This is a genomic window from Verrucosispora sp. FIM060022 (assembly GCF_003977705.1).
In the GTDB taxonomy this organism is placed as follows: Bacteria; Actinomycetota; Actinomycetes; order Mycobacteriales; family Micromonosporaceae; genus Micromonospora; species Micromonospora gifhornensis.
Genome location: NZ_RQIV01000005.1, coordinates 1 through 57,671, shown reverse-complemented (window position 1 = coordinate 57,671; position 57,671 = coordinate 1). Strand labels below are relative to the sequence as shown.

At 70.6% G+C, this 57,671-nt stretch carries 41 protein-coding genes, 1 pseudogene and 1 riboswitch (1 of these 43 running past the window's edge); of the genes and pseudogenes, 11 read left to right on the top strand and 31 right to left on the bottom strand.

Annotated elements, in window-relative coordinates; genetic code table 11:
• A protein-coding gene (locus tag EG812_RS15610) for a non-ribosomal peptide synthetase (RefSeq protein WP_199743879.1) crosses the window boundary here: on the top strand, positions 1-7,332 show its 3' portion. 4,452 nt of this gene lie to the left of the window's left edge; only the last 7,332 of its 11,784 coding nucleotides appear in the window; the start codon falls outside the window, past its left edge; its stop codon occupies positions 7,330-7,332.
• Between the two features lie 347 nt (positions 7,333-7,679).
• Here EG812_RS15610 and EG812_RS15600 read toward each other — a convergent pair whose 3' ends face one another.
• Positions 7,680-8,657, bottom strand: coding sequence for a ribonucleotide-diphosphate reductase subunit beta (locus EG812_RS15600; protein WP_232510883.1), 978 nt, complete (start codon positions 8,655-8,657; stop codon positions 7,680-7,682).
• A gap of 47 nt (positions 8,658-8,704) precedes the next feature.
• Positions 8,705-11,080: a ribonucleoside-diphosphate reductase subunit alpha gene (locus EG812_RS15595; RefSeq protein WP_013733431.1), complete on the bottom strand. Its 2,376-nt coding sequence runs from the start codon at positions 11,078-11,080 to the stop codon at positions 8,705-8,707.
• A 135-nt stretch (positions 11,081-11,215) separates the two neighbouring features.
• Positions 11,216-11,421, bottom strand: a riboswitch (cobalamin riboswitch).
• 240 nt (positions 11,422-11,661) lie between these two features.
• Between EG812_RS15595 and EG812_RS15590 the strand changes: the two genes are divergently transcribed.
• The gene (locus EG812_RS15590; RefSeq protein ID WP_158632515.1) at positions 11,662-15,036 is read left to right on the top strand and encodes an endo-1,4-beta-xylanase; all 3,375 of its coding nucleotides are present in this window, start codon (positions 11,662-11,664) and stop codon (positions 15,034-15,036) included.
• A gap of 88 nt (positions 15,037-15,124) precedes the next feature.
• Here EG812_RS15590 and EG812_RS29940 read toward each other — a convergent pair whose 3' ends face one another.
• The gene (locus tag EG812_RS29940; RefSeq protein ID WP_286047753.1) at positions 15,125-15,247 is read right to left on the bottom strand and encodes a hypothetical protein; all 123 of its coding nucleotides are present in this window, start codon (positions 15,245-15,247) and stop codon (positions 15,125-15,127) included.
• 414 nt (positions 15,248-15,661) lie between these two features.
• Here EG812_RS29940 and EG812_RS15580 point away from each other — a divergent pair, with 414 nt between their 5' ends.
• Positions 15,662-16,726 carry an AI-2E family transporter gene (locus EG812_RS15580; RefSeq protein ID WP_126711948.1) on the top strand — a complete coding sequence of 355 codons (1,065 nt, stop codon included), beginning with the start codon at positions 15,662-15,664 and terminating at the stop codon, positions 16,724-16,726.
• A gap of 339 nt (positions 16,727-17,065) precedes the next feature.
• Here the strand turns inward: EG812_RS15580 and EG812_RS15575 are convergent, their stop codons facing one another.
• The gene (locus EG812_RS15575) at positions 17,066-17,716 is read right to left on the bottom strand and encodes an FMN-dependent NADH-azoreductase (protein ID WP_126711947.1); all 651 of its coding nucleotides are present in this window, start codon (positions 17,714-17,716) and stop codon (positions 17,066-17,068) included.
• A gap of 121 nt (positions 17,717-17,837) precedes the next feature.
• Here EG812_RS15575 and EG812_RS15570 point away from each other — a divergent pair, with 121 nt between their 5' ends.
• Complete coding sequence (locus EG812_RS15570; RefSeq protein WP_043720626.1) at positions 17,838-18,323, top strand: MarR family winged helix-turn-helix transcriptional regulator; 486 nt, start codon at positions 17,838-17,840, stop codon at positions 18,321-18,323.
• Positions 18,324-18,347: 24 nt separating this feature from the next.
• On the opposite strand, the pseudogene EG812_RS29625 reads toward EG812_RS15570, so the two are convergent.
• Positions 18,348-18,723, bottom strand: a pseudogene (locus EG812_RS29625) (alpha/beta fold hydrolase); the annotation flags it as partial.
• A 182-nt stretch (positions 18,724-18,905) separates the two neighbouring features.
• Between EG812_RS29625 and EG812_RS15565 the strand changes: the two are divergent.
• Entirely contained in the window at positions 18,906-20,774 is a 1,869-nt protein-coding gene (locus EG812_RS15565; protein WP_126711946.1) for an LLM class flavin-dependent oxidoreductase, read from the top strand.
• Complete coding sequence (locus EG812_RS15560; protein ID WP_126711945.1) at positions 20,771-21,703, top strand: LLM class flavin-dependent oxidoreductase; 933 nt, start codon at positions 20,771-20,773, stop codon at positions 21,701-21,703. The genes EG812_RS15565 and EG812_RS15560 overlap by 4 nt, the downstream gene beginning before the upstream one ends.
• Positions 21,704-21,744: 41 nt before the next feature.
• Here EG812_RS15560 and EG812_RS15555 read toward each other — a convergent pair whose 3' ends face one another.
• From EG812_RS15555 to EG812_RS15530, 6 genes are all read right to left on the bottom strand, one after another.
• Positions 21,745-24,138 carry an RICIN domain-containing protein gene (locus EG812_RS15555; protein ID WP_199743878.1) on the bottom strand — a complete coding sequence of 798 codons (2,394 nt, stop codon included), beginning with the start codon at positions 24,136-24,138 and terminating at the stop codon, positions 21,745-21,747.
• Positions 24,139-24,215: 77 nt separating this feature from the next.
• A complete protein-coding gene (locus tag EG812_RS15550; protein WP_126711944.1) occupies positions 24,216-25,067 on the bottom strand; it encodes a sugar phosphate isomerase/epimerase family protein in 852 nt (283 codons plus the stop codon).
• Between the two features lie 5 nt (positions 25,068-25,072).
• Entirely contained in the window at positions 25,073-26,257 is a 1,185-nt protein-coding gene (locus EG812_RS15545; protein ID WP_126711943.1) for a substrate-binding domain-containing protein, read from the bottom strand.
• Between the two features lie 13 nt (positions 26,258-26,270).
• Positions 26,271-27,254, bottom strand: coding sequence for an ABC transporter permease (locus EG812_RS15540; protein ID WP_199743877.1), 984 nt, complete (start codon positions 27,252-27,254; stop codon positions 26,271-26,273).
• Entirely contained in the window at positions 27,251-28,225 is a 975-nt protein-coding gene (locus tag EG812_RS15535; RefSeq protein WP_126711942.1) for an ABC transporter permease, read from the bottom strand. Before EG812_RS15535 ends, EG812_RS15540 begins: the two co-directional genes overlap by 4 nt.
• Positions 28,222-29,733, bottom strand: coding sequence for a sugar ABC transporter ATP-binding protein (locus EG812_RS15530; RefSeq protein ID WP_126711941.1), 1,512 nt, complete (start codon positions 29,731-29,733; stop codon positions 28,222-28,224). The genes EG812_RS15535 and EG812_RS15530 overlap by 4 nt, the downstream gene beginning before the upstream one ends.
• 548 nt (positions 29,734-30,281) lie before the next feature.
• Between EG812_RS15530 and EG812_RS15525 the strand changes: the two genes are divergently transcribed.
• On the top strand, positions 30,282-33,845 hold the full coding sequence (locus tag EG812_RS15525) for a ThuA domain-containing protein (RefSeq protein WP_126711940.1): 3,564 nt from the start codon (positions 30,282-30,284) through the stop codon (positions 33,843-33,845).
• Positions 33,846-33,931: 86 nt separating this feature from the next.
• Here the strand turns inward: EG812_RS15525 and EG812_RS15520 are convergent, their stop codons facing one another.
• From EG812_RS15520 to EG812_RS15495, 6 genes are all read right to left on the bottom strand, one after another.
• Positions 33,932-34,612: a hypothetical protein gene (locus tag EG812_RS15520; RefSeq protein WP_043720623.1), complete on the bottom strand. Its 681-nt coding sequence runs from the start codon at positions 34,610-34,612 to the stop codon at positions 33,932-33,934.
• A gap of 193 nt (positions 34,613-34,805) precedes the next feature.
• Positions 34,806-35,615 carry a class I SAM-dependent methyltransferase gene (locus EG812_RS15515; protein WP_126711939.1) on the bottom strand — a complete coding sequence of 270 codons (810 nt, stop codon included), beginning with the start codon at positions 35,613-35,615 and terminating at the stop codon, positions 34,806-34,808.
• A 175-nt stretch (positions 35,616-35,790) separates the two neighbouring features.
• Positions 35,791-37,035 (bottom strand): mandelate racemase/muconate lactonizing enzyme family protein, encoded by a 1,245-nt coding sequence (locus EG812_RS15510; protein WP_013733416.1) that lies wholly within the window; start codon positions 37,033-37,035, stop codon positions 35,791-35,793.
• A 1-nt stretch (position 37,036) separates the two neighbouring features.
• Positions 37,037-37,864, bottom strand: coding sequence for a carbohydrate ABC transporter permease (locus EG812_RS15505; protein ID WP_013733415.1), 828 nt, complete (start codon positions 37,862-37,864; stop codon positions 37,037-37,039).
• Entirely contained in the window at positions 37,864-38,841 is a 978-nt protein-coding gene (locus EG812_RS15500) for a carbohydrate ABC transporter permease (protein ID WP_013733414.1), read from the bottom strand. Before EG812_RS15500 ends, EG812_RS15505 begins: the two co-directional genes overlap by 1 nt.
• A 4-nt stretch (positions 38,842-38,845) precedes the next feature.
• A complete protein-coding gene (locus EG812_RS15495; RefSeq protein WP_232510796.1) occupies positions 38,846-40,063 on the bottom strand; it encodes an ABC transporter substrate-binding protein in 1,218 nt (405 codons plus the stop codon).
• 206 nt (positions 40,064-40,269) lie between these two features.
• On the opposite strand from EG812_RS15495, the gene EG812_RS15490 reads away from it, so the two are divergent.
• Entirely contained in the window at positions 40,270-41,037 is a 768-nt protein-coding gene (locus EG812_RS15490; protein WP_013733412.1) for a FadR/GntR family transcriptional regulator, read from the top strand.
• Between the two features lie 60 nt (positions 41,038-41,097).
• On the opposite strand, the gene EG812_RS15485 is transcribed toward EG812_RS15490, so the two are convergent.
• The 7 genes from EG812_RS15485 to EG812_RS15460 form a co-directional block, all read right to left on the bottom strand.
• Positions 41,098-42,492, bottom strand: a complete 1,395-nt coding sequence (locus EG812_RS15485) for an RICIN domain-containing protein (protein ID WP_013733411.1) — start codon at positions 42,490-42,492, stop codon at positions 41,098-41,100.
• 140 nt (positions 42,493-42,632) lie between these two features.
• A complete protein-coding gene (locus EG812_RS15480; RefSeq protein ID WP_126711938.1) occupies positions 42,633-44,201 on the bottom strand; it encodes a hypothetical protein in 1,569 nt (522 codons plus the stop codon).
• 18 nt (positions 44,202-44,219) lie between these two features.
• Positions 44,220-44,501: a YciI family protein gene (locus tag EG812_RS29095; RefSeq protein WP_158632514.1), complete on the bottom strand. Its 282-nt coding sequence runs from the start codon at positions 44,499-44,501 to the stop codon at positions 44,220-44,222.
• Positions 44,498-45,820 carry a helix-turn-helix domain-containing protein gene (locus EG812_RS15475; protein ID WP_158632513.1) on the bottom strand — a complete coding sequence of 441 codons (1,323 nt, stop codon included), beginning with the start codon at positions 45,818-45,820 and terminating at the stop codon, positions 44,498-44,500. Before EG812_RS15475 ends, EG812_RS29095 begins: the two co-directional genes overlap by 4 nt.
• A gap of 43 nt (positions 45,821-45,863) precedes the next feature.
• A complete protein-coding gene (locus EG812_RS15470; RefSeq protein WP_126711937.1) occupies positions 45,864-46,625 on the bottom strand; it encodes an SDR family NAD(P)-dependent oxidoreductase in 762 nt (253 codons plus the stop codon).
• Positions 46,622-47,602: an alpha-ketoacid dehydrogenase subunit beta gene (locus tag EG812_RS15465; protein ID WP_126711936.1), complete on the bottom strand. Its 981-nt coding sequence runs from the start codon at positions 47,600-47,602 to the stop codon at positions 46,622-46,624. The genes EG812_RS15470 and EG812_RS15465 overlap by 4 nt, the downstream gene beginning before the upstream one ends.
• Positions 47,595-48,530, bottom strand: a complete 936-nt coding sequence (locus EG812_RS15460; protein WP_126711935.1) for a thiamine pyrophosphate-dependent dehydrogenase E1 component subunit alpha — start codon at positions 48,528-48,530, stop codon at positions 47,595-47,597. The genes EG812_RS15465 and EG812_RS15460 overlap by 8 nt, the downstream gene beginning before the upstream one ends.
• 128 nt (positions 48,531-48,658) lie before the next feature.
• On the opposite strand from EG812_RS15460, the gene EG812_RS15455 reads away from it, so the two are divergent.
• Positions 48,659-49,789, top strand: a complete 1,131-nt coding sequence (locus EG812_RS15455) for a mandelate racemase/muconate lactonizing enzyme family protein (RefSeq protein WP_126711934.1) — start codon at positions 48,659-48,661, stop codon at positions 49,787-49,789.
• 105 nt (positions 49,790-49,894) lie between these two features.
• On the opposite strand, the gene EG812_RS15450 is transcribed toward EG812_RS15455, so the two are convergent.
• From EG812_RS15450 to EG812_RS15425, 6 genes are all read right to left on the bottom strand, one after another.
• A complete protein-coding gene (locus EG812_RS15450) occupies positions 49,895-50,218 on the bottom strand; it encodes an L-rhamnose mutarotase (RefSeq protein ID WP_013733403.1) in 324 nt (107 codons plus the stop codon).
• 122 nt (positions 50,219-50,340) lie between these two features.
• Positions 50,341-51,174 (bottom strand): carbohydrate ABC transporter permease, encoded by an 834-nt coding sequence (locus EG812_RS15445; protein WP_013733402.1) that lies wholly within the window; start codon positions 51,172-51,174, stop codon positions 50,341-50,343.
• Positions 51,171-52,130: a carbohydrate ABC transporter permease gene (locus EG812_RS15440; RefSeq protein ID WP_013733401.1), complete on the bottom strand. Its 960-nt coding sequence runs from the start codon at positions 52,128-52,130 to the stop codon at positions 51,171-51,173. The genes EG812_RS15445 and EG812_RS15440 overlap by 4 nt, the downstream gene beginning before the upstream one ends.
• 63 nt (positions 52,131-52,193) lie before the next feature.
• On the bottom strand, positions 52,194-53,495 hold the full coding sequence (locus EG812_RS15435) for an ABC transporter substrate-binding protein (RefSeq protein ID WP_081476108.1): 1,302 nt from the start codon (positions 53,493-53,495) through the stop codon (positions 52,194-52,196).
• Between the two features lie 15 nt (positions 53,496-53,510).
• A complete protein-coding gene (locus EG812_RS15430; protein WP_126711933.1) occupies positions 53,511-54,515 on the bottom strand; it encodes a Gfo/Idh/MocA family protein in 1,005 nt (334 codons plus the stop codon).
• Entirely contained in the window at positions 54,512-55,762 is a 1,251-nt protein-coding gene (locus EG812_RS15425) for a M20 metallopeptidase family protein (protein ID WP_158632512.1), read from the bottom strand. Before EG812_RS15425 ends, EG812_RS15430 begins: the two co-directional genes overlap by 4 nt.
• Before the next feature lie 113 nt (positions 55,763-55,875).
• Here EG812_RS15425 and EG812_RS15420 point away from each other — a divergent pair, with 113 nt between their 5' ends.
• Together EG812_RS15420 and EG812_RS15415 are read left to right on the top strand one after the other, a co-directional pair.
• Positions 55,876-56,715 (top strand): amidohydrolase family protein, encoded by an 840-nt coding sequence (locus tag EG812_RS15420; protein ID WP_126711931.1) that lies wholly within the window; start codon positions 55,876-55,878, stop codon positions 56,713-56,715.
• Positions 56,715-57,491 (top strand): HAD-IIA family hydrolase, encoded by a 777-nt coding sequence (locus EG812_RS15415; RefSeq protein WP_126711930.1) that lies wholly within the window; start codon positions 56,715-56,717, stop codon positions 57,489-57,491. The genes EG812_RS15420 and EG812_RS15415 overlap by 1 nt, the downstream gene beginning before the upstream one ends.
• Positions 57,492-57,560: 69 nt before the next feature.
• Here the strand turns inward: EG812_RS15415 and EG812_RS30270 are convergent.
• A partial coding sequence (locus EG812_RS30270; protein WP_502697198.1) for a non-reducing end alpha-L-arabinofuranosidase family hydrolase occupies positions 57,561-57,671 on the bottom strand: 111 nt, incomplete at its 5' end.

The window sequence follows — 57,671 nt, the reverse complement described above, 5'->3', positions numbered from 1 at the left end:
GCGCAGGTTCGTACGGTGCGTGCCCTGATCGACGAGCCGGACACCCGGCTGGGTCGACTGCTCGTGGTCACCGAGGACGTCCAGGTCACCGGGCACGGCGAGCGTCCCCGGCCGGTGCAGGCGGTGCTGGGTGGGCTGTGCGCGGCGTTGGCCGACGAGCGACCGGGCCTGCGTGCCCGGGTGGTCGATCTGTCCAGTGTGGATGACTTGGCGGTCCGGGTGGAGTCGGTGTGCCAGGAGTTGTCCGACCTGCACCGGGCCGAGGCCACGGCGCACCACGCCGACCGGTTGACCGGGCTGGCCTGGCGGGCCGGACGCCGACTCGAACGGCACCTGGTGTCGGTGTCGGTCCCGGTTACGCCGTCGGGTGCGGCGCACTCCGATGACATGCACGTGATCCTCGGCGGTGGTGGCGGGCTCGGCGCCGAGCTGGCCCGTACCCTCGCTCACCGGGGACGACCCACCCTGCTGCTGGCCGGGCGGTCGGCTCAGGCCCCGGCGGGCCTGCTCGACGAGTTGACCTCGGCCGGCGCCACCGCGACGTACCGGCGGTGCGACGTGACCGTGCCGGCCGACGTCGACGCGCTGTTCACCGGGCTGCCCCGGGTGGGGACCGTCTGGCACGCCGCCGGCACGGTCCGGGTCGGCACCCTGACGGCGAAGTCGATGCCGGAGATCCTGGCGGTGCTGGCACCCAAGGTACGCGGCAGCTACCTGGTGGCGGAGTCACTACTGCGGCACGGCCACGACCGGGTCGCGCTTGTCGGTTTCTCCTCGGTCAGCGCGGTGCTGCCCGGTCTGGCCGCCGCGATCGGCGACTACGCGGCGGCCAACGCCTTCCTCGACGCCTTCGCCGCCGCCCAGCGGGTGACCGGCCGCCCCTTCCAGGCCGTCGGTCTCGCCGCCGTCAGCGACACGGGGATGGCAGCCCGAGAGGGCTCCCGCCACGACATCGCCGGCTCGCTGACCGCGCGGATCGCGCTGGACGCGTTGCTGGCTGCTCGGGACGTCGACGCCGCCCACCTGATCGTCGCGGACCGGCGACCGGCGACCGCACCCCCGGCCGGCGTCGCGCGACGGGGGCAAGACTTCGATGGCCGCGTGCAGGCACACGCCGGCCGGCCCGCCCAGCCGGTCGGCCCCGAAACCGTCGAGGTCGCCGAGGTCGGCGGTGTTTCGGCCATCAAGCCGGCACGTCATCAGAATTCGGACGTCGAGGAATTGGCGCGGCTGCTGCGCCGGCTACTCGCGGAGCCCCTGCACCGCCCGGCTGACCAGATCACCGACGACGACTCGTTCCTCGCCCTCGGCCTGGACTCGCTGGCCGCAGTCGACCTGGTCAAACGACTGGAGGACGAACTCGGGCGGCAACTGCCGGTCACCCTGTTCTTCGAATACACCACGATCGCCACGTTGGCCGCTGCGCTTGCGGAAACCGTTCCGGGGCAGCCCCCGGGCCACCAGGTCGTGCCGCCGTCGCGGGTGGCACGACCGGCGGCGGGCGGGGGATCACCGAGCGGTCCGCTCGCCGATGGGGAGCCGTTCGCTCTCACGGCGGTGCAGCGGGCCTGGTTCGTCAACGAACGACTGCACCCGAGCGTGGCCGGGTACGCCTTCGTCCGGCAGACCGTCACGGGGCCACTCGACGTCCGGCTGCTCGACCGGGCTCTGACCGGTCTCGTCGACCGGCACCCGATGCTGCGGGTGCGCTTCCTCGCCGACGTCACCGCCCCCCGGCAGGTGATCGTGCCGCCGACCGCCGCCGCCATCAGCCTGGACGTACGGGCACTGGCCGGCGAGCTGACCGCGCTGGAGGAGCAGCTCTGCAACACGCCTGTGGATCTGACCCGGCAGCCGCCGCTGCGGGCGGTGCTCGCTCAGGAGCGATCCGACCGCGCACACCTGATCCTGGTGCTGCACCACGCCGCCGCCGACGGGTTCAGTCTCAACCTGCTCAGCGAACAACTCTGGGCGGACTACAGCGCACTGGTGACGGGACGCACCCGGACGGTGCTGCCCGTCACCGGCAGCTTCGCTGCCTTCGCCGCTGACCTCGCCCCGCCACGCGAGACCGATCTGACCTGGTGGCGTCGACAGTTCGACGATCCGGGATGGACGCTGCGGCTGCCGTACGACGGCGACCCGGCGGGTCTGCCCGCCCCACCCTGCGTCACCCGAACCGACGAACTGGACGCCGCGCTCGTGGCCCTGCTGCGCGAGCGGGCCGCCGACGCCGGTGTCTCCCTGTTCCACCTGCTGCTCGCCGGGTATCTGCGGTGCCTGGCGAGGTGGAGCGGGCAGCGTCGGGTGCCGGTCAACGTGGCGCGGGCCGGTCGGGACGCCCGGATGCCCGGCATCGAACGGCTCGTCGGTCCGTTCGCCGACACCCTGCCCCTGCTGGTCGAGGTGGACCCGACCGAGCCGGTTGCCCGGTTGGCCGATCGCCTTCGGCAGTCCTGGACCGAGGCACAGCGGCACGGCTCGGTGTCCAGCCTGGACCTGGCCCGGCTGCTCCCCGCGACCGACAACGGCCCGCGTACCGCCAGCCCGGCGGGGTTCAGCTTCGCCCGGTTCCCGGTTGACGTCGATCCCGACTGCCCGGTGACGGTCACCCCGACGGCGGCCGGCTCCGGTTCCGCCGCCACCGGGCTCAGCCTGCTGTGGTGGGAGTCGGAGACGACGCTGCGGCTGTCCTGGAACTTCCCACTGCGGTTGTTCCGGCGGCAGACGGTGGCCCGGTTGGCCGCCGAGCACCACCAGGAACTTGTCGACCTCGCCGCCGGGCGGCAGCGGGCCGGCGACCAGGATCGCAGCGTACGACCGGAGCCCGTTGCCGGGGATGTCAGCGCCCGGATCCGGGCGGTCTGCCGGCGTACCCCGGACGCGACGGCGATCACCGACGGCCGACGTACGGTGACCTACCGGGACCTGGACCGGGCCGCCGACCGGGTGGCGGCGCTGCTGCTCGCCCACGGCGTACGCCCCGGCGAGCACGTCGGGCTGCTCACCGCCCCCGGCCGGAATTCGATCATCGGGGTGGTCGGCATGCTGCGCGCGGCAGCGGCCTGGGTGCCGCTGGACGCCGCCCATCCCCCGGCCCGGCTCGACGGACAACTGCGCCGCGCCCGCGTCCGGGTGGTACTGCACGACGACGACTGCGCAGCCACGGTCGCCCTACTCGACGCCACAGCGGTCAACCTCGACGGCCCGGCGGTCCCAGTCGACAGCCCGGCGGCCCCGCTCGACGGTCCGGCGGCCGGGCCGGACGACACCGCGTACGTGATCTTCACGTCGGGCTCGACGGGGCGGCCGAAGGGGGTGCCGATCACCCACCGGTCCATGACGAACTACCTCGACTGGGCCATCGACACGTTCGGCTATCACGCAGGTGACCGGCTGGCCCAGACCTCGTCGATCTGCTTCGACGCCTCGGTCCGGCAGATCCTGGCGCCGCTGCTGGTCGGGGCCACGGTGGTCACCTTCGCCCGGTCGGAACTGCGCGACCCGCAGGTGCTGCTGTCCCGGTTGGAACGGGACCGGCTCACCGTGTGGAGTTCGGTGCCCACCCTCTGGGAGCGGCTGCTGCGGGCCGCCGAGGACCGCACCACCCGCGAGGGCGTACGGCCGGATCTGTTGGCCCTGCGGTGGGTGCACGTCGGCGGGGAGGAGTTGTCGCCGGTGCCGGTACGCCGCTGGTTCGACCTGTTCGGCGACGGCTGCCGGATCACCAACCTGTACGGCCCCACCGAGGCCACGATCAACACCACCTGGCATCTGATCGACAACCGCCCCGACGAGGCGGTACGCCGACTGCCGATCGGTCGACCCGTCGGCGGGGCCCGGATCCGCGTGGTCGACACGCACGGTGACCCCTGCCCGCCCGGGACGGCCGGTGAGCTGCTGATCGGCGGCGTCGGGGTCACCGCCGGCTACCTCGACGAGCCCGCACTGACCGTCGCCGCCTTCACCCGGCTCGACGGCGAACGGTACTACCGCAGCGGCGACCGGGTCCGCGTCACCGCCGACGGCACCCTGGAGTTCCTCGGTCGGCTCGACGACCAGGTGAAGATCCACGGGCACCGGCTGGAACCCGGCGAGATCGAGGCGGTGCTGCGTACCCATCCGGCGGTGACCGCCGCGACGGTGCTGCACCAGGCCGAGCCGCATCCACGGCTGCACGCCTTCGTCGCACCCCGACCGGGAACCGAGCCGACGGTGGCCCAGTTGCGCGAACATCTCGCCGGCCGGCTGCCGGAGCCACTGGTTCCGGCGCGCATCCATCTGCTCGACACGCTTCCGTTGACCGTCACCGGGAAGGTCGACCGGGATCGGCTGCGTGCACTCGGCGGCTTCGCACCCGCCGCCGGCCCCAAGCGACTCCCGACATCCGCCGCTGCGGGGCGACTCCCGGCAACGGCCGCTCCGGAGCGACTTGCGGCACCCGTCGGTGCGGACGCCGCTGCCGGCGGATACACCGCAACCGAGGCGAGGCTGGCCCGTATCTGGGGTGAGCTGCTCGACCTGCCGGCGATCGCGCCCGACGACGACTTCTTCGCTCTCGGCGGCGACTCCATCCTGGTGCTGGAGGTCTTCGCCCGCGTCCAGGACCAGTTCCCGGCCACACCGAGCCCCACCGTCATCTATCAGCACCGAACCCTGCGGGACCTCGCTGCCGAGATCGACGCCACCACTGCCAGGCGCCGGACCACCGACGGCACGGGCCGCAGCACCGCCACCGTGGACCGGGTCACCGGCCCGGTGCGCGCCGGTGCGGACGGGCCCTACCCGGTGACGGCCACCCAGCGCGGTTTCCTGCTCGCCGACGCCATCGCACCGGGCGACGGCACCGCCTGGCTGGCCCGGCTACGACTGCGCGGCCGGCTACGTCGCGACGTCTTCCAGCGCGCCGTCGACCTGCTGGTGGCTCGGCACCCGATGCTGCGTACCGTCTTTCCGGCCGGCGTCCGTCCCCCGGTCCAGCAGGAACTTCCCGCCTCGCTACGGCTGCCGGTCGGCTACCGGGCGGTCGCCGGCCCCGCCGAGGTGGGCACCCTGGTCGCCGAGGAGCGCCGCCGTCGCTTCGAGCCGTGGGCCTGGCCGCTGCTGCGACTGCAGCTGCTGGGGCTCGCCCCCGACGACCACATCCTGCTGGTGCACGGCCACCACCTGATCGGTGACGGCTACAGCGCCGCCCTGCTCGGCCAGGAACTGCTGACGGTGTACCACCGGCTGGTGGCCGACCAGCCCGACGGACTGCCTCCGCTGCGCACCCACTTCCGCGACTACGTCGAGCTGCTGGCCGACCGGGTCGCCGGCCCACCCGACCCGGACGCTCACGGCTGGTGGCGCGGACGCTTCGGCACCCCGTACCGGCCGCCGGTGCTACCCGCCCCCGGCAGCGCGCCCGACCCGGGCGGTACGTCCGCGCCGGTCTGCGGCTTCACCCTGGACGGGACCGTGGTCGCCGGGCTGCGCCGGCTGGCCGCCTCGGCGGCGAGCACCCTGTACGCCCCGGTGCTGACCGCGTACCACCGGGCGGTGGCCCGGTTCACCGGACAGGACGACCTGGTCTTCGGCCTGGCGCTTACCGGTCGGGATCATCCGCTGCCGGACCTGCACCGGATCTTCGGCCCGTGCGCGGCGATGCTGCCGCTACGGCTGGGCGGCTCGGCCGGCTTCGCCGAACAGCTCGCCCACGTCGGGGCCGAGGTCGCTACTGCCCGCCGGTACGACGACCCGCCGTCGATCGCGGCGGCCGTGCCCACCGGCCCGGGCGGCACGCCCATCGGTGCGCAGTTCTTCTTCAGCTTCCTGGACTTCTCCGCCCGCTCCGCGCCGCCGACCGCCGCAGCGGATACGGCGCGCGACGCCGTCGATGCGCCGTCGCCAGCGGTGGTCGACACGCCGCCCCCCGTGCCGGGCGATGCCGATCGGCTTCGCCTCGACTGGGACGCCGACAGTGAACTGGCGCCACCGCCCCTCGGGACCGACCTGTTCCTGACCGCGCGCCCCGAGCGGGACGGGCTCCGGCTCACCCTGCGCGGCTGTCCCGCCACAGTCACCCCGGCCGAGCTGCGCCGGCTCGCCGACTGGCTCCGCGCCGACCTGACCGCCGCCGCGCACACCCACCCGGCCCGTCGGGACCAGACGGCCACGCCTGCCGTGGTCACTGGTGACGCCGCCAGCGTGCCGGCGACGACTGCCGTTCCCGGCCGACCGACCAGGCTGGCCGCGGCGATCGTCGGCTACCTGCCGCCGCCGGCCCAGCTCGCCGCGATCGCCGGGCTGCCCGCCGGCAGCCTGCCCCGGGACCAGCTACGCGAGCTGCTCTTTCCTGGTGGCCGTCCGCGTCTGCTGGAGCAGCTGACCACGCCGCTGGGCGTCTCCGGCTTCGTCTGCCTGCCCCGGTTCGCCGATGAGCTGACCGCCGCCGGGGACGTCCTCGCCGACGAGACCGCCGAGGCGGTGGACCTGGCCGCCCGCCTCGGCGCCCGCTGCGTGTCGCTGGCCGGGATGATTCCCGCCCGCACCGGCTACGGCCTCGGGGTGCTGCGCCGTACCCGCAGCGGCGTGGCGGTGACCACCGGCCATGCCGTCACCGTCGTCTCCGTCGTCCGCACGGTGCAGGCCGCGCTGGCCGCCACCGGGCGCAGCCTCGCCGGCCGCGACCTCGCCGTGGTGGGTCTCGGTTCGATCGGGTTCTCCGCGCTGCGGCTGTTGCTCATCCGGGCCGAGCAGCCGCCCGCGCGACTCGTGCTCTGCGACGTTCCTGCCGCCGCGCCTCGACTGGGCGAGCACGCCGCGCGGCTGCGGGCGGACGGCTTCGCCGGCACCATCGAGGTGTGCCCGTCGGCACCGGGAATCGCCCCGGCCGGCTACACGGCGGACGTGATCATCGCGGCGACGAGCGCGGCCACCGCACCGATCGAGGTCGACCGGCTGGCACCCGGCACCATCGTGGTGGACGACTCGTTCCCGCCCGCACTGGACACCGCAAAAGCTCTGACCCGGATGCGCCGCGACCACGACATCCTGGTGGTCGGCGGTGGGCTCCTGCACGTCGGCGAGACCGAACGCGACATACCCGGGGACCTGCCGCCGGTGCCGGTCGACGGCAACGTGCTCGGGCTGCCCGGGACGATCGCCTCCTGCCGGTTGGAATCGCTCCTGTGGTCGACCGCTGCGGACCTGCCGCTGGTGCACGGCCTGGTGGACGACGCGACCGCGGCGGCGTACGCGCGGGTGCTCACCGAGGCCGGCATCGACGCCGCGCCCTTGCACCTGCTGCACCACCCGATCGGGTCGGAGTTGCTCGGGAGGTTCGGACGCTGACCGCGCAGCCAATTACTCAGCTGCGCCTGTCGTTGCTCGGCCTTACGCTTCCGTCCAGCGGTGGTCGGTCGACGGTGACCGGGCCGGCGGTGCGGTCGACGGAGTCGCCCTGCTGCCCACCGACGACACCGGCTTCCGGCTCCGCTTCCTCGCGAGCCAGGAGCCCAAAACCCGATGCGTGGGTTGAAGCAGAGCAAAGGGGCCACAACCCATAAGCGGGCCTGCGGACATGCGGGCCTGGCTGGCGCGGTTTGGCGGGATGTGGAAGCTGTTTCGGCGGTATGGCGGTATCCGGGTGGGTAGGTGACCGCCATACCGCCGAAACGGCGGATCGGATGAGACCGGGATCAGAAGTCGTCGTCGAAGGCCACCGTGCCGGTGACACCGACCTGGTAGGCCGACACCCGGCGTTCGAAGAAGTTGGACAACTCCTGCACGTCCTGCAGTTCCATGAACGCGAACGGGTTCGTCGAGCCGTACATCGGTGCGATGCCGAGCATCGCCAGCCGCCGGTCGGCCACGTGTTGCAGGTACTGGCGCATGTCGGCCAGCGGCATGCCGGAGACGCCCTGCTCCAGCAGGTCGGCGGCGAACTGGACCTCGCAGTCGACCGCCTCGGCGAGCATGTCGCGCACCTGCTGCTCCATTTCGGCGTCGAAGAGGTCGGGCTCCTCGGCGCGTACGGTGTCGACCACGTCGAAAGCGAAGGCCATGTGCATCGACTCGTCGCGGAACACCCAGTTGGTGCCGGAGGCCAGCCCGTGCAACACACCCCGGGAGCGCAGGAAGTACACGTAGGCGAAGGCGCCGTAGAAGAACAGTCCTTCGATGCAGGCGGCGAAGCAGATCAGGTTGAGCAGGAACGCCCGCCGGTCGGCCCGGGTCTTCAGCTCGCGCAACTCGAAGATCGAGTCGATCCACTTGAAACAGAACTCGGCCTTGCGGGCGATCGACGGGATGTTCTCCACCGCCGCGAACGCCTCGTACCGTTGCTTCTCGTCGGGCACGTAGGTGTCGAGCAGGTTCAGGTAGAACTGGACGTGCACCGCCTCCTCGAACAGCTGCCGGGACAGGTAGAGCCGGCCCTCCGGGGAGTTGATGTGCTGGTAGAGGTTGAGCACCAGGTTGTTGGCGACGATGGTGTCGCCGGTGGCGAAGAAGGCGACAAGTCGGGACACCAGGTGCTGTTCGGCCGGGGAGAGCTTGGCCAGGTCGGCGAGGTCGGCGTGCAGGTCGACCTCCTCGACGGTCCAGGTGTTGCGGATCGCATCCTTGAACCGGTCGAAGAACTGCGGGTAGCGCATCGGCCGCAGGGTCAGGTCCATGCCCGGGTCGAGCAGCAGTTGCCGGGTCTGGGTTTCGGAAACGGTGGTCACTGGCAGGCCTCGCAGCTCTCGGGGTTCTCCAGGGAGCAGGCCAACGCCTCGTCGTCGCCGACAGCGACGATCGCCGGGGCGGCCGGGGTGACCGCGACGGTGGCCTGCTGGATCCGGGTCGCCGGACGCGACCGCAGGTAGTAGGTGGTCTTCAGCCCGGACTTCCAGGCGTAGAGGTACATCGAGGAGAGCTTGCCGATGGTCGGCGCGCTGATGAACAGGTTCAGCGACTGCGACTGGTCGATGAAAGGGGCACGGGCGGCGGCCAGGTCGATCAGCGCCCGTTGCGGCAGCTCCCACGCGGTGCGGAACAGTTGCCGTACGTCTTCGGGCAGCTCGGCGATGCCCTGCACCGACCCTTCGGCCCGCTTGATCTGCTCCCGGATCGACGCCGTCCACAGCCCTCGCGCCTTGAGTTCGCGGACCAGGTACGTGTTGATCTGGAGGAACTCGCCGGACATCGTCTCGCGTTTGAACAGGTTGGACACCTGCGGCTCGATGCACTCGTAACAGCCGGCGATCGAGGCGATGGTGGCCGTCGGCGCGATGGCCACCAGCAGCGAGTTCCGCAGCCCGTGCGCGGCGATCGTCTCGCGCAGCGCGGCCCACCGCTGCGCCTGGGTGAGGTCGGCGCCCCACAGGTCCGGGTGCAGCTCACCGCGCGCGGCACGGGTGTCGTCGTACGCCGGGTGCGGGCCGAACTGCTGGGCGAGCTGTGCTGAGGTCTCCAGAGCGGTCAGCAGGATCTCCTCCTGCACCCGGCTGGACAGTTCCCGGGCGGGGGTGGAGTCGAACGGCATGCGCAGGGTGAAGAAGGCGTCCTGCAGGCCCATCAGCCCGAGCCCGACCGGTCGCCAGCGCGGGTTCGACGCCGCCGCCTGCTGCGCCGGGTAGTAGTTGATGTCGATGACCCGGTCGAGGAAGAGCACCGCCGTGCGGACGGTGGCGCGCAGCTTCTCCCAGTCGATGCCGTCCGCGGTGAGGTGCGCGGCGAGGTTGATCGACCCGAGGTTGCACACCGCGGTCTCGGTGTCGTTGTTGACCTCCAGGATCTCGGTGCACAGGTTCGACAGGTGGATGGTGTTGCCCGGCGCGCCGGTCTGGTTGGACAGCCGGTTGGCCGCGTCCTTGAACGTCATCCACCCGTTGCCGGTCTGCGCGAGGGTGCGCATCATCCGCCCGTACAGGTCGCGGGCCTTGACCGTGCGGACCGCCTTCTTCTCCGCCGCCCGGTACGCCTCGTCGAACGCCTCGCCGTACAGGTCGGGCAACTCCGGCGCGTCGGAGGGGTCGATCAGCGACCAGTCGCCGTCGGCCTCCACCCGGCGCATGAACTCGTCCGGGATCCAGTTGGCCAGGTTCAGGTTGTGCGTACGCCTCGACTCCTCCCCGGTGTTGTCGCGCAACTCCAGGAACTCCTCGATGTCCGGATGCCAGGGTTCCAGGTATACGCAGGCCGCGCCCTTGCGCCGGCCACCCTGGTTGACCGCCGCCACCCCGGCGTCGAGGGTCTTGAGGAACGGCACGATGCCGTTCGAGCGCCCGTTGGTGCCCCGGATCAGTGCCCCACGACCCCGCACCCGCGTCCAGGAGATGCCGATGCCGCCGGAGAACTTCGACAGCTTCGCCACCTGGTGATACCGCTCGTAGATCGAGTCGAGTTCGTCACGCGGCGAGTCGACAAGGAAACACGACGACATCTGGGTGTGTCGGGTGCCGGAGTTGAACAGCGTCGGCGAACTCGGCAGGTAGGCCAGGCTGGACATCAGCCGGTAGAAGCCGATCGCCTCGCCGGGCGTCTGGGACAGCCCGCAGGCGACCCGCAGCAGCCAGTACTGCGGGGTCTCCACCACCTGCCGGGTCTGCGGATGCCGCAGCAGGTACCGGTCGGCGACGGTGCGCAGCCCGAAGTACTCGAACCGCAGATCCCCCGCCGGGTCGACGGCGTCGTCCAGCTTGCGGGCGTTGCGGGCCACGAACGCGGCGGTGGCGTCGCCGATCAGGCCCAGGCCGTGGGCGTACCGGATGGACTGGCTGAAGCTGGCCACCTGCTGGCCGCGTACCTCCTTGTCGACGAACGCGGCCAGCAGCCGCGCCGCGAGCCTGGAGTACTGCGGCTCCTCACCGATCAGCTCGGCGGCCGTCTGGATCGACAGCTTGTCCAGCTCGGCGGTGGTCGCACCGTCGTACAGGCCGCTTATCGTCTTCGTCGCCACCCGCAGCGGGTCGATCTCGTCCAGGTCGGTGACCCAGCGCTCCACCGCCTTGACGATCTTGTTGACGTCCACCGGCTCGGTGTCGCCGTTGCGTTTACGCACCTGCATCACGTGCCGGCGTTGCTCCGGCCCCGCCTGTGCCCGGGTCACCGTCATGGCCCCTCCTCGTACCGGTCGGTGAAGGTCGACGGGCACGCGGGAGGACGCCGCCGGTCACCGGACGGACTGACTGCCGTCGACGACCAGCTGATGGCGTCGGCCGTCCCGCGCGGCCTTCGACCGCCGCACACGTACGCGTGCGGCGCGCTGGCAGGTCTTCGGACTCGTGGGCGTGTTCGTGCCTACTGGCCGTCGCTTCCCAGACCTGGCGGGCCCAGTGCTTCGTTGACGGCGGTCGTTCCCACTCACCGCTGCGGGGCAGTCCCGGAATTCCACCGGGTTCCCTCTTGCCTCGGCCGTCGTGGAGTGACTGCCGAACCAGCTGCGGGCACTACTATATATGGGAACGGGCCAGGAACCTCAACACCACATGCTGTGTCGCCACGCGTGTCGATCGAATCATCCGCCCGAGCGCGACGATCGCCGCCGAGGCCACCGACCCCACGCATCTTTCCGAAAACTTCCGGAAGTTCTGGCTATGCCAATCGGGTCGACATAGCATGCACGCGCTTGGATCTGTCCGGAAACCCGACGTCAGGCACCCCCACCACTGTCCAATTTGCGTAAGGGACCAGTCGATGCGCCTGTGGAATCCGTCCCAACGATCACGACGCCGATCACGAACTTTCGCCGTACTCTGTTCGGCCGCGCTCGTCGCGGCCATCACCGTCGCGCCCACCCCGGCCGTGGCCGACGAGGTCGTGCTCAGCAACGACTTCGAGTCCGGCTCGTACGCCCCCTGGGGACCACGCGGTGACGTGACCCTCGCCATCGCCGACGAGGGTCACGACAGCGACGGCAGCCTGTCGGTCACCGGCCGTACCGCCAACTGGCAGGGACCGGCCACGAGCGCGACCGCGCTGATGCGGCCCGGCAACCGATACACGGTCACCGCCTGGGCGAAACTTCCGACCGGCACCGAGGGCAGCGCCGGTGTGCACTTCACCGTCGAGTCCACCCCGGCCGGTGGCGGCGAGAACACCTACACCTGGATCGGCGACAACGTCACCACCACCGCCGACGAGTGGGTACGCATCGGCGGCGAGTACACCCTGCCCACCGGTCTGGACGCCGCCACCCTCTACGTGGAGGCGGAAGGCAACACCCCGTTCCTGCTCGACGACGTCCTGATCACCGCGCTGGACGGCGGCGGGGGCGGGCCGGAGCCGGGCACGATCGTCATCGACACCGACTTCGAGGACGGTCTGGACGGTTGGGGACCCCGCGACGGCGGTCCGGGCGCCCCGACGGTCACCCTCACCGACGTCGCGCACGGCGGCACCTCCGCCGCGCTGGTCACCGACCGGGTGAACCAGGGCGCCGGCCTGGGCCGCGACGTGACCGGCCTGTTCACCGCGGGTGTCACCTACGAGCTCAGTGCGTGGCTGCGGTTCGCCGCAGGTCAGCCGGCCGACCAGATCTGGCTCAGCCTGGCCAGCACCACCGGGGACAGTCAGTCGTTCAGCACCCTCGCCCAGTTCGAGACGATCACCAACTCGGGCTGGACGGAGGTGACCGCGCGGTTCACCATGCCGGCGGCGGACAGCGCCTTCCTCTACTTCGAGACCCGCTGGCAGGGCGAGGACGTGACCGGCAACACCAGCGACTTCCTGGCCGACGACATCGTCGTGCAGGTGCCCGAGCCGCCGGTCATCGAGGACCTCACCCCTCTGCACGAGACCACCGACTTCCCGGTCGGCGTGGCCATCGACAGCCGGGAGACGATCGGTGCTCCCGCCCAGCTGCTGACCCGGCACTTCAACCAGATCACGGCCGAGAACCACATGAAGCCGGAGGCCTGGTACGACGAGGCGGGCAACTTCCGCCCGCACGAGCAGGCGCTGACCATGATGGACTTCGCCCGCGACAACGACCTGCGCGTCTACGGTCACGTGCTGGTGTGGCACAGTCAGACCCCGGCCTGGTTCTTCACCGACTCCGCCGGACAGCCGCTGACCACCTCGACGGCCGACCAGCAGGTGCTGCGGGAGCGGCTGCGTACGCACATCTTCAACGTCGCCGAGTCGCTGAGCGAGCGGTACGGCCCCTTCGGCTCCTCCACCAACCCGCTGTACGCCTTCGACGCGGTCAACGAGGTGGTCAGCGACAGCGGCGAGTACAGCGACGGTCTGCGTCGCAGCGAGTGGTACCGAATCCTCGGTGAGAGCTTCATCGACCTGACCTTCGAATACGCCGACGAGGCGTTCAACGACGTGTACGCCGCCGAGGGCGCTGACCGTCCGGTCACCCTGTTCATCAACGACTACAACACCGAGCAGAGCGGCAAGCAGGCTCGCTACCTGGCCCTGGTGCAGCGACTGCTCGCCCGCGACGTGCCGGTGCACGGGGTGGGACACCAGTTCCACGTCTCGCTGGCCATGCCGATCAGCGCCCTGGAGACCGCGCTGGAGACGTTCGCGGATCTGCCGGTCACCCAGGCCGTCACCGAACTCGACGTCACCACCGGCACCCCGGCCACCCAGGCGAAGTTCATCGACCAGGGCTACTACTACCGGGACGCCTTCCGGGTCTTTCGGGCGTACGCCGATGATCTGCTGGCCGTCACGGTCTGGGGGCTCACCGACGGACGTTCCTGGCGCTCCGGCAACGGCGGCCCGCTGCTGTTCGACGACAACCTGCGCGCCAAGCCCGCCTACTACGGGGCGGTCGACGGTGAGCTGCCCGCCCGGCTGCGCACCGCGAACGTCTTCGCCGGTGACGTGCCGCTGACCGCCGCCGCAGCGACGGACCTGACCTGGCGCAAGCTGCCGCTGCACTCCGTCGAGGACGTCGCCGGGTTCCAACTGCGCTGGGCGCCGGACCACCTGACCGCGTACGTCACGGTCGACGACACCACGGTCTCCGGCACCGACCGGGTCAGCTTCGTGCTGGGCGGCGAGACCTACCACGTCGGCCGGGACGGCAGCGGTGACGTACCGGCCGTGGCGGCCGCCCGGGACGGCGGTTACCACCTGGTCGCCCACCTGCCGCTGGCCGCAGCGGCCGAGGGCGACACCCGCACCCTGGACGTGCAGGTGCGCGACGGTGACACCACCTCCGGGTGGAACACCCCGGGCGCGGTGGGCACCCTGACCCTGGTCGAGGAACTGTCCTACGTGGAGGTACGGGAGGCCGCCGAGGCACCGGTGATCGACGGCTCGGTCGACGCCGGCTGGGCGAACGCGACCACGGTGACCACGGACAAGCAGGTCTCCGGCACCGACGGGGCGAGCGCGCAGGTCCGTACCCTCTGGCGGGGTCAGACGCTCTACGTGCTGGCCGAGGTCACCGACCCGGTGGTGGACGTCTCCGGTTCCGATCCGTGGATCCAGGACTCGGTCGAAATCTACGTCGACGCCGGCAACTTCAAGAACGGCAGCTTCCGGTACGACGACACGCAGATCCGGATCAACGCCGACAACGTGGTGTCGTTCGGCACCGGCGACGAGGGGTTCCAGGCGAACCGGCTGGAGAGCGCGACGGTCCGCACCCCGACGGGTTACACCGTCGAGGCGGCGATCAGCCTGCTCGAATACGGTGGCCTGGGCACCTTCCACGGCCTGGACTTCCAGGTCAACGACGCCTCCGACGGGGCCCGGACGAGCATCCGCAACTGGGCCGAGCAGGAGGGCGCGGGCTACCAGAGCACCGCGCGCTGGGGGGTCGGTCGCCTGGTGGCCGGGTCGAACGTGGAGGTGGCGCTGAAGCAGATCACCCGCTGGTACTCCGACAGCGGCGGCGGCTACTGCGCGACCATCACCGCGACCAACACCAGCGACAAGCCGGTCGACTGGTCCGCCGTGGTGCAGCTCGAAGGAGACATCTACGACGCGTGGAACTTCAAGCGCGAACGCCTGGCCGACGGTAGCTACCGGATCAGGGGTGTGGACTGGAACCGCACCCTGAAGCCGGGGGCCAGCACCTTCAGCGTCGGTTACTGCGCCAACCTGTAGCGACACGTACGACGGGAGGGCACATCGTTGTCGGGTGTGCCCTCCCGTGCTGTCCGTGGGCCCAGCTGCGGGGAACCGACGGCGCGGCTCAGTTCAGGCCGGCCGACCACCTGCCCTCGTCGGCGAGCAGCTCGGCCAGGTCGGACCAGGTCAACTGCCGACCGAGGGCCAGCCCGGTCTGGTACACGTGCGGCTCGAGAGCAGCCGCCACACCTGCGCAATCAGTCGCTCCACCGAGACGATCCGGCCGTGGGCGGCGACCAGACCGAGAAGGTCGTGTTGAAGCGGTCGCCCCACTCCTCGGCCCGGTTCACGCTGACCGTGCAGCCGTTGTTGCCGGGCGGCGGGGTGGTGGGCGGCCCGCTTTCGCCGGACGACCGGCGAACAACCGGAGCGCCGCCACGAGGCCGGTCGGCGTTCACGAACGCCGGGGGCGGCGCGAACCGGGTGCGCCGGCCAGGCCGGGACGTCTAGTCACCCAGGCGAGTGCCCTGGTGAAGGCCAGACGTTGCTCGAGCATCTCCAAACCCGGTACGGGTGACATTACGACCGGGAGCAGGACGCACGAACTGCCCGCCGGGAGGCGTGGCGTTTGATCAGCCTCGCGCCCGGGAAGCCGCGCGCGATGAGCGAGGTCGACGACCGAACCACGGCGCGGCGGGTGCTGATCGCCATCGGGCTGGTCCTTGCCACCGCGGCCGGACTGGTACTGGTGTGGCAGACGCGCAGGGTGCTGGCCTGGACGGTGGTGGCGGTGTTCCTGGCGGTGGCGCTGAATCCGCTCGTGGAACGAGTGCAGCGCCGGTGGGTGCGGCGGCGGACGGTGGCCACGCTGCTGGTGTTCCTCGCCTTCCTGGTGGTGCTCGGCGCGCTGGCGGCGCTGGTCCTCGTGCCGCTCGTCGAGCAGCTGGGCCGGTTCGCGGAGCGGGCACCGGAGCTGGTACGGGAGGCCCGGGGCGGTCGGGGACCGGTCGGTGGGGTGCTGGAGCGGTTGCACCTGCGGCAGGCTGCCGGACCGCACATCGATCAGCTGCAGCGTTACGGCGCCCAGGCCGGGCGGTCGACGGTCGCGGCGCTGCGGGCGACGGTGCAGGGTGTCGCGGGCGCGTTGACGGTGACGGTGCTCGCCTTTCTGATGGTGGTTCAAGGGCCGCGGCTGCTGTCCGGGGTGCTGGCGTTGGCCGGTGAGGGCCGCCGGGGGCGGCTGTGCCGGATCGGGCGGGGGGCGTCGCGCACGATCACCGGCTATGTGGGCGGGAACCTGGTGATCAGTGTGATCTGCGGGCTGGCGACGTTCGTGGTGCTGGCACTGACCGGAGTGCCCTTCGCCGGCGTCATCGCTCTGGTCGTCGCGGTGGCCGACCTGATTCCTCTCGTGGGGGCGACGCTGGGGGCGATCGCCGCAGGCGGTGCGGCATTCCTGCACTCACCCACCGCCGGGGTGGTCGTGCTGGTCTTCTTCGTCCTCTACCAGCAGGTGGAAAACCATCTGCTCCAGCCGGTCATCATGTCCCACACGGTGCAGCTCAACCCTCTTGTGGTGCTGGTCAGTGTGCTGGTCGCCGCGGAACTCGGCGGTCTGGTCGGAGCGCTGCTGGCCATACCGGTCGCCGGAATCGTACGTATCCTGCTGCGCGAGTTCGTCCCGGCGTCCCAGCGGCATCGCGCGGCAGAGTCCGGCGAGACATGACGCGGGTCGAGGGGATGCTCCGCTACGCCGGCCCGAGCAGGCGCATACGGCATTCCTGGAACTGTTCGTCGATGTGGCGGTCGGTGCAGCGTCGGATCTTGCCGAAGTCGTTCATCCACGAGTTCGTGTTGGGTCGAGCCCGGGCGCGGTGCCTGGATTGCTCCAGGTCCGTTTCCCGGACCCGCCCGCCGAACCCGGCGTGCGACTCTCACCGCACCGGGCTCTCCACGAGGTCATGCCGTTGGGGTGGGTTTGTCGGTGTGGGCTGCCAGGGGTTCGAACAACTCGACCCCGTCGAAGGCGATGGGCTGCCGCGCGTTCCGCTCTCGAGACGCCCCTTCAGTTCGTGACGCTCAGGGCGCCGCCGAGGGCGCGACCGGCCTCCCGCGCCGACTCCAACGCCCCGGCATGCATCTCCGCGGCCACGTCGGCGAAGGCGTCGAGCGCGGGTGCGACCCCGACCAGGGTGAACTCCCGTTCGATCACGGTGAGGTCGGCGCCCCAGCAGTCGACGAGGATCCGGCGCAGGTACGCCGTCGAGTGGTCCCAGCCCTCCCGGGGAGTACCGGCACCGTACGCGCCACCACGCACCGTGGCGAGCACGACGGGCTTGCCCGCCAGGAACGGCTGCCCATTGGCCCGAGGGTCGGTCAACACCAGGTCGATGTACGTCTTGAAGTGCTGGGAGACGCCGTAGTTGTAGAGCGGCACGGCGAACAGCAACGCCTCGGCGGCCAGCAACTCGTCCACCAACGTCGCGGCGAGAGCGACCGCCTCCTGCTGCTCGGGGGTGTGTTCCTCGGCCGGCGTCATCGAGGCGGACAGCGCCGCCGCCCACGCGGTCGACGGCAGGGTGTCCACGCCGACATGACGGCGCTCGACGGTGTCACCGGGACGGTTGGCCAGCCACTCCTGTTCGACGATGTCCGCGATCTCCCGACTCGCGGACCCGTGCGTACGGATGCTGGCGTCCAGCCTGAACAGGGTCACGGTTACTCTCCTCGGCATGTAGGTTCAAGGTTGAATCCGAGGCTAGAGCATCTGCTTCAAGTTTGAAGTAGTTTGAGAGATGCCTCACTCATGGCCGAACCGAGCGGCATACTCTTGCGACATGTCTGACGAACCTCGGTGGTTGACCGACCACGAGCGCGACGCCTGGCTTGCGCTGGCCAAGCTGATGTTCAACCTGCCGAGTGCTCTCGACGCCCAACTGCTGCGCGACAGCCACCTCACGCTGTTCGACTATTTCGTGCTCAGCGGCCTGTCCATGACACCCGGCCGGACCATGCGCCTCAGTGACCTGGCCAGTTTCGTCAGCTCCTCGCTGTCGCGCCTGTCGAACGTCGTCAAACGGCTTGAGCAACGAGGGCTGCTGCGCCGCGCGCCCGACCCGGAGAGCCCTCGCTACACCGTGGCCACGCTCACCGACGCCGGCTGGGATCTCGTGGTCGCGGCGGCCCCGGGGCACGTCGCGGCCGTGCGCCACTACGTCATCGACGGTCTGACCCCGAGCCAGATCGACGTCCTGCGCGAGGTGGCCTGCCACGTGACCCGGCAGATCGCCGCGGCGCCGGAGTCCGCTAGCCAACCCCGGTGACACCAGTCCCCCGCGTGCTGTTCGAATGCCGTGCGGGCCACCCGGGTAGATCGTGAGGGTGACGTCCTTGACGATCTTCGCTGCCTGCTGGGCCGAGCCGTCGATCGGCACGATCTGGTCGTCGTCACCGTGCACGATCAGCGTGGGACATAGATCCGCTGCAGGTCCTCGGTCAGATCGGTCTCCGAGAACGCCTTGATCGAGTCGTACGCGGCCTTGTGCCCGGACTGCATGCCCGGCAGCCAGAAAAAGGGGCCTTCGGCGAGGTTCCCGGCACTGCTGCGAACCGGGCCGACGTCCGGGCCACCTCGCCACCGCCGGCGGAGGAGCCGATCAGCGTCGCCCTTTGCAGGTCCAGAGCCGTCAGCACGGCGGCCAGGTCGTCCGCGTAGTGGTCCATGTGGTGCCGGCGTGCGTCACAAATTTTGGCATGACGACCATCTGTCTGAAATATTATCGGCAGTGCCGAGCATTTCATTGAGCGACAACAGCGGCACCAGCCCGCCGAGGGCCGGCTGCGACAGAGGTCAGACCGCGCGGAGACGACTCCTCGTGGGCACGAGTCCGGGATGAGGAATGGTCATGGAGATCGGCATCGCTCTCGACGTGTCACGGTTGGCCCACGCCCCGCAGGAGACCGTCGCGCTGGCCCGCCTGGCCGAGGAACGCGGCCTGGACCTGGTGGTCGTCGCCGACGGGACGGCGGAGCGGGCCACCGGCCTCGACCCGTGGACGGCGGCGGTCTGGCTCGCCGGATCGACCAGCCGGATCACCATCGGCGCCCCCGCCAGCGACATGTCACCACCCGATCCGACCGACCCCGAGGCGCCGTACCCGAAGGTCCAGGCCAAGGCAGCGGACAGCCTCGACATCCTGGCGCCGGGTCGGATCATCTCCGACCCGGCGGGCTGGGTCGTCGCGTCACCGGACGCGACGCCGGAGGATCTGGCCGGCGCTGCCGAGACCGATCTGCCCGTCGTGGTCCCGGTGCAATCGCGCGAGGACGTCGAGCGTCTCGCCGCGCTGGTCGCCGGGCGCGACGACCGAGCCGGGGTACGCCGACGCCCGGCGGCCGTACGCGCGCACCGCAAGCCGGCCATCGACTACGACGGCGTACCGGCGTCACTCGCCGAGACGGCGGTCGAGCCCGGTGACCCGCCCTACCGCGCCCTGTCCTCGACCTACCTGCGCGGTGGTGCTCCCGGACTCGTGCTGCGACCCCGGACACCGGCGGAGGTGTCGGACGCGATCGAGTTCGCCCGGCGACACCGGCACCTGCCGCTGGGCATCCGCAGCGCCGGCCACGGCATCAGTGGCCGCTCCACGAACCGTGGCGGCCTGGTGATCGACCTGGGCGCGATGAACGCGATCGAGGTGGTGGACCCCGCCCGCCGGCTCGTACGCACCGGTCCCGCCGCGACCTGGAAGCAGATCGCCGCGGCCCTGGCCCCGCACGGGTGGGCGCTGGGCTCGGGAGACTACGGCGGGGTCGGCGTCGGCGGGCTCGCCACGGCGGGCGGGATCGGCCTGCTCTCCCGCAACCACGGCCTGACGATCGATCATCTCCGGTCGGTGGACCTCGTGCTCGCCGACGGCCGGCAGGTGCGGGCCAGCAGGCAGCAGCACCCGGAGCTGTTCTGGGCCGTACGTGGCGCGGGCGCCAACTTCGGCATCGCCACCTCGTTCGAATTCGAGGTCGACGAGGTGGGTGAGGTCGGCTGGGCGCAACTCGCCCTGGTCTCCACCGACATCGAACAGTCGCTCCGACGCTACGGCGAACTGGCAAGCGCCGCGCCCAGGGACACGACGGTCTTCCTCGTCACCGGGCAACCCCGCGACGGCCTCTCGACCATCCAGCTCTTCGCGGTGGTCGACAACCCGGATCCCGACATCGTCGTGGCGCGCCTGACACCGTTCCTGGAGCTCGGCATGCTCGCCCGCCAGCAGGTGGTGATGACCCCGTACGCGGGTGTCATGGGTAGCGCCGCCGACGTCGGACCGGACGGCCAGCACGGCTTCGGCGAGCCGAACTCCCGGTCGGCGTTCCTGCCCACGCTGACCCCCGAGTTCGCCCGCGACGCCGCCGCGATGCTGCGCAGCGGTGCCGTCTACTTCTTCGAGCTGCGGGCGATGGGCGGCGCGATCGCCGACGTGGCACCCGGCGACACCGCCTTCACCCACCGCACCCCGGCCTTCCAACTGGCCGCGATGGGCCAGAACGACAAGCGCCTCACCGCGGTGTGGGAGCCACTGCGCCGGCATTTCGACGGCCTCTACCTCAGCTTCGAGACCGACCGCAGCCCGGCGCGGCTGCTCGACGCCTTCCCGGCACCGGTGCTGGAGCGCCTGCGCGCGTTGAAACGCCGGTACGACCCGGACAACCTCTTCCGGGACAACTTCAACATCGACCCGACGGTCGACCCCGCAGCGGTGCAGGAGGCACGCGCATGACCGACTACGGACACGACCTGCTCTTCGGCGTCTTCGCCACGCCCGTCGCGCAGCAGGCCCGACAGGTTGTCGACCTGGCCGTCACCGCCGACCGGGCCGGTCTCGACCTGGTCAGCTTTCAGGACCACCCGTACCAGCCCTCGTTCCTGGACACCTCGACCCTGCTCGCCTTCACCGCGGCCCGCACCGAGCGCATCCACGTCAACGCCAACGTCGCCAGCCTGCCGCTGCGACCGCCGGCGGTGCTGGCCCGGGCCGCCGCCTCCCTCGACATCCTCAGTGGCGGCCGCTTCGCACTCGGCATCGGTGCCGGTGCGTTCTGGGACGGCATCGCCGCCATGGGGGGACGGCGGCTGAGCGCCGCCCAGGGCGTCACCGCACTGGGCGAAGGCATCGAGATCATCCGCGAGATCTGGGACACCGACGCCACCGGGGCCGTGAACTACGACGGGCGGTACTACTCGGTGAAGGGGGCCCGACGTGGCCCGCGGCCCGCCCACGACATCCCGATCTGGGTCGGCGCGTACAAGCCGAAGATGCTCGCCCTCACCGGTGCGGTCGGCGACGGCTGGCTGCCCACCATCGAGTACCTGCCCCGGGGGGCCGATTCCCTGCCCGAACTCCATGCCCGGATCGACGCCGCGGCGCACGACGCCGGTCGCGACCCGGCCGCCGTACGACGGCTGATGAACTTCATGAACGTCCAGTTCTCGTCGGCGCCGCGCGGGCTGCTCAACGGCCCGTCCGACGCCTGGGTCGACCAGATCGCCGAGCTGGCCCTGCGGCACGGCGTCAGCGCCTTCATCATCGGCGGCGACGACCCGAGCATGACGCAGCGCTTCGGCGCCGAGATCGCACCTGCGGTACGGGCGATCGTCGAGCGGGAACGCCGACCCGCCGCGCCGGATCGGGCGCAGGGCGAGGGGTGACCGTGTGGTGGGGTGGCCCGACCCACCCCACCACGCGGGGATCAGCTGCGCAGGGACCACTGCTGGTTGGTGCCGCCGTGGCAGGCCCAGAGGTGGACCTTTGTGCCGTTGGTGGTGCCGTAGCCGCTGGCGTCGAGACAGAGCCCGGACGCGACACCGGTGATGGTGCCGTTGCTGTTGACGTTCCACTGCTGGTTGGTCTGGCCGTTGCAGTCCCAGATGATCGCCAGGGTGCCGTTGGCGGTGCCCTGCCCGGAGGCGTCGAGGCACTTGTTGCCGTACACCATCAGTTGCTTGCCGGCGGTGTACGTCCACCGCTGGTTGGTGCCGCCGTGGCAGTCCCAGAGCTGCGCCTGGGTGCCGTTGGTGGTGCTCGACCCGCCGATCTCCAGGCAGCGGCCGGACTGCCCACCGACGATCTGCACGCTCTGCGGGGTGCCGCCGCCCTGCGGTCCGGCGGCGGCCATCACGGCCTGGGCGCCCGAGGGCCAGTTGCCGCCCGTCACCGTCACGTTGCCGGAGACGACGTTGCCCCGGTCGCCGTTCGTCACGTTGGTGCTGCCGTTTGTCGACCAGTTGTTGGTGACGGTGAAGTTGCCCATGTTCTCGGCGTACCAGTAGTTGGCCGTGGCCCAGGTGCCGGTCGAGGAGAAGACGTTGTTGCGGGCGGTGAAGAAGCGTGAGCCCTCGTCGAAGTAGAGCCCGAAGTGGCCGTTGGTCCGCAGGCAGTAGTTGTCGCTGATCAGCGCGCCCGGGTTCGCCGACAGGGTGTAGATGCAGCCGCCGTCGTTCATCTGCTGCATGACGTCGTGCACGTAGTTGCCGATCAGCCGGTTGTTGGCCGCCGTGGTGGCGGTGGTGTAGCGCGGCTGGTAGTTGTACAGGCCCCGGTCGGCGTAGTGGTTGCTGCCGCCGGCGTCGTTGGAGCCCCAGCCGTAGCCGATGGACATGCCGGTGTACGGCATGTTGTAGACCTCGTTGTACGAGATGGTGGCGTTGGTGACGTACGTGGTCAGCACCGAGACGATGCCCCGGTACTCGATGCCCAGGTCGTGCAGCCGGTTGTTGCTGATGGTGATGTCCCGGTTGACCATCCGCTGGTCGCTCGGGTGGTGGGCGTCGGCCCGTACGCCGCCGACGACGATGCCCCCGGCCGCGTTGCGGGCGATCTCGGATCGGGTGACGGTGATGTTGCTGGCCCCGAGGCCGACCCCGCTGGCGTGGGCGTTGGCGTCGTTGCCGATGCCGATGGCCGTCTGACCGAGGTTGACGAACGCGGAGTCGGTGAAGGTGATGTTGTCGGCGGCGGAGATCTGCACGGCGGCCGGCATCTGCTGCCAGTTCGGTCGGGTCGCCTCGAACTGCGGGCAGCCGTTGTGGCACGAACTGAAGGCCGGCCAGTTCCAGTTGCCGTAGATGTACGCGCCGGTCTGCTGATCCACGTAGCCCTGGTTGCTGCTGGCGCCCAGCCAACTCGTGCCGGTGAAGGTGATCCCGGAGAACGTCACGTGGTGCGCGGGCGCGGCGTACGTGCCGCCGAGCTGGAGCAGGGACTGCAGGGTCGGCAACTCCACCCGGGCGGTGCTCATGTTCTGCCCGGCGAGCGGGATGTAGGACAGCGCGCCGCTGCCCGGATCCAGATACCACTCCCCCGGCGAGTCCAGGAACTCGTAGGCGTTGGTCAGGTAGAGCGGGCCGGGCCGGTGCGGGCTGGTGAAGGTGTCGTACCCGAAGTTGTTGTTGCTCCAGCCCGGCTGCTGCATCCGGATCTGGTTGCCGCTGATGCTCTGCACCGACACGTACCGGTCGGTGAAGGAGTTGACGCTCTCCATCTGGATGCGGCTCTGGTTGGCCAGGTTGTTCAGGTAGCTCAACGCACCGCTGGTGAACCGCATGCCGGTGCTGTCGGCGGTGAAGTCGGCCCGGTTGACCTGGGTACGGGCCCGGGTGGCGACGGCACCGTCGACGTAGAGTTGCCGGCTGTCCAGCCCGGCGCCGACGTTGGCCCGCCAGATGTTGCGGCCGGCGTCGACCAGCGACCAGCCGGTGACCGCCCGCGCGCCGCTGATCACGGGTCGGGCCGACGGTGCCGCCTGCCACAGCACCCGGTAGCCGTTGGTGCCGGAGTCGGCGGCGGTGAACCGCAGTGGCGACGACAGCCGGTACACCCCGTCGGCGAGTTGCACGACGATGTCGCCGGACATCGAGCTGTTCAGCGCCCGTACCGCGGTCTGCGCGGCGGTCAACGAGCACGGCTGGGCGGCGCTGCAACTGCTGCCGCTACCGGACGGGGATGCGTACAGGGTGGTGGTGGCCGCGAGGGCGGGTGCGGCGGAGGCGGCCACGACGGTGGCGGTGACCGCGCCGGTGAGCGTCACCGCCGCGATCGCGGCCAGCACCCGTCCGGGTGCGGCCGACAAGGGAGGTACGGACACAGAGGTCTCCTTACCTGGGACGGGAGTGTGGTGGGTGGGGGTGCGTGCTCAGGGCTGCACGGGATGTCGCTGGCAGGTCAGCCGAGGATTCCGCGCAGGTGGGCCAGGCCGTCGAGGGCGAGCCGGTCCGGTGAGGGAGCCAACGGTCGCCAGATCGAGGCGGCGGTGGCGATCGTGTCGTTGTCCGGGGTGAACGACTCGATGCAGACCGCGCCCCGGTATCCGGTCGTGGTCAGCACGGCGAGGAACCGGGGCCAGTCCAGGTGGTCGGCGCCGGGAGCACCCCGGTTGGTGCCGCTGACCTGCACGTGCTTGATGTGCGAGCCGGCGACGGCGAGCGCGGCGTACGGGTCGGCCTCCTCGATGTTCATGTGGTACGTGTCGATCATGAGACCGACGTTCGGCGGCAGACCGTCGATCAGGTCCAACGTCTGCTCGATGGTGTTGACCACGCTCGTCTCGTAGCGGTTGAGCGCCTCCACGCCGATGGCCACACCCCGCTGTCCGGCGTAGTCGGCGACCGGCGTCAGCGCCCGACGGAAGTCGGCGTAGCAGGCGGCGCGCTCGGCCACGCTCATCCGCCAGGTCCGGCCCACCGAGGCGTAGACCGGCCCGCCGACGGTCGGCGCGCCGACGGCCACCGCAGCGTCCACACAGCCCCGCAGGTACGCCCGGGTCGCCTCGACCACCTCCGGGGTGGCGTCGACCAGGTCCCGACCGGGCGGGGTGACCGCGCAGACGCCGGCGGCGGTCAGGCCGTGGGCCGTGAGCAGGTCCCGGGTCCGTGCCGGATCCCAGTCCCCGGGCTGCTCGATCGGCAACTCCACCGCGTCGAAGCCGAACCGGGCGATCCGGGGCACCAGGTCGGCGAGGGCCGCGTCGTCGACCGGTGAGGCCCACACCCACGGGTTGACGCCGATCTCGTACATCGGGCCTACTTCCAGCGCTGGGGGTATCCGGGCAGGTCGGTGCAGCCGCACATCGCGTAGTGCAGCGGCGGCATGTCCGCGTCGAGGTAGCTGTCGAGGTTCTCCTGTGTGATCGTCGGCTGGGGCAGCTTCCACGGGCTGGACACCTGCTGGCCGTCGAGGATGCGCAGGGCCGCGATGATCGGGGTGCGCCACTGGTAGGTCGGGTAGGTCGGCGCGATCGCGGTGAGACCGGCCTCCTTCCACACCTTCAGGAAGTCGAGCTGGTCCTCGCCGTTGATCGGGGGCACCGGCTTGCCGGCGTCCTGGAACGCCTCGACCGCCGCGACCGCGACCGCCCCGGCGTCCATCCAGACGCCGTCGATGGTGCCGTACCGCTGGAGGTAGTCGTCGACGATCTTCTTGGTCTTGGCCGGGTCGCCGTCGGTGAACTCGACCCCGACGACGTCGACGCCCGCCTTGTCGAAGGCGACCTTCGCGGCGGACCAGCGGGTCTCCAGCACGTCCACGCCGGGCAGGATGCGCAGGGCGAGCAGCTTGCCGCCGGGCTTCATCCGCTGGCTGACGAACTCGGCGCCGACATGACCGAAGCCGTACCCGCCGATGGGGTTGATGAAGGTCACCGGGCAGTCGGTGTCGACGCCACGGTCGAAGACGATCACGGGCAGACCGGTCTGGCAGGCCGCTTCCACGGCCGGGGTGAGGGTGGCGGTGGTGTTCGGCGAGACGATCAGGGCGTCGCAGTCCTTGCCGAGCAGGTCGTTGATGTCGGCGATCTGCTTCTGGTCCTTGCCCTCGGCCTCGACGTGCACGAACTCCTTGATCCGGTCGCCCTGCGCCGCCACCTCGGCCTGCATGGTCTTGTAACCGACCTGCCGCCAGGGGTTGTTCAACGCCGCGTTGGAGAAACAGATCTTGTACGGGCCGGCCTTCTTGAACTTCGTGGTGTCCACAAGCGTGGGGTTGAGCGCCTGCTCCCACGGCTTGTCCGCCGGACCGGTGGCGGTGGCGTCGAGCAGCGCCAACTCGTTGTCGTAGTCGGCCTGGTCGAAGAACTTCGACTGCTCGCCGGTGCCGGCGCCGGCAGGTGCGGACTCGGTGCTCGACGGGGTGGCCACCGGCGTGTCCGTGGCGCAGCCGGCGAGCGTCAACAAGGTCACCGCGGCGACCGCGGCCAGGCAACGTTTCATGAGGCAATCCCCTTTATCTGGATGAGAAACGCCGGGCCGAGACCGCCACGGCGAGCAGGATGATGGCGCCTTGCACGCTCGGTCTGAGCGCGCCGGAGACGCCGTAGAAATTCATCAACGCGAAGAGCAGTTCGAGGGTCAGCGCGCCGAGCATCGCGCCGACGACCGAGCCCCGGCCGCCGCCCAGGGCGACCCCGCCGAGGACGACCGCGGTGATGGCACCGAACTCCAGGCCCGCGCCGGCCTGGAAGGAGACGCCGCCGTAGCCGCCGATCAGGATCGCCGCGACCGCCGCGGCGAGGCCACTGAGGACGAAGGCGATGGTGCGGGTCCGCCACACCCGCACCCCGCTCAGCTGTGCGGTCCGCGGGTTGTCGCCGACGGCGACCAGGGTCCGACCGAAGTCGGAGCGCATCAGCAGCACCGCGGCCACCGCGAGGACCAGCAGGACCAGCAGCGCGTACGGCAGCCGACCGAGCACCGGTACGTCCTCGACGGCCCGGCGACCGAGTTGGCGGAACTGGTCGGTGAGACCGCCCTTGGGTGCGCCGTCGGACCAGAGGTAGACCGCGCCGACGAGGATCAGGAACATGCCGAGGGTGGTGACGAACGAGGGCACCCGCAGCCGGGTGGTGATCAGGCCGTTGACCAGGCCGACGAGCGCACCTCCGGCGAGCAGCACCAGCACCACCGGCCAGGTCCGCGACGGGTCGCTGTCGATGAGCCGGGCGGCGACCACCACCTGCGCGGTGACCAGGGAGCCGACGGACAGGTCGAACTCCCCGGAGACGATCACGAAGTACTGACCGGCGGCGAGCAGGATGATCGGCGCCGAGCGGCCGAGGAACGACATCAGCGACGGCGGGCTGAGGAAGTCGGGTTGGCGGGCGGCGACGAGGGCCAGGAGCACCACCAGCACCGCGAGGATCGGCAGGATCCCACCGGCGTTGCCCCGCCGCAGCGGTGCGAGGCGGCGGGAGACGGTCTGTGTGGTCACCGGTCCGCCTTCCGCAGGGCCCGACGGGCGTAGACGGCCACGGCGGCGATGATGATCACGCCTCGGACGACCTGCTTGGCGAAGGCGTCCACCGCGAGCTGGTTGAAGATGGCGTCGATGCCGGCGAGCAGCAGCACTCCGCCGACGGTGCCGACGACCCCGCCCCGGCCGCCGGCGAGGGCGGTGCCGCCGATCACCACCGCGGCGATCGATTCCAGGTCGTAGAGGCCCTCGGTGCCGACCCGGGGAGCGCCGGAGCCGAGGCGGCTGGCGAGGTAGATCCCGGCGAGCCCGGCGCACAGGGAGCAGAGCACGTGGGCGATCACCCGTACCCGGTCGTTGCGGACCCCGGAGAGCCGGGCCACCTCCGGGTCACCGCCGACGGCGATCAGGTGGTGACCGAACCGGGTCCGCGACAGCAGGAACCAGCAGGCCCCGGCGACCGCGAGCAGCAGCAGGAAGGACAGCGGTACGGGCCCGACCCGCTGGTAGCCGAGGGTCTGCACGAGGGCCGGGGCGGTGCTGCCGGCCGGGCCGTCGTACCTGCTGTCGAGATAGCCCTTGAGCAGCAGCCCGACGCCGAGGGTGGCGATGAACGGGTTGATCTGACCGGTGGTGACGAGCAGCCCGTTGAACAGCCCGATGCCGGCGCTGACGAGCAGGGCGAGGCCGATCGCGGGCAGCAGCGCCGCGTTGCTGCCGTTCATCGTCTCGGCCGCGACGAGGGTGCTGAGGCTGACCACGTACGCCACCGAGAGGTCCAGTGAGCCGCCGAGGATGACCAGGGTCTGGCCGACCGCGACGAACCCGAGCCCGGCGGCGACGTGCAGCAGACTCACCGTCGTCGACTGGTTGAACAGTTGGCCGCCGTCGATCGCGACGACCAGCCAGCCGATGGCGAGGGTGAGGCCCAGGGCCACGAACACGCCCGGCACCGGTCGGCGGGCGGGCAGCAGGGGCAGGGCGCTCACGCGGCCGTCTCCCGTACCGTGCCGACGGCGAGCGCGACGACGTCCTCCTCGGTGGCGCCGGCCGGCAGTTCACCGGCGATCCGCCCGTCGCACATGACGATCATGCGGTCGCTCATGCCGAGCAGTTCGGGCAGGTCCGACGAGATCATCAGTACCGCCGCGCCGTCGCGGGCGAGTCGGCGCACCAGGTCGTGGATCGCCGACTTGGCACCCACGTCGATGCCCCGGGTGGGTTCGTCGAAGAGCAGGATCCGCGGGTTCACGGCGAGCCAGCGGGCCAGCACCACCTTCTGCTGGTTGCCGCCGGACAGGTACCGGATCTCCTGCTGGTCACCGGCGCTGCGGACCTCGACGGCGGCGAGCAGTTCCCGGACCCGTACGCTGCGGGCGGCGCGGCCGGAGCGGAGGGCGAAGACGGCGCGGCTGGCCAGCAGCGCGTTGTCCAGTACGGACTGGCGGGCGACGATCCCCTCGCCCTTGCGGTCCTCGCTGACGTAGGCGACCCCGGCCCGCATCGCGGTACGCGGGGAACGCAGGCGGGTCGGGGTGCCGTCGACGACGACCTCGCCGGCGGTGAACGGTGCCACCCCGAACAGGGCCCGGGCCAGGGCGGAGCGCCCGGAACCCTGGAGGCCGCCGACGCCGAGCACCTCTCCCGCGCGCAACGTCAGGTCGATGTCGCGCAGCTTGCGGTTGCCGCCCGCGCGGACGGTGAGCCGAACCTCGCCGATGTCCTGCGGGGCGGCTCGCGGCGGGTAGTAGTGGGACAGTTCCCGCCCGACCATGTGCCGGACCAGCTCGTCGGCGGTGGTGTCGGCGGTGGGCACGCTGGTCACCCGCCGGCCGTCCTTGAGCACGGTGATCCGGCTGGACAGGTCGAAGACCTCGGTGAGCCGGTGCGAGACGTAGAGGATGCCGATGCCCTGCTCCTGAAGGCGGCGTACCAGGCGGTAGAGCAGGGCCACCTCGTGGTCGGCCAGCGCGGCGGTGGGTTCGTCCATGATGATCAGTCGCGCGTCGAGGGCGAGCGCCTTGACGATCTCGACGACCTGTTGCTGGGCGACGCTGAGGCGTCCGACCGGCGCGTCGGCGGGCAGGGCCGTCTCGCCGATCGTGGCCAGCAGACGTCGGGTGGAGGCGAGCATCTGACGCCGGTCGACCAGGCCGCGGCGTACCGGCTCGTGGCCCAGGTAGACGTTCTCGGCGACGGTGCGCTCCGGCAGCAGGTTGAACTCCTGGTGGATGATGCCGACGCCGGACCGCTGGGCGTCGCGTGGGCTGCCGAACACCTGCGGCTGCCCGGCCAGGGTGATGGTGCCGGCGTCCGGGGCGTACCCGCCGGAGACGATCTTCATCAGGGTGGACTTGCCGGCGCCGTTCTCGCCGACGACCGCGTGCACCTCGCCGGCCGCGACGTCGAGGTCGACCTCGTGCAGGACACCGACGCCGAAGAAGGACTTGCTGATGCCCCGCAGGGCGAGCAGGGCACCGGAGTGTCCGTCTGGCATCGTCGAAATCCCTTACGGATAGTAGTCAGAATCGAGGTGCATCGGCGGCACACAGAGCACTTCCGCGTCGGCGACCCGCCCGTTTTCGTCGCCGAGCACGGCACTTCCTGTGGTCGTGCTCAAACTTTCGCTTGACACAACCGAAACATCACACGTATGAAGATAGATGTTCGGGTATGAGTTCGCAATCCCCTACCTGGCAGCGGCTTTCGATCATCTCACCGCCCAGGTGAGCGTCCATACGGGCACCTTCAGGACGCGCGCTACCGCACCACACCGCTCCAGATGTTGTCGTTAACATCAACGACTTCCCATATATAGAGCTTCCAGCCCCGGCCCTCCCGACCACGGGACGGCAACCGATCCGGCATGACGCTGCGTGACCGCCGGCCGTGCGACCGGGCGACGCCAGGCACGACGACGCGACCAGGCTCGCGCCCACCGCACGGCACCCTGCGCCGTGCCCGGACCGGTGACCGGCTCCGTGGTCGCACCACAGTTGCCCCGCCCCGCCCCGCACCGCACCGCACCGCCACAGAGGAGACGGAATGCGTCGTAAGACAACAATCATCGGTGTGACCCTGGGTCTGTTACTGGCGCTCGCGCTGGTCAACCCGGCGTCGGCGGCGCCCGCCTTCCGGGCGCTGCTGTTCACCAAGACCACCGGCTACCGGCACGACTCGATCCCCGCCGGGGTGTCGATGTTCCAGCAGCAGGCGGCAGCCGACAACTTCGAGCTCGTGCACAGTGAGGACTCGAGCGTCTTCACCCCGGCCAACCTGGCCACCTTCGACGTCCTCATCATGTTCCAGACCTCCGGCATGGTCTGGACCTCGGCCGCCCAACGCCAGGCGGTGGAGGGCTACCTCGCCTCCGGCAAGGGAATCGTCGCCATCCACAACGCCACCGACATGGGCATCGAGGGCGAATACCCGTGGTGGGACCAGACCATCAACGCCGGCGCGCACATGCCCGAGCACTCCCCCGGCGTGCTGCCCGGCACCGCGATCGTGGCCGACAAGAAGCACCCGTCCACAGCCAGCCTGCCGGATCGCTGGAACCGCAGCGAGGAGTGGTACAACTTCGACAAGAACCCCCGCGGCGACGTGCACGTGCTGGTGACCGCCGACGAACGGACGTACAACCCCGGTTCCCGGGCGATGGGCCCGGACCACCCGATCTCCTGGTGCCGCAGCGTCGGCGGCGGTCGGGTCTGGGCCACGGCCATGGGTCACGCCATCGCGTCCTACAGCGAGACCCACTTCCGCAACCACGTCCTCGGTGGCGTCAAGTGGGCCGCCGGCAACCAGCCCGGCGACTGCGGTGGCACCGTCTGGGGCAACTTCGAGAAGCGCACCCTCGACGACAACACCGTCGACCCGATGGCGCTGGCGGTGGCACCCGACGGCCGGGTGCTCTACGTGCAACGCGGCGGCCAGGTCAAGATCTTCAAGCCGAGTACGAACAGCACCGTCACCGCCGGCACGCTGAGCGTCTACACCGGTGGCGAGGACGGACTCACCGGGCTGGCCCTGGACCCGAACTTCGCCAGCAACGGGTACGTCTACCTGTACCACTCACCGGCGAGCAGCAGCACGGACGTCAACCGGGTGTCCCGCTACACGTTGACCGGTGACACGCTCAACATGTCCAGCGGTGTCACCATCATCGACATCCCGGCGTACCGGGACCGGACCTACCCGGAGCCCGGCCACACCGGCGGGTACATCGACTTCGGTCCGGACGGCAACCTCTACATCGGCACCGGCGACGACGTGGCACCGAACCTCGACCCCAACTGGCAGGGCTACGCCCCGCTGGACTGGCGGTCGGGCAAGCACATGCTCGACGCCGCCCGTACCGCCGGCAACACCAACGACCTGCGTGGCAAGCTGCTGCGGATCCGGCCCTCGGCCGGCGGCGGCTACACCATCCCGTCGGGCAACCTCTACCCGCAGGGCACCGCGCAGACCCGCCCGGAGATCTACGCGATGGGTTTCCGCAACCCCTTCCGCTTCTCCATCGATCCGGCCAACGGCTGGGTCTACCTGGCCGACTACGGGCCCGACCGCAATCCCCCGACCACCAACCGCGGCCCCGAAGGTCTCGTCGAACTCAATGTGATCAAGGCGCCGGGGAACTACGGCTGGCCGTTCTGCCACGGCGACAACCAGCCGTACGCGCCGTACAACCCGGACACCGGTGCGGTGGGCGCCAAGTTCAACTGCGCGGCGCCGGTGAACAACTCGCCCAACAACACCGGCCTGACCAGCCTGCGGCCGGTGGTCGCGCCCAACATCTGGTACGGCTACGGCACCTCGCAGACCTTCCCCGAACTGGGCTCCGGCGGCTCCGCCCCGATGGGTGGACCGGTCTACCGGTACAACGCGGCGAACCCGTCGGCGACCAAGTTCCCGCCCTACTACGACGGCGTGCACTTCTTCTACGAGTGGTCCCGCAACTACATCAAGGAGGTGCACTTCGACTCCGCCACGGCGGTCACCCGCACCAACCCGTTCCTGCCGACCACCCGGTTCAACAAGCCGATGGACATGGAGTTCGGCCCGGACGGTTCGCTGTATCTGCTGGAGTGGGGCACCAACTTCGGCGGCGGCAACAGCGACTCGGGTCTCTACCGGATCGACTACATCCAGGGCGGACGTACCCCGATCGCGAAGGCGAGCGGGACGCCGACCAGCGGCAACGCCCCGCTGACCGTGCAGTTCTCCAGTGCCGGGTCGATGGACCCCGATCCGGGCGACACGCTCAGCTACCAGTGGACCTTCGGTGACGGCACCACCTCGACGGCGGCCAACCCGTCCAAGGTCTACACCAGCAACGGCAACTACACGGCCCAGTTGAAGGTGACCGACAGTTCGGGCAAGAGCGGCTTCGCCAACGTCCAGATCACCGTCGGCAACACCGCCCCGGTGGTCACCATCACCACCCCGGCCAACGGAGGCATGCTTACCTTCGGCGACCGGGTCTCGTACCAGATCTCCGTCTCCGACCCGGGTGGCGCGGCGATCGACTGCTCCAAGGTGTTCCTCAATCCCGCGCTCGGGCACGACGACCACGCCCACGAGACCACCGACTATCCCGGCTGCTCGGGCACGATCCCGACCGACCTGCTCGGCGGGCACCCCGACGGCGCCAACCTGTTCTACGTGCTCAACGCCCGCTACACCGACAACGGCGGGGCGGGTGGCGCGGCGCCGCTCACCGGTCACGCGCAGGTGATCCTCCAACCCAAGCACAAGCAGGCCGAGTACTACAGCAGCCAGTCCGGCACCCGGGTCGTCGAGCAGGCCGGCGCGCAGAGCGGCAAGCGCATCGGGGACATCTCCAACAACGACTGGGTGGCGTTCACCCCGATGAGCCTGTCGGGGATCAACACGGTCAGCTACCGGCTGTCGTCGCCGTCGGGCGGCGGCACGATCGAACTGCGGGCCGGCTCACCCACCGGCACGCTGCTGGCCACCACGCCGGTGCCCGCCACCGGCGGCTGGGACAACTACCAGTCCACGCCGCCGGTGAACGTCACCGCCCTGGCCGGGACCCACACCCTGTATCTGGTGTTCAAGGGCAGCGGCAACAACTGGTTCGACCTCGACTCGCACACCTTCGGTGGCCCCGGGGTCGGCACCGGCGGCCCGGTCACCCCTCCTCCCGGTGACGGGGTGGCGGGCCGGACCTGGACGCTTACCGCGCAGCACAGCGGCAAGCTGATGGACGTCAACGGTGTCTCCACCGCCGACGGCGCGCAGATCCATCAGTGGGCGTCCACCGGCGGCAACAACCAGAAGTGGCAGGCCGTCGACGCCGGTAATGGCGCGGTCTACCTGAAGGCGGTGCACAGTGGCAAGTGCGCCGAGGTGATCGGCGGCTCCACCACAGCGGGGGCCTTCCTCCAGCAGGCCACCTGCAACAACAGCAACCAACAGAAGTTCACCGCCACCCCGACCGGCACCTCCGGGGTCTACACGGTGAAGAGTGTGCCGAGCGGGCTCTGCCTGGACGTCAACTCCGCCGCCACCACCGACGGAGCCCGACTGTTGCAGTGGACCTGCCACGGTGGCACCAACCAGCAGTGGCGGTTCAGCCAGGCCTGACCGGCCACAGCTGACCAGTGACACCTCCGATCGGGACCGGCGTCGCACCACGGCGCCGGTCCCGACACCGTTGGCACCCGAGTCGCTCAGGGAAGCAGCCGGCGCCCCTCCCAGGTTCCGTGTTCGGACAACGGGCGGAATCGCATGAACGCGGACTCGTGGTGGAAGTCCCGGCGATGCTGTTCGACCATGGCGACGGCGTGGGTGTCAGCTTGTGGGACGGCGCTACGGCCGTGGACCATGTCGGTCATCTCGCGGACGCTGCGCCAGATCGTGAAGGTGGAGAAGGTGTGCGGCGGGCGCATCGCTGCGGTGGCGAAGGTGGCGCCAGGGTGGCTGGCGACCAGGCGTTCGACCGGCCGCCCCCACTTCAGGAACCGGGGCAGTTCGAGAAGCTTGAGCCGGGCGAGGGTGACGGCCACCATCGGCTCCTCCGGATCCCACCGGCCCGCCTGCACCGGCAGGCCGGCGAGCGCGGCCACCTCGCCGTAACGCCGCAGGTACTGCAATCGCACATGCCATCCGGCGGCGAGCCGCCGCCCCAGCGCGTCGTCTGCGAGGAACCGTTCCAACGCCGATTCATCGGCCCACTCGGCGAACATCGCCAGGCGTCGCAGCTGCATCCGTTCCACCGACAGCACCGGGGAACCGAGCCGCATGAGCGGGAAACACTCGGCATGCCGCAGCCCAGCCGCCCGAGGCCCGCGCCGCAGTGTGCGCAAGGTCAAGGCCGGTGGAAGCAGTACGAGATGGAACGAATGAATCATCGGCCCATCCTTCCAGTCCTCACAGCCTGACCGCGGATCGCGGCTGATGCGGGCACCTGCTCGGAGTCGGCTTGGCTAACGACGCAGTTTGGTGCCAACCACCGTTGCGATGGGTTCAGGTTCGTCGGTGGCCGCGTCACAGCCAGCGGCTGGGGTCGACGACGCATGTCCTGGCCAAGCGCGCTTCTCTCCGTCAGGCGCGGCAGACGATCTCGCCGTGCAGCACGGCGAACCAGGCATCCGCTGCTTCGGCCCACTCCCGCCAGCCGTCCGAGATGTTGCGTAGGTCCTGCGCCGTGGCGACGCCTGCGGCCAGCACCTGTCGGGCCAGGTCCGAATTCAGGATCCGCTCGGCCCACATCCCGCCCCACCATTCCCGGTCCTCCGGCGTGGCGAAGCACCAGGTGCTCGCCGTCGCCCTGACGTCGGTGAACCCGGCGGCGCGCGCCCAGGAGAGCAGACGCCGCCCGGCGTCCGGTTCGCCTCCGTTGGCGCGGGCGGCCTGCTGGTACAGGGCGAGCCAGTCGTCGAGCGCCGGCACGCGCGGAAACCAGGTGAACGCCGCATAGTCGCTGTCCCGCGCGGCGACGATTCCACCGGGACGGCAGACCCGGCGCATCTCGCGCAGGGCCTGGATCGGATCGGCGACATGCTGAAGCACCTGGTGGGCGTGGACGACGTCGAACGTACCGTCGGAGAGGTCCAGCGCGTGCACGTCGGCGACCGCGAAGTCGATGTTGCCCTGACCACGGGCGTCGGCCTCCGTGCGGGCGAGTTGGAGTGCGTCGTCGGTGATCTCGACGGCGGTGACTCGTCCGGGTGCCACGCGGGCGGCCAGGTCGACGGTGATGGTGCCCGGTCCGCAGCCGACGTCGAGCACCGACGAGCCCGGCGCGAGGTGCGGCAGCAGGTACGCCGCCGAGTTCTCGGCGGTACGCCACCGGTGTGAGCGCAGCACCGACTCATGGTGCCCGTGGGTGTAGACGTTCGGTGCGGCCGGCATGCACGAGTCCCCTCGATCGACTACCGCAACCCTAACCATCCATCCCACTATTCGGTAGGGACTTCCCATGATATGAACCGCGCCGATCAAGACCCGTACTGCCACCAGCGCCGAGCGCCGCAGCCGCGTTATTCAACTCGGTGAGACGCGCCGTCGGCGGCAGCGCCAAGGACCCTCATGACGCCACCGTCCGGTGGATCTGTCCGTCGGGCTCGTGGTTGTCACGGGACGCCGGGGTGGGTGCCGCGACGGGCCACCGCCGGTGGGGAGGTACCCCGTCGGCCTCCGCCAGCAGGCGGCGTCCGGCCTGCTCCGGCCGTACGTTCGGGCTGTCATCCGGGTGGGCCTGCGGACGCCGGCCGGCGGCGATCACCCGTTCGTCGACGTGGATGCCGAGCCCCGGCGAGTCGCCGAGGACGAAGGCACCGTCCTCGACGTGCAGGTCGACGGTGAGGCCGACCGGTGGACGCAGATCCTGCAACTCGCTGGTCAGGTGGTTCGGCACCGAGGTCGCCGCGTGCAGCAGCCCGACCGGGCTGTTGCCGATCGGGCTGATCGGCAGGTCGTGCGCGTGGGCCAGGGCCGAGGCGCGCAGGAAGTGCGTGACCCCCCAGACGGCGGCCGTCTGGATGATGTCGACCGCGCCGGCGGCGATCAACGGGCGGTACTGTTCGAGCCCGGTGAGGTTCTCGCCGGTGGCGACCGAGGCGCGGATGCCCCGGCCGACTGTGGCGAGGCCTTCGGCGTCCCAGCGTCGGACGGGTTCCTCGATCCAGATCAGGTCCAGCACGCGTTCGATCTCGCTGACGTGTCGGACCGCCTGTTTGCGGGTCCACGCCTCGTTGACGTCGAGCATGAGGCCCGGCCTGCGGCCCTGACCGGCCTCGGTCAGCACGTCCCTGATCAGGCACAGCCGGTGCCGGTCACGCTCGATGTCCAGGCCGCCCTTGAGTTTGGCGGCCCGTAGGCCGTACTGGGCGTACTCCTGGTATGCCTTGACCAGTTCGTCGTCGGTGAGGCCGATGTCGAGACCGGAGGCGTAGGCCGGGACCCGCCGGTCGCGGCCGCCGAGCAGCCGCCACAGCGGCTCACCGGCGGCCTGCGCCTTGATGTCCCACAGGGCGGTGTCGAGCGCGCCGATGGTGCCGAAGACCGGGCCCGCGTGCCCGGCCTTGAAGGTGTGCCGCAGCATCCGGTCGTAGAGCGTGGTGACGGCGCGGGGATCCTCGCCGTCGATCGCCGCGAAGATCCGTTCGATCTCCACGGACGGGCCGATGCCCACTCCGCGGATGCCCTCGTCGGTGTCGACGACGACGATCGGCACCGGGACGACCCCGTCGGCGAAGACGCCGTTGGCGTCGCCGACGGGCCGCCCCCATTCCTGCACGGTGGTGAGCGTCCGATATCCGGTGATCCGCATGTCAACCCTTCGTGGAGCCGGCGGCGACGCCGTCGGCGATCTGGCGCTGGAGGAAGAGGTAGACCACCAGGACGGGGATGGCGGCGATCAGCACACCGGACGCGAAGGTGGGGATGTCGTCGGAGTACTGCCCCCGCAGCGAGGTCACCCCCACCATGAGCGTGCGGTGTTCGGCCGACGGCATCATCACCAACGACATGAGTACGTCGTTCCAGCAGAACAGCGCGTTGAGGATGCCGACGGACAGCAGCGCCGGTGTGCCCAGGGGCAGCATGATCCGGCGGTACACGCCGTAGATGCTGTTGCCGTCGATCCGGGCCGCGTCGATGATCTCCGGTGGCACGCCCCGGTAGTAGCTCGTCATCAGAAAGACGGTGAAGGGCAGGAACTGCGCCACGTAGACGAGGACCAGCCCCGGGTACGTGTCGATGAGCGCCGTGTCGGCCATGATCCGGGCCAGCGGCACCATGATCACCTGGAACGGCACGAACAGGCCCGCGAGGCAGCCCAGGAACAGCGCCGACGAGCCGCGGAAGCGCAGTTGGCTCAGGGCGAAACCGGCCATCGAGCCGAGCAGCAGCAGCAGGATCACCGACGAGGTCACCACGACCAGCGAGTTGATGAAGTAGCGGCCCATCCCGACGCTGGTCCACGCGGTAATGATGTTGTCCCAGCGCAGGGCATCGGTGAGGGCGAACCGGTCGAGGATGTAGTCGCGTCGGGTCTTCATCGCCACGTTGGCGGTGAACAGCAGGGGGTAGATCGTCGCCAGGGCGAGCAACGACATCGGAAGGGCGATCAGCCATCGCCCGCGTCGCAGGTGGGACATCAACTCTCCTTCCCCGCCCGCCTGAGCAGCTGGATCTGCAACAGCCCGACGACGAGCATGATCACGAAGAGCACGGTCGAGGCCGCCGAGGCGAGGGCGGGGCGGTTCATCTGGCCCTGCTGGATCCAGATGTAGTACTCCGGCAGGTAGGTCGAGCCCTCGGGGCCGCCGCTGGTCATCACGTAGAGCAGGCCGAACATCGAGGTCAGCATCCCGATCATGGTGGTCACGAAGACGAACTGGATGGTCCGGGACAGCCCTGGGATGATCACGTGCCGGATCACCTGTGGCAGCGATGCCCCGTCCACCCGGGCCGCGTCCAGCAGGGCGCTGTCCAGCGTCGCGAAGCCGGCCAGGAAGACCACCAGGGACATGCCGAACGTGGCCCAGACGTGCACCCCGACCACCACGAACATGGCGATGTCCGGGTTGCCGAGCCAGTCGGTCGGCGGGACGCCGACCGCGCCCAGGACGGCGTTGAGCGGGCCGTCGAAGGCGAGCAGCAGGTTGAAGATCGCGCCCACGATGACCGGGGAGAGCACCGCGGGGAAGAAGTAGACGCTGCGGTAGACGCGGTGGCCGGGCACCCGGAGGTAGATGAAGGTGGCCAGCAGCCCGGGGATCGCCACCGCCACCGGCAGCAGCAGCACCAGCCACCCGACGTTGCCCAGCGCGGTACGGAACAGCGGGTCCGTCAACAGCTCGCGGTAGTTGTCGATGCCCACCGCCGTTCCGTTGCGTGCCCCGTCCCCGGTGAAGGAGAAGTTGACTCCGAGCAGCAGCGGATAGAGCCGCAGCAGCACGATGATCAGTACTGCCGGTGCGACCAGGATGTACGGGGCGAGGCGCTCGGCCCGCAGGCCGCCGCCGCTGCCGGCGCGGCGCGCAGGGCGGCGGGCGGAGGTGTCACCCGCGGGACCGTCGGTCCGACCGGACAGAGCCGGACGGACCGACGGCTGCGTGTTTCCGATCGGCACGCGCTCAGCCCGCCTGGTCGGAAGCGGCCAACTGCTTCACCACCTCGTCGACGGTGATCGAGCCGCTGAGCAGCTGCTGGGAGAGCCGCCCCATCAGGTCGATCGTCTTGGAGGAGAGCGCCACGTGCAGGGCCGGCTTGCCGCCCTTGAGCTCGGCGACGATGCCGGCGACGGCCGCGCCGCCCTGGGAGACGTCGATGGTGGTGTCGGCCGCGACCGCGCCCGCGTCGGCGTAGAACGCCTTGAGCGCGTCGGTCGAGGTCAGGGAGCGCACCAGGTCGGCGGCGACCTTGGGGTCCTTCGTCCACTTCGCGACCGCGTACCCGATGCCGCCGTCGTAGGCCAGGCTGGGCGTGGTGCCCTCGGTGACCACCGGTGCGCTCATCACGCCGAGGTTCTCGGGGGTGAGGAACTCGTTGAAGTCCTTCCAGTGCCCCACGTCGGACATCAGTCCGATGATGTGGGCCGCCTTGCCGGACTGGAAGATGGCGAAGGAGTCGTTGAACATGGCGGTCGAGTTGGCGCCGTCGTTGTTGAGGCCCGCCGCGCCGGCCTCCTTCCAGAGCGCGAAGACCCGCTTGACGTTCGGCGAGTTCCAGTCACGCTTGCCGGCGATCCAGTCGTCGTACTCCCCGGCGGTGAGGATGCCCGAGCCCAGGGCGGAGAGCCAGAACTGGATGCCCACGCCTTCCTTGTTGCCCAGGGCGAAGCACTTGGCGCCGGCCCGGGCGATGGCGGTGCAGTCGGCGAGGAACTTGCTCCAGGTGGTGGCCGGCGTCGCCGGGTCGAGCCCGGCCTTGGCGTAGAGCGCCTTGTTGTAGTAGATGGGGTGGCCCTGCAACGTCACCGGGCCGGCATAGGTCTTGCCGTCGGAGGTGAAGGCGTCCCAGCCGGCGAGTCGCTGCTTGTCCTCGGCCACGTACTCGTCCAGCGGCACCAGGGCGTCCACCCGGTCGCGGATCTGGCCGCCGCCGTTGAAGAGCATGACGTCCGGGCCCTTGCCGGCCTGGATCGCGGCGCCGAGCAGGGTGTAGTACTGGTCGAACGGCTGCGCGACGAACTCGACCGTCACGTCGGGGTGCTTCTTGGCAAAGTCGGCCTTCGCCTTGTCGAGGTACTGTGCGGCGGAAGCCTCGCCCGACTTCCAGTCCCACACCACCAGCTTGTCTGCGGAGCCGCCGGAGGAGTTGCCCGATCCGGTGGCACTTCCGCAGCCCGCCATCGTCACCAGTCCGACAACAAGGGCGGCTGACCATAACGCGCGCTGTTTCATCGTTGTTCACCTCTGAACGGGGTTGGCTGACGGCCCGGCCGCCACACCGACAATCGATCGATGGAACGTAACTCGTATGACGTCTGATGGTCAACAGGCGGGACGTACACTGATCTCTTGGACGTCGTGCCACGGCAAAGCAAATCGGAGGGGACATGACGCCACCGGAGACGACCCTCGAAGGCCTCGTGACCCCGGCCTGGGTCCGGCGACCCACAAACCTCGCCAGGGCGGTCACCGCCGAGCTGGTGCAGCGAATCGTCCGCGGGGTGCACCCCTCGGGCACGGCCCTGCCACCGGAACCGGTCCTCTGCGAGACCTTCTCGGTGAGCCGCACCGTGGTGCGGGAGGCGGTCAAGGTGCTCCAGGAGAAAGGCCTGGTGCAGGTCCGCCAGGGTGCCGGCACGATGGTCACCCCGCAGTCGATGTGGGACATGCTCGACGAACTGGTCCTGGCGGCCACCATCGCCGAGGACGACAGCCTCGCCATCCTCGACGACCTCGTGGTCACCCGGCGGCTGCTGGAATCGGACATGGCCCACGTCGCTGCCCGGCTGGCCGGCCAGGAGACCCTCGACCGACTCCGCGCCCTGGTGGACCGGATGGACGAGCTCGTCGACGACCAGGTCGCCTACCACGACCACGACCGGGCCTTCCACGACGTGATCATGCAGGCCTCGGGCAATCGCATCGCCCGTGGCGTCGTCCGGTCGTTGGAGAGCCAGGTCGTCAACACCGCGCGCTACATGGGTCGGACCCAGCGTTCGCTGTGCGTGGCGTCCAACCGCGGGCATCGCCGCATCTACGAACGGATCGCCGCCCGGGATCCCGACGGTGCCGCCGAGGCGATGTTCACCCACATCACCGAGGCGTGGCTGGTCCGCCGCAAGGGCTCCGGCAAGGTGCCCCGACTCCAGCGCTGATCGACGGCCGGGCCGCCGCCACCCGTCGTGCAACGGGTGGCGGCGGCCGGCCGGCGCAGGTCAGGAGAACTGGGCGAAGAACCGCCAGATCTCACCCTTGGTCCAGGTGGTGACGCCGCTCTCGGCGTACGTGCCGTCCACCGGCCCGGGCATGTGCCCGTTGTCGAAGGCAGCCCACTGCACCGGGTAACCCGCCCGGCAACCGGAGTACGCGGTGGTGATGTGGGTACGGCTGCCCGCTCCCGGCTCCGGCGGGTTCTGCGCGGTGCATCCGTTGTTGCGGACGAACGTGTCGCGCAGCGACCGCCCCTGGCCGATGCTGAGCACGTTGTCCGAGATGCCGTGCAGCCCGAAGTACGCGATCGGCTGCGAACCACCGGAACAGCCGCTGATCTGCGCACCGGCGATCACCGCGACGGCCCGGAACACGTCGGCCCGGGCACAGGCGAGGGCGTAGCTCATGCCGCCACCCCAGCTGAAACCGAGCGCGAAGCGCTGCCGCGGGTTGACGCAGAGGGCGCTCTCGATGTGCCTGATCATGTCGTCGACGAAGACGACGTCCTCACCACCGGCATTGCCCCAGCCGTTGCCGAGCCCCTGCGGGGCGACCAGGATGGCCGAGTTGTTCGACTGTTCCTGCTGGCCGTAGTAGGACCAGGCGGCGCCGCTGGTGCCGCCGGAGGAGACGTCCTGCATGGTGCCGCCCCGCCAGTGGAAGCCGAAGATCAACCGGTAGGGGTTGTTCTGGTTGTAGTTGGCGGGCACCCGCAGGATGAACGACCGGCTCTTGCCGCCGCTGGAGATCGTGTGCGTGCCGCTGTTCAGGGTGGGCGCCTTGCCGCAGCCCGTGCCGCCGGTGGGGGGTGGCGGGGTGGTGCCCCCGCCGTCGACGCGGACGAGTTGCCACTGCTGGTTGGCGCCGTTCCAGTCGGCGTACTGCACGATGTTGCCGCCGTCGGCGGTGGACGCGCCCTGCACCTCCACGACCTTGTTGCTGTGCCGGCTGATCAGCCGGACGTGACCGCCGTCGGAGTCGGCCAACCGGAACTGCTGGTTGGTCCCGTTGTGGTCCGACCATTGCACGATCGCCGCACCGTCGGCGGTCGAGAAGCTGTAGACGTCGAGAACCTTGCCGGAATGCCGGGACTTGATCCGGTAGTAGCCGCCGCCGGAGTCCACGAACTGCCACTGCTGGTTGGCGCCGTTGTTGCGGGTCCACTGGCTGATCCGGGCGCCGTCGGCGGTCGACGAGGCGTACAGGTCCAGCGCCTTGCCGCTGTTGCGGTTCACCAGGACGTACCAGGCGTTGGTGTCAGGCGTCGCCGCGGCGGCCGGGGCGGCGTGCACCGCGACGAGGGTGCCGGCGGTCAGGACGGCGGCAGCGACCGCCGCCAGTCCTGACCGCCATCTGCGGCGTGGTGGAGAGGCGGGACGGGCCTCACCGATGACGTTCATGGCCGACTCCTTCGATCGGGGTCTCACCCGGGGCGTGCGCCCGAGCGTGCCCGGCCGCGCCGGCATGGTGGTGGCGCCGGCCGAGCAACCCAGCCATCGAAAGTTAACTATGAAAACGTCATACGTCAAACGACAGAGGTCTATCCGGCGGAGTGCGCGTGCCGGGCCGCCCGCTCGGCCAGCCACAACCAGCGTCGCTGCACCTCGCCGCTGGTGGCGGCAACCATCGCCAGGGCGTCGCCGCGCACCTTGCCCAGCGCGTCGGCGTCGGTTGCCGGGTCGTCCAGCAGGGCCGCGCCGTCGCGGAACGCCTCCGCCTCGGCCGAGCCGCCGAACCGGGGGGCCACCTCGTCGCGCCAGAAGTCGGCCCAGGCCAGCTCCGGGTTCCAGGAGAACCGGGCGTACGCCAGGTAGCTGACCTCGTTGGTCGGGTGGTACGCGGACGCCTCGGCGAAGATGGTCAGTCCGCGCATGCCGGCGGCGGCGGTCCGGGTCGCCATGTCGGTGTACATCTCCGGCACCCAGGAGTGGCGCTGGCGGTTCCACTGCGATCCGGCGTGGGTGCGCAGCACGTTCGTGGTGTGCGGCAGCGCCGCCACGTGCTCGGCGGTCAGCCGCTCCCGGTTGTCGTACCAGAAGCCCCGGTTGATGCAGTACTGGTAGGCCACGTCGTCGGGCAGGTCGGCCAGCGGGCGCTGCGCGTCCAGGTCGAAGATGTTGTCCCAGTACACCTCGACCAGGTGCCGCAGCGGCACCCCGGCCGGGCCGGTACGCCGGGCGGTGTCCAGCAGGGTCGGGTACACCGACCGCATCGCCTCGTACGACCAGGAGGTGCGCTCGCCACCGGTGTGCGCGGTGCAGCGCGCGCAGGCACAGCTGCCGTAGTCGCCGGTCTCGAAGTTGATCCCGCCGACCGGCAGGGTGTCCAGCAGCCAGTCGATGGCGTCGCGGTTCCAGGCCAGGTTCTCCGGCTGCGACGGGCAGGCGGCCATCATGTACTCGCTGGCCGGGAAGTGCAGGTCGCCGAACTCGTCGATGTCGAAGCCGACCTTCTTCGGCAGCTCGGCCGCCAGGTCGGGGCGCTGACGCAGCCAGGTGGCGAGGTTGTACCGGTGTCGGCCGTCGAAGTAGACGCCGCCGTAGGCGTTGATGCCCACCCCGGCGATGATCCGCACGCCTCGGGCGTTGGCGTACTCGCACAGGTCGCGGGCCTCCTCGACGCCGCCGTGGGCGTCGCGCAGCAGCCCGTACACCACGATCCCGCCGATGCGTTCGGCGCTGCAGAAGTCCACCAGCCGCCGGTAGTCGGCCCCGAAGGCGTCGGCGCCCTTGGCGTACGGGTTCAGCGCGCCGATCTCCTGCAGGCCCAGTTGACGCAGGTCCCAGTTGGTGGAGTGGTCCCAGGTCCAGAGGGTGCGCAGCGGCAGCCCGGGGGCGCTGTCGTAGGTCCCGACGGGCAGCCCGGCCGGGGTGGCCCGGGCCAGCAGGTCCCGCACGCCGTAGATCAGCCCGGCGAACGGGTCACCGACGATGCGGATCTCCCCGGTGGCCGGCACCTCGATCCGGAAGCCCCCCTCCGGCAACGCCGGGTCGGGCGTGAGCCGTACCGGCTCCGTGCCCTGCCCCAACGCCTCGACCAGCAGCGTGGCCGCGAACGGCGCGTGTTCGGCGCCGAGCACCTGGACGCCGGAGAACGGACGGTACGACATCATGACCTCCCGAGGGACTCAAGGGGTGGCGGCGAGGTAGTCGACGACGTCGATGGCCGTCCACACCCCGTTGCGCCAGTAGGGATCGTGTTCGACGAGGGCGCGGGCCGCCGCCGCGTCGGCCGCCCGCAGCACGAGCACGGAGGCGCGCAGGTCGGCGTGGGCGCCGGCGATCAGGGCGGTGCCGTCGGCCAGCAGGTGCCGCACGTACGCCAGGTGGGCCGCCCGGTGCGGCTCGCGGCGCACGGCGGCGTCGGCGGTGAAGGTGGCGGTGACCAGCCAGGTCTGTTCGAATCTCACGCGTCCGCCCCGATCGCCCCGACGAGACGTTGCAGGGCCACCCGGTAGACGGTCTGCGGCCGGCCCGCGCCGGTGCTGACGTGCACCCCGACCTCCTCGGCGAACCCGGCCGCGCGCAGCGCCTTGAGCAGCCGGCGCGCCGATCGGGCCTCCACCCCGTACGCGTCGGCCAGTCCTCGGGCGGTCACCTGGTTCGGGTCCATCTGGTGCAGCGCCTCCAGCAGCCGCCGGGTGGACAGCGGCCCGAGGCGCAGTTGCTCGGAGACGCGCAGCACGCCGGGGGCGGTCTCGCGCAGCCGCTGCTTGACCGCGCTGCCTCGGGTGGAGTAGATCTCGCCGTCCGGGAAGACCACGTGCGTGTCGCCACCGCCCCGGCCGAGGGCGAGTGCCTGGCGGGCGTTGGCCTCGGCGGCGGCGATGGTGGTGCCGGCGCCGAAGCCGACGGTGTGTTCCCCGTCCACTCCGCGCAGGGTGAGCAGGGAGGCGTGTCCGGCCCGGTGCCGGGCGATGGCGCTCTCCACGGTGCCTCGGGTGGTGGTGATGACCAGGGTGCGGTCGTCGATGGTGTTGAGGCGTCCGCGCATCCGCTCGGCGTGCTCCAGCAGCGCCTCGCGCAACCGCAGGCGCTGCCGTTCGGCCTGGTACGGGTCCTGGGGTCGGGTGGCCGACTCGGCGACCTCGATCATCATCACCGCGATCTGGGTGGCCCGGGACTGGCGTACCTCGGCGGCGAGCCAGGCCCGACGCAGCGCGTCGCGCACCGACGCGCGGGTGTGCTCGACACGCCACACCGGCACCCCGCGTTCGCGCAGCTCCCGGTGCACCGCGCCGAGGCAGGTCAGGCACGCCTCGACCGCTCCGGATTCGTACCGCTCGCGGTGGTAGGCGGTGACCTCGGCCAGGGAGGACAGCAGCAGGCCGGACGAGTCGGCGATGGGCAGGATCTCGGTGGGCGGGGTCAGGTCGATGTCGTGGTACGTCTCCCGGACGGTGTCCGCCTCGATGGTGTCCACACTGACCCGGGGCAGCTGGCCGGCACCGGCGAGCAGCATCCGGGACAGGGTGCGGTACAGGTCGATCCCGGCATGCCGGATGTAGTCGATCTCGGCGCGCAGCCCACCGGCCGCGGCGGCGAAGCTGTACGGGATGCGCCCGGTGAACAGCAGCACCTGGCACACGTCGTCCAGCTCGCGAGCCAGCTCGGGGGCCTGCTCCGGGTCGGTGTACGTGCGGACGCTCACCTCCTCCGCGCGACCTTCCCCGGCTGCCACCTCCTGCACGAGCCGGATCGAGTCCTCCGGGCCGATGATCCCGATCACGCTGCCGCCTCCACGTCGTCGCCCTGTCTGCCGGTCGGGCTGCTCAGCCGGTGTAGACGGTGCCGGCGATGCCGGCGCTGGCCGGCGAGGCCAGCAGCACCAGCACCGACGCCACGTCCTCGGGGCGGCCCAGGGCCGCCTCGATCCGGGCGACCTGGGCACCGTTGACGCCGTTGGCCCGCGCCTCGTCCAGCGACCGCCGCATCAGCGGGGTGTCGATGTCGCCGGGGCACAGGGTGTGCACCCGGATCCCCTGTGGACCGAGGTGCCGGGCCAGCGTCAGGGCCAGGCCGTGCAGTCCTCCCTTACTCGCGCCGTAGGGTACCGATCCGGATCCGGTCAACACGCCGGCCTTGGAGCCGACCAGCACCAGCACCCCGTCACCGCCGCCGAGATGCCGTACGGCGTGCTTGGCGACGAGGAACGGCCCGGTGAGGTTGACCGCGATGACCTGCTGCCACAGCTCCAGCGGCAGGTCGGCCAGCTCCGTGCCCTGACCTCGCATGACGCCCGCGACGTGCAGCACCGCGTCGATTCCGCCCAGCTCGGCGGCGACCGCGTCGAGGGCCGCGGACACCTGCGCCTCGGCGGTCACGTCGACCGGATGGGCGCAGGCGGTCGCCCCGGCGGCCCGGGCCTGCACGGCGGCGTCGGCCGCGCCGGTGGCGTCGGCGTCGAGCACGGCGACGGCCGCGCCGGCCGCGGCAGCGGCCCGCACGGTGGCCAGCCCGATGCCGGAGGCACCGCCGACGACGACCACCCGACGGCCGGTGAGCAGGCCGGCCGCCGGGGCGACGCCGGTCACCGGTTGACCGTCCGCCGGACCGCCTCGACCACGTGCGCCGCCTCGGGCACGACTGCCTTCTGCAGCGCCGGTGCGGCGGGCATCGGCACGTCCGGCGCGGCCACCCGGGCGACCGGGGCGCGCAGGTCGGTGAAGCACTCCGACGCGGCCCGTGCGGCGATCTCCGCGCCGAACCCGCCGGTCAGGTTCGCCTCGTGGGCGACGACCAGCCGGCCGGTGCGGGAGATCGAGGCACCGACGGTCTCGAAGTCCAGCGGGTTGAGCCAGCGCAGGTCGATCACCTCGGTCTCGATGCCCTCGGCGGCGAGTTCGTCGGCGGCGGCCAGTGCCGCCGGAACCATCCGGGACCAGGCCACCACTGTGGCGTCCCGGCCGTCGCGGACCACCCGAGCCCCGCCGATCGGCTCGACCGGCGCGTCGGTGCGGACCGGACCGCGGGTCGGGTAGAGCATCCGGGCCTCCGCGACCACCACCGGGTCGTCGCTGACCACGGCGGTCCGCAACATCTGGTACGCGTCGTCCGGCGTGGACGGCAACGCCACCCGCAGACCCGGGGTGTGCGCGAGGTACGCCTCGATCGACTGCGAGTGCTGGGCGCACGCGCCCGGCGAGTACCCCTGCTGCATCCGGATCACCAACGGCGCCTTCCACCGGCCGGCGCTGGAGTAGCGGATGTTGGCGATCTGGTTGACGATCTGGTCCATCGCCACGAAGGTGAAGTCGGCGTACATGATCTCGGCGATCGGCCGCAGGCCGGTCATGGCCGCGCCGAGCGCCATGCCGAGGAAGCCGGTCTCCGAGATCGGGGTGTCGAAGATCCGCTCGGAGCCGAACCGCTTGTGCAGGCCCTTGGTGGCGCCGAACGGGCCACCGGGCAGGGCGACGTCCTCACCGAAGTAGACGGTGTCGGACCGGCTGTCCAGCGCCCAGGTGAGCGCGGCGTTGACGGCCTGGATGTACCGCAACGACTCAGACATAGACGTACTCCTTGACGGTCGCCGGGTCCGGGTACGGCACGGCGCGGGCGGCGGCGATGGCGGCCTCGACCTCGGCGGCCACCTCGGCGTCGATGACGTCGAGGCGGGCGGCCAGGTCGGCGTCGGCGGCGGCACGGATGCGGGCCAGCGGCTCGCGTTCGCGGGCGGCTGCCACCTCACCGGCCGGCCGGTAGTGCTGCACGTCGCCGCTGTAGTGGCCGACGAGGCGTTCGGTCATCGCCTCCACGATGGATGGACCCGAGCCTTCCCGGGCGCGGGTGACCGCCTCGCCGACCGCCTCGGCGACCGCGTCGGGGTCGTTGCCGTCGACGACCCGGCCGGGGATCCCGTACCCGGCGGCCCGCTCGGCGAGTTGACGGACGCGGACCATGTCCTCGATGCGGGACATCTCCGAGTAGACGTTGTTCTCCACCACCAGGACCAGCGGCAGGTCGAGCACGGCGGCCATGTTGAGCGCCTCGTGCACGTTGCCCTGGTTCATCGCGCCGTCACCGATGCTGACCACCGAGACCGCACGGCTGCCGGTGCGCTGCGCGGTGAGCGCGGCGCCGGTGGCGATCGGCACCCCGGCGCCGACGATCGAGTTCTCCCCCACGAACCAGCGGCCCGGGTCGGACAGGTACGGCGAGGCGGCCCGACCGCCGTTGACGGCCGAGTCGCGGCCCATCATCTCGGCGAACAGCCCGGTCATGTCCACGCCGCGGGCCAGCGCCCAGCCGTGCCCCCGGTAGGTCGCCGTCACGTAGTCACCGTCGCGCAGTGTGCGCGCGGCGCCGACCGGGATGGCTTCCTGCCCGTTGCACAGGTGGATCGAGCCCGGGATCTCGCCGGCGTCCTTGAGGGCGGTCAGCCGCTCCTCGAACCGGCGGATCCGGGCCATCGCCCGGTAGTCGTCCGGCAGACCCATCACACCCCCTGAAGATTTAGAGCCCTATTCCGGCTCGTTCGGATTGGAGCCTAGACCAGGGGCGTCATGCTATGGAAGAGTGCAGGAGCAAGTTTGTGGCCGTTATAGGTCTCTAATTTGGGGGCAGCATGGAGATCACCGCCGTCGAGTCGGTGGTGCGGGGCGACGCGCACTTTGTCGCGATACACACGTCGACCGGGCTGGTCGGCGTCGGACAGTCCGCCTGCTGGGGCTATCCGGGTGCCGTGCACGCGGTCGTGGAGACGTTCCGCCCGTACCTGCTCGGCGCCGACCCGAACCGGATCGAGCACCACTGGCACCACCTCTACCGGATGGGTCCGTTCCGGGGATCGGTGCTCACCGCCGCCGTCTCCGCGATCGACCTGGCACTGTGGGACCTGCTCGGCAAACGCCTGGAGGTGCCGGTCTGGCAATTGCTCGGCGGCCGGGTGCGCGAGAAGATCCGGCTGCACCTGCTGCTGCCCGGCACCGGCGCGCAGGCCCTCGCCGAGCAGGCGGCCGCGGCGGCCGCCGACGGGTTCACCGCGGTGAAGTTCGACCCGCTGCCGGCGAACTACGGTGACCTGTCGCTGGCCCGGCTGGTCGCCGAGACCGAGGCGACCACCGCCGCCGTCCGGGACACCGTCGGCCCCGACGTCGACCTGCTCATCGAACTGCACCGCAAGCTCACCCCGTTGCAGGCCGAGGCCGTGGTGCCGGCGGTCGGCCGGTTGCATCCGCTGCTGGTCGAGGACCCGATCCAGATCGACAGCGTGAGCAGCCAGGCCGAGGTGACCCGCCGGGCGCTCGGGGTGCCGATGGCCAACGGGGAGCGGCTGCACACCATCTGGGAGTTCAAGGAACTGCTGGCTCAGGGCGGCGCCCAGTACGTCCGTCCCGACCTCGGTCTGGCCGGTGGAATCAGCCACGCCCGTAAGATCGCCGCGCTGGCCGAGTCGTACCACGCGGCCGTGGTCAGCCACAACTGCCTCGGGCCGCTGCTCACCATGGCCTCGGTGCAGCTGGACACCGCGATCCCCAACTTCGTGACCCAGGAGTACTCCCCTCTCGACGACACCCTCGCCGACGGCCCGGCCCGCGCCTGCGTACGCCGCCAGGGCGGTTTCCTGCCGGTGCCCGAGGCACCTGGCCTCGGCGTCACCCTGGACCTCGCCGACGAGACCCCGCTGGACCTCACCGGCCGGCCCCTGACCCGCATCCCCTACCGCGCCGACGGCTCCGTCGCGTACGCGGTGTAAGGAAGGGCACCTTATTAACGCCTGCGGTAGAGCACGGGCCCCTTGTTAACACCGTGCGCCGGATCGCCCGAGGACGGGCGATCCGGCGCACCGGCGTTTGCGTACTCAGCCGGCCGGCGGACGGCCGGGATGGTGGAAGACCGGGTACGCCCACAGTGGCTCACCGTCGGCGTCGGCGATCTCGGCGAACAGGTGGGCCAGCGAGGCGCTCCAGCGCGCCTGCACCGGCGAGGCACCGGTGACCCGACGGGCGTGGTCGAAGCCCCACCGGGTACGCAGCACACAGATCAGCAGCAGGCCGTGCCGGTAGATGTGGTAGTCGTACATGCCCGCCTCGTCGAGCAGGGCGGCCATCTCCGGCCACAGCGCGGCGTGCCGGCGCTCGTACTCGGCCTCCGCCCCCGGGCGCAGGCGGTACAGGTAGCACATTTGCGCGCCGGGCCCGGATGCCGGTCCCGTCCCCGATCCGGTGCCGGGATCGGGAACGGAACCGGTGTGGCCCGTGCCCGGACGATGAGGAGTATCCGGGCCAGGGTGGTGCACCGGGTCGCTCACTTGCCGGAGCCGGCGAGCGCGCCGGAGATGAGTTGCCGTTGGAACACCAGGTAGATGATCAGCACCGGCAGCAGGGCCACGATCAGGCCGGCGCTGACCAGCGGCACCGACACGTCGTACTGGCCGCTGAGCAGGGAGACGCCGACCATCAGGGTCTTGGAGTCCGAGCCGCCCATGATGACCAGCGGCAGCAGCAGGTCGTTCCACATCCAGACGAAGTTGAAGATGGCCAGGGCGGCCAGCGCCGGGGTGGCGATCGGGGCGAGCAACCGGAACAGGATGGTGAAGTGTCCGGCACCGTCGACCCGGGCCGCCTCGATCAACTCGTCGGGTACCTGCTGGAAGTAGCCGGCGAGCTGGTAGGTGCCCAACGGCAGGCCGAAGGCCGCGTACGCCAGGATCAGGCCCTGGTACTCCCCGGACATGCCCAGGTCCAGCACCGTCTGGTAGAGCGGGTAGATGATCGCCTGGCTGGGGATGGTCAGGGTGACGATGATGAACAGGAAGACCAGCTTGCCGCCGCGGAAACGCAGCTTGGTCACGGTGTACGCGACAAGCATCGCGGCCAGCACCGACAGCACCAGCCCACCGACCGTGGTGATGATCGAGTTGAGCAGCAGTCGGGGCATGTTCATCCGCTTGAACGCCTCGACGTAGTTGTCGAAGGTGATCCCGGACGGCAATCCGAGCGGATCGCGGGCGAACCCGGTCTGCGTCTTGAGCGAGCTGACCACGGTGAACAGCAGCGGGTAGAGGGCCGCCACCGCGACCACCACCAACGCGAAGACCAACAGGTAGCGCCCGATCTGGGCGGAGTATCGCCGGTTCATCGCGGCTTCCGGGTCCCCTCTTTGAACATGTGCCGCACGCTGAAGACGGAGATCAGGGCGACGAAGACGAACAGGGCGATGCCGATGGCCGAGCCGTACCCGCGGTCGAGGAACTGGAAGGTGGTGAGGAAGACCAGGTACTCGGGGAGCATGGTGGCGTCACCGGGGCCGCCCTGGGTCAGCGCGTAGATCAGCGGGAAGAGCCAGATCAGCACGCCGGAGGCACAGAGCACGCTCCAGTACGCCACGGTCGGGCGCAGCATCGGCACGACCACGGAGAACAGCCGCCGCCAGAAGCCGGCGCCGTCGAGGTACGCGGCCTCCAGCACCTCGTCGGGAATGGTCGCCAGCCCGGCCAGGTAGGTCATCACACCCAGGCCGAAGAAGCTCCACAGCGCCACCGCGACAAGCGAGAACAGGGCGCTGTTGCGGCCGTTGAGCCATTCCAGGGCGAGCGGTTCCAACCCGACCGTACGCAGCAGGGCGTTGATCGGTCCGTCCGGCGCGAGGATCTGCCGGAACATGATGCCGACCACGATCGGCGCGATGGTGTACGGGATGAAGTAGACGGCCCGGAAGAACTTCCAGCCCGGTGCCCGCTGGTGGATCAGCACCGCCAGCACCAGCGGCACCACGATCCAGACCGGCAGGGTGGCCACCACAAGCAACGCGTTGCGGAAGCTGGCCAGCACCATCGGGTCGTCGAACATGCGGGTGTAGTTGTCGAACCCGGCGAAGGAACTGTCACCGAACCCGCTGGAGGATTCGAAGCTGGTGGTGACGCCCCGCACCAGCGGCACCAGCTTGAAGGTGAACGCCAGGGCCAACGCCGGCAGGACCAGCAGGGCGCCCAGCCACCACTCCCGGGCGTGCCGGAAACGCCGGGTACGGCGTACCGGCGCAGGTGGCGTCGTCGCGGCGGCCGGCTCGGCGGCCGGCGCGGTGGAGATGCTCATCGGGTTGTCCTCCCCCGGGAAGCTGGCGGGTGGGGTGGCGCTGGGCCACCCCACCCGATGCGACTAGTTGCCCTGCTTCTTGGTCGGGCTGCGCTCCAGCGCCTGCTGCATCTGGTCGGCCCACTTGTCGACGGTGAGCTGGCCGAGGGTGACCTGCTGCCAGCCGCGGGCCAGCGCGTCGGCCTCCGGGCCGGAGAGCATCACACCTGCGTGCAGGGTCGGCTCGGCGATCAGCTCCTGGATCTTCTTGAAGGCCGGCGACTCCGGCAGCAGCGCCGGGTCCACGTTCTTGTTCAGCGGCTGGCCCTTGGCGTACTTCACCCAGAGCTCGCCGTTCTCCTTGCCGGCCAGCCAGGTGATGAACTTCAGGCCGGCTTCCTTCTTCTCGCTCCACTTGGTCACGCCGTAGACGGCGCCCTCGATGCCGGAGAACTTGCCGGCCAGCGGCGCGGACGGGTTGATGGCCGGCCAGCGGGTGACGCCGAGCTTGTCGTCGCCGAGGGCCTTGCCGAACGCCTCCCAGTTCACCGCGTCGGAGATGATGGTGCCGGCGAAGGCGGCGTCACCGCGCTGGAAGATGTCGGCGCCGTCGGGCAGCATGGTGATCGACGGGGCGTTCTTGTTGGCCCAGCCCTTGGTGGTGATCTCGGCCAGCTTCTCCAGGACCTGGACCAGCTTCGGGTCCTTCCAGGACAGGGTGCCGTTGAGCACGCCGCGGATGTCGTCCTCGGTCAGGTAGTTGCGGGCGATCTCCGGGAAGTCCCAGTACGCCGGGAAGGTGCCGGACAGGCCCAGGGCCAGGCAGGTCTTGCCGGCCTTCTTGACCGCGTCGCAGGCCGCCCCGAACTCGTCCCAGGTGGCCGGCGGGTTCTCCGGGTCGAGCCCGGCCGCGGTCAGCACGTCCTTGTTGTAGTAGAGGACGTTGCCCTGGTAGGAGAAGGGCACCCCGTAGCAGGGCTTGCTGGTGTCGAACTCCTCGCAGGCGCCGCTGTAGGTGACCAGATCCTTGTTGATCTCGGCCGCCTTGTCGCCCAGCGGCGTGTACGCCCCCCGCCGGTCGAACAGCTCCAGGCCGGCGTTGTTGGCCATCACGTCCGGGCCGGACTGCGAGGTGATGTACGGCCCCTGCACCTCGGGGTACTTGTCGAACGGGACCGACTGCAGCTCCAGCTTGATGTCCTGGTGGCTGGCCTCGAAGGTGCTCTTCACCTGCTGCCAGTACTCGGTGCCACCCGGCTCCCAGGTGAGCACCTTGAGGGTCACCGGGCCGTCGGCGGCGTCGTCACCGCCGCCGCCACAGGCGGCGAGCAGCGCAGCGGTGGCCACACCGGCGGCGAGGACACCTGTCAATCTACGTCGAAACATCGGCGCAAACTCCTGTCAGGAAAGGGGTTCGGGGGAGATCCGACGAGGCGCGCCACCGGCGGCGGCACTGTCGGCCATGGCCGTGGCGACCTGCACCACGTGCAATCCGTCGGCGAGCGGGACGACCGCCGCCGACTCGACGCCGGTCACCTGACCGACGAAGTGGCGCAGTTCGGCGGCGAGTGCACCGCCGCCGTCGACCGGCGACAGCAGCCAGTCCGGCGCCTCGGTCTGCTCGCCCTGGACGAGCAGCGTGGGGTGGCCGAGGTCGACGTGTGCGACCCCGTCGGTGCCGTACACCTCGACCAGGTCCGAGGTGTGGTTGGGCGTGTGTGCAGGCAGGAGGTAGCTGTTGCGGATCGACGACACGACGTCGTTGGCGTGCCGAAGCTCCGCCCACACCAGGACCGGCGTCGCCGATCCGGGTCGGGTCCGGGCCGCCGCGCGGACCTCGACCACCGGCGACTGGGCGTACCAGATGGCCAGGTCGATGTCGTGCACGGCGGTGAGGAGGGCGGGGTGCTCGTCGGGGAAGAGCCGGCTGAGGGTGCGCGGCCGGTCCCGGCGCGACGAGATGGCCAGCACCTGACCGAGTCGGCCGGCGCGGACCGCGTCGTACAGCGCCCGGTGGGGTGCGCTGTGCCGCAGGATGTGTCCCGGCTGGCAGAGCACCCCGTGGGTGCGGGCCGCGGCGACGATGGCGTCGGCGTCGGCGACCGTCGCCGCGAGGGGCTTCTCCACCAGGACCGGCACGCCGGCGGCCAGCAGCGCGACCGCGACGTCGCGGTGCGCGGGACCGGGCACGCAGACCGAGGCCGCCTGCGGCGTCCCGGCGGCGAGCAGCTCCTCGACCGTGCCGAAGGTGCGGGTCACGTCGTGCTCGGCGGCGACCTGCCGGCGTACGCCCGGGTTCGGGTCGACAAGCGCGGTCACCGGCACCCCGAGGGACCGGTACGCGGCGACGTGCCGCAGCCCGAAGGCTCCCGCGCCGATCACGGCGACCTCGACCCGCTGGCTCATGCCGCCACCGCCGCGCTGTCGGTGTCGGTGTCGGTGTCGTCCGCGGCGGCGGCCGGGGTCGGCACGGAGGCGATGGTCGGGGCGGTGAGTCGGCCGTCCAGGACGGCCCGGGTGAGCCGCTCCAGCGCGTTCACGCCGTATTCGAGGCAGCGCTCGTCGACGTCGAAGGAACCGGAGTGCAGGGGCGCGCCGCCCCGCTCGCCGGTGACGCCGAGCTTGACGTACAGGCTGGGGCCGAGCGCGCCGAGCAGCGCGAAGTCGTCGGTGGTCAGCGGCGGCACCGCGAGGTCGACCACCTCCACCAGGTCGGGCAGTTCGGTGTGGGCGAGCGCGACGAGTTCGGCCGCGTTGCGTACCGGGGGCATCTCGTTGGCCCAGGTGAAGCGGACGCCGAGGTCGAGCGCGGCGGCCTGCTGACGGGCGACCCGCTCGATGACCACCTTGAGCCGCTCGCGGGTGCCCTCGTCGAGGGTCCGCAGGGTGCCGGTCGCCTCGGCGTACGCGGCGACCTGGCTCTGGCTGGCGCCGCCGGAGATGGTGCCGATGTTGAAGGCCACCAGTTCGTCGGCGTTGCGGGACCGGGCGACCGCGGCGTGCAGCAGGTTCACGATGCCGCTGAGGCCGAGGATGGCGTCGCGGCCCAGCGCCGGGGTGGCGGCGTGCGCGGCCCGGCCGAGCACCTCGATGCGGAAGGCGTCCTTGGCCGCCATCGCCGTGTGGCGGTCCACGCCCACCGTGCCGACCCGCAGGTCCGGCCAGCAGTGCAGGCCGAGTACGGCGTCGAAGCGGCGACCGCTCAGGGCCTCGTGCAGAAGGGCGGCGGCGGCACCGGAGGCCTCGCCGAAGGGGATTTCCTCGGCCGGCTGGAACAGCACGGCGACCGAGCCCCGGGCCGGTGGCGTGGCGGCGAGCCGGGCGGCCACGCCGTAGGCGACGGTCATGTGCACGTCGTGTCCGCAGGCGTGGCAGACCCCGGGGTTGGTGGAGGCGTACGGCTCGGTCTTGGCGTCCTGGACCGGATAGGCATCCATATCGGCCCGAAGGAGGACCGTCGGTCCCGGAAGCGCACCTTCGAGTTCCAGGAGCAGTCCGGTGCCGGCGATGCCGGTGCGCACCCGACCGAACGGCTGGAGCTTCTCGGCCAACGTCACGGCTGTCTGATGCTCGGTAAACCGCAGCTCCGGGTGGCGATGAAGCTGACGCCGTAGCCGTACCAGCCCCTCGACCCCGTCGTGTCCCAGCTCCACCCAGCCAACTCCTCGCTCACGGCCTGCAATCCGGACCTAATTGAGACAAGAACCTAAAGCCGGGGGGCGGTCACGTCAATAACCAGGCCGGATTTGGGTTATCGTCCGTGACCATGGACCTCGCTGACGCCCACCTGCACCTGTTCGCCAACGGCTACCCGGGCCGCTACGGACGCTCCCCCGCCGGCGCCGAGGAGCTGGCCGCATACCAGGACATCCGCCGCGTGCACGGCATCGATCGGGCGCTGGTGGTGGGCTACGAGGGCGGGGAACACTTCGCCGGCAACAACGACTACCTGGCCTCGCTCGTCGGCAGCCATCCCTGGATCGCCCCGGTCGCCTACGTCTCACCAGATGGGCCGGCAGACGGCCAACTGGCCCGCTGGTGGGCGGCCGGATTCGTGGGCGTCTCCGCCTACCTCGCCGACACCGAGCAGGCCGACCGCTTCGCGGCCTGGCTGACCACGGCGGTCCCGCAGCTCACCGCCGCCCGGGCGCTGCTCAGCCTCAACGCCACCCCGGCCGCCACCGCCCGGCTCGGCACCGCCCTGGCCGGGCTGGACGCCTGCCCGGTGCTGTTCAGCCACCTCGGACTGCCCGGCAGCCGTCCCACACCCCCGACCCCGCAGCAGGCGGCCGAGACGTTGGCGCCGCTGCTCGACCTGGCCCGGCTGCCGCAGGTCGGGGTGAAGGTGTCCGGCCTATACGCGGTCAGCGAGCCCGCGCACGCCTGGCCGCACTCCGCCGCCCGGCCCTTCGTCGACCTGCTGCTGGAGCGCTTCGGCAGCCGGCGGCTCTACTGGGGCTCGGACTTCCCGCCCAGTCTGGACCATGTCTCGTTCAGCCAGACCCTGGAGCCGGTCGGCCTGGCGCAGCTCTCCCGCACCGAGCAGGCCGACATCTTCGGCGCGAACCTGCGGCGCGCCCTCGACGGCGTCCAGGCGGCACGCTGATGACGGCGATCCGGGCGGTCCTGCTCGACCTGGAAGGCACCCTGTACGCCAACGCACGGGTGATCGACGGCGCGAGTGATGCGATCGCCGAGCTGCGCGAGCGGGGCCTGGGCGTACGGTTTCTGACCAACACCGACTCGAAGACCGCCGAGCGGATCCGTTCCGAACTGGCCGGCTACGGGCTCTCCGTCGCCGCGGACGAACTGTTCACTCCGGTGGTGGCCGCCGAGCGGCTGCTCACCGCAGCGCAGGCCCGTACGTTCGCGTTGCTCTCCCGGGAGCTGACCGCGCTGATGCCGACGGTGGCGGCCGTTGGCCCGTACACCCATGTGCTGGTCGGCGACTGCCGCGAGACGCTTGACTACCCGGCGTTGGACGAGGCGTTCCGGGCGGTCCGCGCCGGCGCGGAACTGGTGGCGTTGCAGCGCGGCCGGTACTTCAAGCGCGCCGACGGCGACCACGTCGACACCGGCGCGGTGGTCGCGGCGATCGAGTACGCCGCCGGGGTCACCGCCCGGGTGCTCGGCAAGCCGTCGCCGGACTTCTTCCGGCTGGCCGCCACCTCGCTGGACGTCGAGGCCACCGAGTGTCTGGTGGTCGGCGACGACGCCACCACGGACGTCGCCGGCGGCCGGGCCGCCGGTCTTCCGACCGTGCAGGTGCGCACCGGCAAGTACGCCGACCAGCGCGCCGAGGGACTCACCGGCGACGCCGATCACGAGGTGGACTCGGTGGCGGATCTGCCCCCGCTGCTGCGCAGGCTGACCGCCGCATGACCCGAGGGCGGGCTCGGCTGTTGCCGAGCCCGCCCGGTCCCACGTCATCGGTGGGACGGTGTCACCTGGTCAGCGTTGCAGGGTGAGTACGCCCGGGCGGTACGGCAGCAGGCCGTAGTCGCCGCCGGAGTTCGGGGCACGGCCCTGGTACAGCAGTTGCAGGTTGCACGGGTCGACGGT

What these genes read in the sequence shown, in the direction of transcription:
- EG812_RS15600 (WP_232510883.1), bottom strand. Translation starts at nt 8,657, where the DNA reads ATGGACCTGACCCTGCGGCCGATGCGCTACCCGCAGTTCTTCGACCGG.
- EG812_RS15595 (WP_013733431.1), bottom strand. Translation starts at nt 11,080, where the DNA reads ATGACGGTGACCCGGGCACAGGCGGGGCCGGAGCAACGCCGGCACGTG.
- EG812_RS15590 (WP_158632515.1), top strand. Translation starts at nt 11,662, where the DNA reads ATGCGCCTGTGGAATCCGTCCCAACGATCACGACGCCGATCACGAACT.
- EG812_RS15580 (WP_126711948.1), top strand. Translation starts at nt 15,662, where the DNA reads ATGAGCGAGGTCGACGACCGAACCACGGCGCGGCGGGTGCTGATCGCC.
- EG812_RS15570 (WP_043720626.1), top strand. Translation starts at nt 17,838, where the DNA reads ATGTCTGACGAACCTCGGTGGTTGACCGACCACGAGCGCGACGCCTGG.
- EG812_RS15565 (WP_126711946.1), top strand. Translation starts at nt 18,906, where the DNA reads ATGGAGATCGGCATCGCTCTCGACGTGTCACGGTTGGCCCACGCCCCG.
- EG812_RS15560 (WP_126711945.1), top strand. Translation starts at nt 20,771, where the DNA reads ATGACCGACTACGGACACGACCTGCTCTTCGGCGTCTTCGCCACGCCC.
- EG812_RS15550 (WP_126711944.1), bottom strand. Translation starts at nt 25,067, where the DNA reads ATGTACGAGATCGGCGTCAACCCGTGGGTGTGGGCCTCACCGGTCGAC.
- EG812_RS15545 (WP_126711943.1), bottom strand. Translation starts at nt 26,257, where the DNA reads ATGAAACGTTGCCTGGCCGCGGTCGCCGCGGTGACCTTGTTGACGCTC.
- EG812_RS15530 (WP_126711941.1), bottom strand. Translation starts at nt 29,733, where the DNA reads ATGCCAGACGGACACTCCGGTGCCCTGCTCGCCCTGCGGGGCATCAGC.
- EG812_RS15525 (WP_126711940.1), top strand. Translation starts at nt 30,282, where the DNA reads ATGCGTCGTAAGACAACAATCATCGGTGTGACCCTGGGTCTGTTACTG.
- EG812_RS15520 (WP_043720623.1), bottom strand. Translation starts at nt 34,612, where the DNA reads ATGATTCATTCGTTCCATCTCGTACTGCTTCCACCGGCCTTGACCTTG.
- EG812_RS15515 (WP_126711939.1), bottom strand. Translation starts at nt 35,615, where the DNA reads ATGCCGGCCGCACCGAACGTCTACACCCACGGGCACCATGAGTCGGTG.
- EG812_RS15510 (WP_013733416.1), bottom strand. Translation starts at nt 37,035, where the DNA reads ATGCGGATCACCGGATATCGGACGCTCACCACCGTGCAGGAATGGGGG.
- EG812_RS15505 (WP_013733415.1), bottom strand. Translation starts at nt 37,864, where the DNA reads ATGTCCCACCTGCGACGCGGGCGATGGCTGATCGCCCTTCCGATGTCG.
- EG812_RS15495 (WP_232510796.1), bottom strand. Translation starts at nt 40,063, where the DNA reads ATGGCGGGCTGCGGAAGTGCCACCGGATCGGGCAACTCCTCCGGCGGC.
- EG812_RS15490 (WP_013733412.1), top strand. Translation starts at nt 40,270, where the DNA reads ATGACGCCACCGGAGACGACCCTCGAAGGCCTCGTGACCCCGGCCTGG.
- EG812_RS15485 (WP_013733411.1), bottom strand. Translation starts at nt 42,492, where the DNA reads ATGAACGTCATCGGTGAGGCCCGTCCCGCCTCTCCACCACGCCGCAGA.
- EG812_RS15480 (WP_126711938.1), bottom strand. Translation starts at nt 44,201, where the DNA reads ATGTCGTACCGTCCGTTCTCCGGCGTCCAGGTGCTCGGCGCCGAACAC.
- EG812_RS15465 (WP_126711936.1), bottom strand. Translation starts at nt 47,602, where the DNA reads ATGTCTGAGTCGTTGCGGTACATCCAGGCCGTCAACGCCGCGCTCACC.
- EG812_RS15460 (WP_126711935.1), bottom strand. Translation starts at nt 48,530, where the DNA reads ATGGGTCTGCCGGACGACTACCGGGCGATGGCCCGGATCCGCCGGTTC.
- EG812_RS15455 (WP_126711934.1), top strand. Translation starts at nt 48,659, where the DNA reads ATGGAGATCACCGCCGTCGAGTCGGTGGTGCGGGGCGACGCGCACTTT.
- EG812_RS15450 (WP_013733403.1), bottom strand. Translation starts at nt 50,218, where the DNA reads ATGTGCTACCTGTACCGCCTGCGCCCGGGGGCGGAGGCCGAGTACGAG.
- EG812_RS15445 (WP_013733402.1), bottom strand. Translation starts at nt 51,174, where the DNA reads ATGAACCGGCGATACTCCGCCCAGATCGGGCGCTACCTGTTGGTCTTC.
- EG812_RS15440 (WP_013733401.1), bottom strand. Translation starts at nt 52,130, where the DNA reads ATGAGCATCTCCACCGCGCCGGCCGCCGAGCCGGCCGCCGCGACGACG.
- EG812_RS15435 (WP_081476108.1), bottom strand. Translation starts at nt 53,495, where the DNA reads ATGTTTCGACGTAGATTGACAGGTGTCCTCGCCGCCGGTGTGGCCACC.
- EG812_RS15430 (WP_126711933.1), bottom strand. Translation starts at nt 54,515, where the DNA reads ATGAGCCAGCGGGTCGAGGTCGCCGTGATCGGCGCGGGAGCCTTCGGG.
- EG812_RS15420 (WP_126711931.1), top strand. Translation starts at nt 55,876, where the DNA reads ATGGACCTCGCTGACGCCCACCTGCACCTGTTCGCCAACGGCTACCCG.
- EG812_RS15415 (WP_126711930.1), top strand. Translation starts at nt 56,715, where the DNA reads ATGACGGCGATCCGGGCGGTCCTGCTCGACCTGGAAGGCACCCTGTAC.